This window comes from Candidatus Eremiobacteraceae bacterium (assembly GCA_035710745.1).
GTDB lineage: Bacteria > Vulcanimicrobiota > Vulcanimicrobiia > Eremiobacterales > Eremiobacteraceae > JANWLL01.
The window spans coordinates 1-42,091 of record DASTCX010000029.1; the positions used below are offsets into that span (position 1 = coordinate 1).

Annotated in this window: 30 protein-coding genes, 1 pseudogene and 1 riboswitch; of the genes and pseudogenes, 22 read left to right on the forward strand and 9 right to left on the reverse strand. The window is 66.3% G+C overall.

What is annotated here, in order from left to right:
* Positions 1–420 precede the first annotated feature (420 nt).
* Positions 421–1,338: a FecR domain-containing protein gene (locus VFO25_11270; GenBank protein ID HET9343481.1), complete on the reverse strand. Its 918-nt coding sequence runs from the start codon at positions 1,336–1,338 to the stop codon at positions 421–423.
* Between the two features lie 18 nt (positions 1,339–1,356).
* Complete coding sequence (locus VFO25_11275) at positions 1,357–1,878, reverse strand: RNA polymerase sigma factor (GenBank protein HET9343482.1); 522 nt, start codon at positions 1,876–1,878, stop codon at positions 1,357–1,359.
* Positions 1,879–2,145: 267 nt separating this feature from the next.
* Here VFO25_11275 and VFO25_11280 point away from each other — a divergent pair, with 267 nt between their 5' ends.
* From VFO25_11280 to VFO25_11295, 4 genes are read left to right on the forward strand one after another with little or no spacing between them, the layout of a single operon-like run.
* Positions 2,146–3,336 carry a Fic family protein gene (locus tag VFO25_11280; protein HET9343483.1) on the forward strand — a complete coding sequence of 397 codons (1,191 nt, stop codon included), beginning with the start codon at positions 2,146–2,148 and terminating at the stop codon, positions 3,334–3,336.
* 3 nt (positions 3,337–3,339) lie between these two features.
* The gene (locus tag VFO25_11285) at positions 3,340–5,289 is read left to right on the forward strand and encodes a PD-(D/E)XK nuclease family protein (GenBank protein HET9343484.1); all 1,950 of its coding nucleotides are present in this window, start codon (positions 3,340–3,342) and stop codon (positions 5,287–5,289) included.
* Positions 5,279–7,402, forward strand: a complete 2,124-nt coding sequence (locus tag VFO25_11290; protein HET9343485.1) for an AAA family ATPase — start codon at positions 5,279–5,281, stop codon at positions 7,400–7,402. Before VFO25_11285 ends, VFO25_11290 begins: the two co-directional genes overlap by 11 nt.
* Entirely contained in the window at positions 7,399–8,172 is a 774-nt protein-coding gene (locus tag VFO25_11295) for an energy transducer TonB (GenBank protein ID HET9343486.1), read from the forward strand. Before VFO25_11290 ends, VFO25_11295 begins: the two co-directional genes overlap by 4 nt.
* A 131-nt stretch (positions 8,173–8,303) precedes the next feature.
* On the opposite strand, the gene VFO25_11300 is transcribed toward VFO25_11295, so the two are convergent.
* The 4 genes from VFO25_11300 to VFO25_11315 are packed head-to-tail and all read right to left on the reverse strand — an operon-like array spanning position 8,304 to position 13,586.
* A complete protein-coding gene (locus VFO25_11300; GenBank protein ID HET9343487.1) occupies positions 8,304–9,917 on the reverse strand; it encodes a peptide ABC transporter substrate-binding protein in 1,614 nt (537 codons plus the stop codon).
* A complete protein-coding gene (locus VFO25_11305; GenBank protein HET9343488.1) occupies positions 9,914–12,181 on the reverse strand; it encodes a xanthine dehydrogenase family protein molybdopterin-binding subunit in 2,268 nt (755 codons plus the stop codon). The genes VFO25_11300 and VFO25_11305 overlap by 4 nt, the downstream gene beginning before the upstream one ends.
* 16 nt (positions 12,182–12,197) lie before the next feature.
* A complete protein-coding gene (locus VFO25_11310; GenBank protein HET9343489.1) occupies positions 12,198–12,719 on the reverse strand; it encodes a (2Fe-2S)-binding protein in 522 nt (173 codons plus the stop codon).
* A 3-nt stretch (positions 12,720–12,722) separates the two neighbouring features.
* Complete coding sequence (locus VFO25_11315; GenBank protein ID HET9343490.1) at positions 12,723–13,586, reverse strand: FAD binding domain-containing protein; 864 nt, start codon at positions 13,584–13,586, stop codon at positions 12,723–12,725.
* A 72-nt stretch (positions 13,587–13,658) separates the two neighbouring features.
* A riboswitch (cobalamin riboswitch) is annotated at positions 13,659–13,844 on the forward strand.
* 41 nt (positions 13,845–13,885) lie between these two features.
* Between VFO25_11315 and VFO25_11320 the strand changes: the two genes are divergently transcribed.
* Genes VFO25_11320 through VFO25_11335 form a run of 4 tightly spaced genes read left to right on the forward strand, consistent with a single transcriptional unit; the run spans position 13,886 to position 18,441 of the window.
* Positions 13,886–14,881 (forward strand): iron ABC transporter permease, encoded by a 996-nt coding sequence (locus VFO25_11320; GenBank protein ID HET9343491.1) that lies wholly within the window; start codon positions 13,886–13,888, stop codon positions 14,879–14,881.
* The gene (locus tag VFO25_11325; GenBank protein ID HET9343492.1) at positions 14,878–15,612 is read left to right on the forward strand and encodes an ABC transporter ATP-binding protein; all 735 of its coding nucleotides are present in this window, start codon (positions 14,878–14,880) and stop codon (positions 15,610–15,612) included. The genes VFO25_11320 and VFO25_11325 overlap by 4 nt, the downstream gene beginning before the upstream one ends.
* A 37-nt stretch (positions 15,613–15,649) precedes the next feature.
* The gene (locus VFO25_11330) at positions 15,650–17,590 is read left to right on the forward strand and encodes a TonB-dependent receptor (protein HET9343493.1); all 1,941 of its coding nucleotides are present in this window, start codon (positions 15,650–15,652) and stop codon (positions 17,588–17,590) included.
* Positions 17,581–18,441 (forward strand): helical backbone metal receptor, encoded by an 861-nt coding sequence (locus VFO25_11335; protein HET9343494.1) that lies wholly within the window; start codon positions 17,581–17,583, stop codon positions 18,439–18,441. The genes VFO25_11330 and VFO25_11335 overlap by 10 nt, the downstream gene beginning before the upstream one ends.
* Positions 18,442–18,506: 65 nt before the next feature.
* On the opposite strand, the gene VFO25_11340 is transcribed toward VFO25_11335, so the two are convergent.
* Positions 18,507–18,794: a hypothetical protein gene (locus tag VFO25_11340; protein HET9343495.1), complete on the reverse strand. Its 288-nt coding sequence runs from the start codon at positions 18,792–18,794 to the stop codon at positions 18,507–18,509.
* A 31-nt stretch (positions 18,795–18,825) separates the two neighbouring features.
* On the opposite strand from VFO25_11340, the gene VFO25_11345 reads away from it, so the two are divergent.
* The 7 genes from VFO25_11345 to VFO25_11375 all read left to right on the forward strand — a co-directional run bounded on the left by VFO25_11345 (position 18,826) and on the right by VFO25_11375 (position 26,681).
* Complete coding sequence (locus VFO25_11345) at positions 18,826–19,416, forward strand: hypothetical protein (protein ID HET9343496.1); 591 nt, start codon at positions 18,826–18,828, stop codon at positions 19,414–19,416.
* 2 nt (positions 19,417–19,418) lie between these two features.
* Entirely contained in the window at positions 19,419–21,371 is a 1,953-nt protein-coding gene (locus tag VFO25_11350; protein ID HET9343497.1) for an ABC-F family ATP-binding cassette domain-containing protein, read from the forward strand.
* Positions 21,372–22,604 carry a methyltransferase domain-containing protein gene (locus VFO25_11355; protein ID HET9343498.1) on the forward strand — a complete coding sequence of 411 codons (1,233 nt, stop codon included), beginning with the start codon at positions 21,372–21,374 and terminating at the stop codon, positions 22,602–22,604.
* Between the two features lie 42 nt (positions 22,605–22,646).
* Entirely contained in the window at positions 22,647–23,393 is a 747-nt protein-coding gene (locus VFO25_11360) for an NTP transferase domain-containing protein (protein HET9343499.1), read from the forward strand.
* Between the two features lie 3 nt (positions 23,394–23,396).
* On the forward strand, positions 23,397–24,653 hold the full coding sequence (locus VFO25_11365; protein HET9343500.1) for an MFS transporter: 1,257 nt from the start codon (positions 23,397–23,399) through the stop codon (positions 24,651–24,653).
* Positions 24,654–24,695: 42 nt separating this feature from the next.
* Positions 24,696–25,145 (forward strand): cytochrome c, encoded by a 450-nt coding sequence (locus VFO25_11370; GenBank protein ID HET9343501.1) that lies wholly within the window; start codon positions 24,696–24,698, stop codon positions 25,143–25,145.
* 123 nt (positions 25,146–25,268) lie between these two features.
* Positions 25,269–26,681: a deoxyribodipyrimidine photo-lyase gene (locus VFO25_11375; protein ID HET9343502.1), complete on the forward strand. Its 1,413-nt coding sequence runs from the start codon at positions 25,269–25,271 to the stop codon at positions 26,679–26,681.
* 140 nt (positions 26,682–26,821) lie between these two features.
* Here the strand turns inward: VFO25_11375 and VFO25_11380 are convergent, their stop codons facing one another.
* Entirely contained in the window at positions 26,822–27,430 is a 609-nt protein-coding gene (locus tag VFO25_11380; protein ID HET9343503.1) for a hypothetical protein, read from the reverse strand.
* A gap of 151 nt (positions 27,431–27,581) precedes the next feature.
* Here VFO25_11380 and VFO25_11385 point away from each other — a divergent pair, with 151 nt between their 5' ends.
* Positions 27,582–29,312, forward strand: a complete 1,731-nt coding sequence (locus VFO25_11385) for an ABC transporter ATP-binding protein (GenBank protein ID HET9343504.1) — start codon at positions 27,582–27,584, stop codon at positions 29,310–29,312.
* 119 nt (positions 29,313–29,431) lie between these two features.
* Here VFO25_11385 and VFO25_11390 read toward each other — a convergent pair whose 3' ends face one another.
* Positions 29,432–30,319: a glycosyltransferase gene (locus tag VFO25_11390; GenBank protein HET9343505.1), complete on the reverse strand. Its 888-nt coding sequence runs from the start codon at positions 30,317–30,319 to the stop codon at positions 29,432–29,434.
* Between the two features lie 43 nt (positions 30,320–30,362).
* On the opposite strand from VFO25_11390, the gene VFO25_11395 reads away from it, so the two are divergent.
* From VFO25_11395 to VFO25_11420, 6 genes and pseudogenes are all read left to right on the forward strand, one after another.
* The gene (locus tag VFO25_11395; protein HET9343506.1) at positions 30,363–31,460 is read left to right on the forward strand and encodes a glycosyltransferase family 1 protein; all 1,098 of its coding nucleotides are present in this window, start codon (positions 30,363–30,365) and stop codon (positions 31,458–31,460) included.
* Positions 31,461–31,937: 477 nt separating this feature from the next.
* The gene (rpoB, locus tag VFO25_11400) at positions 31,938–35,762 is read left to right on the forward strand and encodes a DNA-directed RNA polymerase subunit beta (protein ID HET9343507.1); all 3,825 of its coding nucleotides are present in this window, start codon (positions 31,938–31,940) and stop codon (positions 35,760–35,762) included.
* Between the two features lie 88 nt (positions 35,763–35,850).
* Positions 35,851–39,312: pseudogene (gene rpoC, locus VFO25_11405) on the forward strand (DNA-directed RNA polymerase subunit beta').
* A gap of 1,047 nt (positions 39,313–40,359) precedes the next feature.
* A complete protein-coding gene (gene rpsL / locus VFO25_11410; GenBank protein ID HET9343508.1) occupies positions 40,360–40,734 on the forward strand; it encodes a 30S ribosomal protein S12 in 375 nt (124 codons plus the stop codon).
* Position 40,735: 1 nt separating this feature from the next.
* Positions 40,736–41,206 (forward strand): 30S ribosomal protein S7, encoded by a 471-nt coding sequence (rpsG, locus tag VFO25_11415; protein HET9343509.1) that lies wholly within the window; start codon positions 40,736–40,738, stop codon positions 41,204–41,206.
* Between the two features lie 30 nt (positions 41,207–41,236).
* A partial coding sequence (locus VFO25_11420) for a GTP-binding protein (protein ID HET9343510.1) occupies positions 41,237–42,091 on the forward strand: 855 nt, incomplete at its 3' end.

The window sequence follows — 42,091 nt, forward strand, 5'->3', positions numbered from 1 at the left end:
CAAGATCCAATGGGTCAAATACCAGGCCCGCGGCTTCCGAAACGAAGCACGCTTTGCCCAGGCCATCTACTTCCATTGCGGCGGCCTCGACCTATCGCCGAGCCACCAGAAAGCCTGAAGCGCCGATTTATCTCGACCGCCGCGGTCATTCACTCAGGGTAAGGGAGCGGTCGAGATTCATCTCGACCGCCGCGGTCATTCACTCAGGTAAGGGAGCGGTCGAGATTCATCTCGACCGCCGCGGTCATTCAACTGCAAGGTCGTCTTCGGTCGAGCTAAAGCTCGACCGCTACATATCCTTCGAGCAATATCGCGGCGGTCGAGATGAATCTCGACCGCTCCCCAAGTCGATTGAAGACAAGATAAAAAAATTGGGGGCGGCCTGCGCCGCCCCCTGATCCGATACGGGCTGCTTGAGGGTTACGAGTGCTGCTTGGTGACGATGTCTTTCGTAGGCGTGGTCGTCGCCGGCTTCACCGGCTTGTCGCGTAGGACGCCGCCGTTCGCGGCGATCATCATGCCTTGGCCCGCGAGCAGGTTCATCACGCGACCCGCCGTGTAGACCGCGACGCTGCCCTTGTTCACGGTGACGTGCGTTCCGGTCAGGCGCTGATCGACGGAGAAGGTCGTGCCGGTCGGTACGACGGTCGCCTGATCGGTCGCGATCTTGATCGGCGATGCTTCGTGGTGGAGATCTTCGTGGACCTGGACGCCGCCGCGGTCGACGTGGACGTCGATCTCGTTGATGTTGCCGGTCTTCGGGTCGGTCGCGACGCGCTCGAAGTGCACCTGCGAGCCGCCCTGGAGCGTCATGTTGAGGTGCGCGGTGAGAGCGACGACCGCCGGGTTGATCGATGTGTTCGCGACGGTCGAGCCGCCGGTGATATCCATCGTGCCGTTCGCGACGTTCGTCGTCGCGCCGTTGTCGATCGTCTCGAGAGCGCCTTGGACGGCGGCGACGAGCGGCGGACCGCTCACCGGTAGACTCGCGTTGTGGACGTAGACACCGACCGCGAGCGCGGCTGCGAGGACGCCGCCGAAGGCGCTCGCCTGGCGCCAATTCTGACGAGCGGCGGTCGTGATCGAGCGGACCTTGTCGGAAGGCGTCGATGACGAGCTGCCATGGACGACGCGGCTGATGATCCGTTGTTCGAGGCCGCGCGGCACAGTAAGCTGCGGCACGTGCCGGATCAGCTCTTGGAACCGTTCCGCCTTGATCATGCTGCTCGCGCATGCGAAGCAGGTGCGGCGATGGCCGTCGAGGAGCGACTGTTGGGTGGGCGTGATCTGCCCGTCGAACGACGAGTAGAGAAGATCGAGCGCTTCAGAGCATTCCATTTACGTGCGCTTCCTTCCCTAACTGATCAGCGGGTCGAGCCAGACCTGGAGGCGCCGCTTGGCGCGACACAGGTTGGTGCGAGCCGCCTGCTCGTTCATGCCCAGGATGTCGGCGATCTCGCCGTACGAGAGTCCCTGAAGCTCCCGAAGGATGAAGACCATTCGCTGCTGGCTAGGCAACGCTCGCAAGCCATCCTCGAGCTCGCGGAACGTCTCGCCGCGGACCGCCGTCGCATCCGGCCGATCTTCGGTCCGGCTGACGAGTTCCGCTTCGTTCACGTCATCGATGTCCGCCATCGGCACGCCCGACTTGCCTTGATGGGTGAGGCAGACGTTCACGCAGATGCGGTAGAGCCAAGACGATACTTTGCTGCGCCCCGAAAACGTGTTGGCATGCTGGTAGGCGCGCAGGAACGATTCCTGGACGAGGTCCTCGGCCGAGGAAGCATTGTATCGGTACGCGACGTTGTAGAGCATCCGTGTGTATCGCCTCACCAGCTCTGCGAACGCTTCGCCGTCGCCGTTGGCGATGCGCTGCATCAGGGCAAGGTCTTTGCCCAGCGAGACCGGTTCTAGGTGATACGACCGGACCGCCCCCGGAATTGTTACACCGAAAAAGATTGGCAGCATGATCGGTCTTGTCGTCCTCGGGCTGTGCCCGCAAGGTTACGGGACACATAGCTCGTGCTAATATAATCGGGATTGGCGGCTTGATTCCTTATTATAACGTCAAACTTTGATGCTCGACACGACGCCCGGCAAGCGTTGCGAGGCTTTGCGGGACGGCCGCTCGAAAACCGCGTTTGCGTGCGAAACTTCATATTAGAAGAGCTGGCCGACGCACTCGACGACCGCAGCGGCCAGTTCCGCTACTTTTTCATCCTCTCCGATTGCCGGCTCGAGCCGTACGCAGCCGACGATCCGGGCGCACGCGGCTGCTCTTCTCGCAACGACGCCGTCGCCGTCCATCCGCTCTCGCATGCCGATGCGCACGAGATGATCCGCGACTTCATCGCGACGCTCGCTGACGGCGAGCTGGCCGAACGTCTTCATTCTGCCGCGGCCGGCCCATCGCCCGCACGCTTCCTTCAAGTCATCGGCGCATTCCCGCGCGCCAGGCGTTCGTGGTTGTCGTATCGCCAACGGCGGCTCGAGGCGGTGGCGCTCGATTGGCTTCGGAGCCAGAACGTCGACCTGCAGCGCCTTGGCTTGGACAAGGCGCCCCGGGCGGAGGAAGAAGCGATCGGTCTGCGCTTCGACGGAGCGCTCGAGGCGCGAATGCGCGAGGTCGACGAACGGGTCAAGGCGTTATGGCGGCGCGGCGCCGCCGCGATCGCGTCCGCCGGGGCGATCCGCGCCGAGCTCCATCTCGATGAGATCTACCACTCGAACGCGGTGCGCGGCAACCGGCTCGACCGCGTTCAGACGGAGGCGCTCGTGCTGCGCGGCGAGACGGTGGGCGGTCTCACGCTGCGCGAACATCTCGAGGCGGTCAATCTGCACAAAGCGCTCGGGCACGTCGACGTGCTCGCTAAGAGTCAGGCACCGTTGACGGAGCGTGCGATCCGCGAACTCCACATGCTGCTGTTCGCAGCTATCGACGACGAGAACGCCGGCACGTATCGTAGGATCGACACGCGCATCGTCGGCTCCGATTATCTTCCGCCGGAATCGGCGCTCGTGCCGGCGCTCGTGCGCGAGTTCACCGAGTGGCTCGATGAGACGAGCGCCGCGACGCTCGCGAAAGCGGCGGCGGCGCAGGCGAAGATCCAGAACATCTCGCCGTTCCTCGACGGGAACGGCCGCGTCGGACGCCTGCTTTCGAGCATGGTGCTGAGCGGCTCTGGCTACCCGCCGGCGATCGTGCGCTCGGATGACGCCGATCGCTACTACGACGGCCTGCGTCAATCCGACGCCGGCGACCTGAGCGCCATGCTCGCGCTGACGATCGATTGCGTCGGTGCTTCGCTCGCGCGGCTCGAAGCCGCGCTGAAATAACCGTTGTCCGCGGCGGAGAGGGCGGCGGCGTATCGCGGACTGATCGCCGAGCCGTCGCTCGCAGTACTTGCGTCCGATCGCGGTGCGCTCGACGAGTTCTGCTCGCTGAGCAGGGCCGTGGAAAACGCCGGCGTCTCGGATGCTGCGCTGGCCGCGGCGTGCGCCGACGCCGAACAGTCGATCGCGACTGTAGCTCGCGTGCTGCTTGCCATGCGCGGTACGCTGCGCGCCGCATCGCCCGGCATCGCCGCGTCGACCGCGATACCTGGAACGCAGGATCGCTTTGAAATCGCTGCGAGCTCGCTTGCAGAAGCGCTCGACATCGTCGCGCGTGATGGCTTTGAGCGCGCCGAGGTGCCTCGCGACGTCGTCGCAGCCCTCGGCGTCGATGATCCGCCGGCCATCCGCGTTCTACGGGCGGCGTTCTCGAGCGATGACCGGTCGCTTGTCGAGGCGCTCGCCGGCGATTTCGACGTCGCAGAGCTGAAAGCGGCGGAGAGGCTCGCGGGTCAGCGGTCGCTGCGCGCCGGTTTGCGCACAACGGGAGCGGCATTTCGCGGAATCGGCTCGCGCGAGCGTGCCGTCGAGTGGTTCGATCGCCTCGAAGTAGTACGCCGAGGCGGCCGAAAGCGCCGCGGAGCGCTTCGCGCCGCAGTCGAAGCGACAGGCGTTTGCGACGCGGACGTCGCGAAGCACGCTGCATCGGCAGACGCGGTTTGGGACTCGCTCGACGATCCGCCGTCGTTTGGCGTGCGAGCGGCGCTACTTTGTGACGCGCTCTCGACGGCTCGCATCTCCGATGATTTTCGGCTCGTGCCTATCGGCACCGATACTAGCCATCCAGCTCGGATCGACTTCGACGACGCACCGGGAGGAGCCGTCGATGTCGCGGCGTTTGCGACCGCGATCGGCTGCGACGGACCGCTGTTCCACGGGCCTCATGTGCGCGTTCGTTTGCCTGCGAATGAAGTGGTCGCGCGCTTCTTGCAGCAGCGGGGCGAAGCTGAGAATGTCCGCGTACGGCTGGATCGTCCGCTTCCGGAGAGCGGCGGCATGGTCGTCGCTCCGCGCATGACGTTCTCGGCGTCGCGGCTCAACATGTTCGTGAAATGTCCGCGCCGATTTTTCTACGAGTATCTCTGCGATGCCGTCGACGAACGCACGACGTCGAACGCAGTGTACGGAAAGGTCTTCCATGCCGCGCTCGAGGCGCTCCATCGCGAGGTGCGCATCCCGTCCGCGTGGCAGCGCGGCGAAGTCCTCGACAAGCTCTGCTTGCAGCTCGACGCCGCGTTCGGCGTCGCGAGTCGCGAGTTCGAGTCGGAGCTCGAGTACGCGGTGCTCCGGTTGCGCGCACGTCAGGTCGCGCGCCATTACGTCCGCTGGCTCTTCGAAGAGACGGCGGACGCGCCGCTCGAGATCTCGGATGTCGAAGAGCGACATGATGTCCTGCTCGGCGACCATCGCTTCGTCGGCTACATCGATCGCGTCGACCGCCCTGCGGGCGGCGGTCCGGTCACGATCCTCGACTACAAGACCGGCCGCATCGAAGAAGATCCGGAGGAGTACCTGCGACAGGTGCGTACCGGCGATGAGGCGCAGCTCGCTCTCTACTACGCGATGCGCCGCGCGCGCGGTGACCAGGTGGCGCGTATCGCGCTCGTATCGATCCGCGACGCCCGCGATCGCACGTGGGTGCTCGCGCTCGACATCGCCGACGAATCCGGCAAGTCGGTCGCGCCGAGGCGCGAACGCGCCGGTGTCCTGCGCGCGACGTGTTCGCTCGCCGATCTCGAGGCATCGCTCGCCGCGCTGACGCGCCGGTGCGACGAGATCACGACCGAGGGCTTCGATCATTTCGCGGTCGGCGACGATCCGCCATGTTCGTACTGCGCGTACGCCGCTTCGTGCCGCGAGCGACCCGATGACCAGGAGCGGATCTTTGCTCGCTGAACAGCCGGTGCCGCTCTCCGAAGCGCAGCGGAGCGTCGCGTCGTTCGACGGTCCGTCGCCGCTGCTCGTCACGGGGCCGCCCGGCTCCGGAAAGACGACCGCACTCGCTGCGCTCGCAGGGCGCTGGGCCGAGGCAGGCCCGGTCACCGTCGTCTGCGCGAACGATGCGTCGCGCGCTGCTTTTCTTGCGAGTGCGATACGGTTAGGGATCAGCGAAGGGATCGTCGTGGAGACCCTTCCCGGGCATTTGGCATCGTGGATGCGTCGCGAGTTCGCCGCGTCCGGCGCATCGCCGCGCCTGGCGGTCGGAGCGGAAGCAGATTCGATCGCGCTCGCTCGAGAGGCCGGCCGTACGATACTCGACATGACGTGGCCAGGTTTCCGCAGCACCGAGTTCGTCCTCGATCTTCCGTTCTTGGCCCGGCCCGACGTCTTTTTCGAAGAGACTGCGCGCCTTTTCCAACAGCTTCGGCGCAGGCTCGTCGATCCCGAGAGCTTCAGCGCGGGTTGTGCCGGAGGCATCGAAGCGTTCTACGGAGCCGATGTCGAGCGAGCACGTGCGCTTTGTGCCGACGGCAGCGTTCGATCGAACGCGAGCCGTCGCGGGCGTGAAGCGATGTCGGCGACGGTCGATCAGCTTCGCGTGCAGCGACGCGCCGAACGCGATCTAGCGGTGATGCTCGTCTTCCTGTATGGCGAGTACGCCGGCCTCGCGCGCGGCAGGAGCGTGTTGTGCGCGGAAGACGTCATCGCGGAAGGCGTCGCCTGGCTCGAGCGCGATCCGGACGCGGTCGCACGGCTCGCCGCGCGATCCGGCGGATTCGTCGTCGACGATGCGGAGGACGCCGAGCCGGCGCTCGCGCCTTTGCTCGAGATCTTAGGTCGCGCCGGCGGCGTGCGGCTTGCCGCCGCGATCTGCCCGTCGTCGGCGATCGAAGGCATCCGCGGGCGCCGCGCGCTTGCGCTCGATGTGTCTGCCGAGAAGATCGTGCTGCCGCCGCCGGCGAGCCGCTGCGCGACGACCGCGGCGCGGTTCTCGGACGAAGGCGCCGAAGCCGACGCCGTCGCGCGCGACATCCGCGAGCTGCTCGATCAGGGCTCTCGACCTTCGGACGTCCTCGTGTTGACGCGCGACCGGCACGCGGCCGCCATCTACGTCCGTGCTCTGTCCGAGCGCGGCGTGCCGATCGCGGCACCGCGCGAGTCGTGGCAGGCGTCCGATGATATCGCCGACTTGCTCGCGCTTGCGTGCGTCGTCGACGACCCCTACGATCACGCGCACTTGCTGCGCGTTCTTTCGTCGCCGGTCGTCGCGCTGTCCGACCTGTCGTTGCTGCGCTTGTGCCGCGACCCGGAGGACGCGGACCAACTGGCGCTCGACGTCGGGCTGGACGACGCGCGCTTGAGCGGCGGGCGCGGCGTCGCCTCGACGACCCTAGCCGAAAACGTCCTCTACGGACTAGCCGACCAGCGCTTGTCGGAAGATGCGCGCGTCTCGCTCGTGACGTTCCGGGAGCGCTCGAAGGCGTGGCGGACGGCGTGTGCGCGCATGAGTCCTCCGTCAGCGCTCGCATACCTCAGCGAAGTCGGTGGGTTCCGAGCCGAGTGGCACGCCGCGCCCGAGCATCTGCGCGAGCGCCTTTCCGAGGATGCGAGGCGTCTCGTAGCGGCGGCGTGCGGGCAGCCCGGCGGACTCGGCGATGTGGCGCGCACGCTCGAATCTGGTCTGGCGGCGATCGAACCCTCAAAGGCCGGCGGCGACGCCGTCGGCAGCGAGACGATCGCCGGCGTCAAAGGATCGCGCGCGCCATACGTGTTCGTCACAGGCGTGGCACACAATCGCTTCCCGCGGATCTATGTCTCGCACGCGCTCTCCTTCACGAAGCAGTGGGGTCTCATCGCCCGCGAGAACGTAGCCGGGGGCGCATCGCAGACGGCGAAGTTCGCGTGGTACTATGCCAAACACGGCGCGAAGCGGATGTATATAGAAGAAGAGCGACGCGCGCTCGCCTACGCGTTGTCGCGTGCCGACGTTGCGGCACGCGCGACGGGCTACGGCTCGACGCCGCGCTGGGCCGCCGACCAAGACTTGCTCTCGGCATACGGCGCATGATGGCTCGCCGACCAGGTATCGCCATCGCGTTCGTCGCCTGGCTCACGCTATGCGCAGCCACGTCCGCGACACCGCCGACGCTCGCAGGCGTCGCAGTCGGCTCGTCCGTGCTCGATGTCGAGAAGCGGTTCGGCTTCCCCGATGTCGCGGAGACGACCGACTACGGGAGCTTCTGGCAATGGTCCGAGCGCGACGGTCTCGACCGCGAGATCTACACCGACGACGATCTGGTCGTCGAAAGCGTCCTCGTCGCACCGGCTCGCGGCGGCTCGACCGCTCAGCCATCCGAGGCGCCGATGCTCGGCATAGACGTGTCGAAGGCGGCGACGGCAGCTGCATCGGTCGGCGCCGGTCCGACGATTGTCAAGCCATCGACGCCCGGCATCATCGTGTGGCCTTTCGGTTCGGGCTATCTCGTGGCGGAGACGGTCGGCAGCGTCGTCGCGCGCCTGCGCGTTCTCGACGTCACGAGCACCCGGCGTTGGCGCTATGCCGGGGATCCGCTCGCGACGCCTCCCCACACCGCGGCTACGATGGTAAGGGAGGTGATCGCTCCATCCGTGCCCGCCGGCGTGGGTGAGGATCTCATCCTCGTGAACCTCGACGCGACCGGAAAAGTCACCGATGCGAAAGTCCTCATCGGCTCGGGCCAGACAGACGTCGATCGATTCGCCATCGATTGCGTGAGGTTGTCGACGTTCAAACCCGCGACGTGTGCGGGCGTGCCCTGCGCCGGCACGTATCTCTACTCAGGCGGCATTCTGCGCTAAGGTCGCCGCAAGAGAAAATGTAGCGGTCGAGCTTTAGCTCGACCGCCGCGGTCTTTCAACTGCGAGGCCGTCTACGGTCGAGATAAATCTCGACCGCTCCCTGCCCGATTTGCGAACGTTCGACGGATCGTTCAGATGGACCAGTCTTGGACGTTCCAGAAATCGGAGTTGACCGTCTCCGGGGCGAAGCCGCGCAGATCGTCGCTGACGCCGTAGACGAACTGCTCCCAATCGATCGGGATGTAGGGTAAGTCCTCGTTGAGCCGTCGCTGTATGAGCGCGTAGTATTTCTTGCGAGTCGCCCGGTCGTACGTCGCGTTCGCCGCTTCCGTCCACCGGTCGACGTCGGCGCTCGAGTATCTCGCCGAATTGAAGCCGTGCGGTTCGATGAAACGCGTCTCGATCAGCTGCGACCGGTCGGGGTCGACGTCGTACCCGTAGCCTGAGAGAAGCGCGTCGAACGTTCCGGCCGGCTCGATCTGCCCCACGAGCACGTTGCGAGGGACCGAACGCAGCTGTACGTCGGCGCCGATATCGTGCCACGCGCTTTGAAGCTCTTCGGAAATCGCCGCGCCGGTCGTCGACGTCGTGTGGATGAACTCGAACGAGAGCCGCTTGCCGTCCTTCTCACGGATACCATCTGCGCCGACGACCCAACCCGCTTCGTCGAGCAGCCGGCGCGCGCCGACGAGATCGAACGACGGCGAACCGTTGTCGGGATCGAATGCCCAGTTGTTCGGCGGCATGAGCGACGTCGCCGGCACCGCGGTGCCGTTGAACGCGGTCGAGGCGACACGATCGCGATCGATCGCCATCGCGAGCGCGCGGCGGACGCGGACGTCGTCGAACGGCGCATGCGTGAGATTGAGCGTGATGAAATCCTCGAGGTACGTGGGCGCGACGACGACGTGGATGCCGGTGATCCGTTTGTACGGCTCGATCTGTGTCGGCCGCGCTTGCGTCGCGACGTCGAGCTGGTGGCTTTGCATCGTGACGAGCTGCGTGTCCTCGTTCGGCAGGATCTCGACGTCGATCTCGTGCACGTGCGGTGCGCCGCCGAAGTAGCGCGGATTGGCTTTCAAAACGATCGTCGAACCGCGATCCCAGCGGGCGAGCATGTACGCGCCGCTCCCGACGGGATGCGTATTGAACGGGTCGCGGTTGAGGTCGGTCGTGTGCGCGAGCACGTGTTCCGGCACGATCTGCCCGAAGCCGCCGACGCAGAAGACCTGGCTGAGGACCGGCGCGAACGGTTCGCGCAGCCGCAAGATGACGGTGCGCGGGTCCGGCGTGTCGATGCGCTCGATGCGCGCGTACGTCGATTCGACCGGCGAATTGTTCTTCGGATCCATGATGAGGTCGTAGGTGAATCGGACGTCCGCGGAAGTCACCGGCACCCCGTCCTGCCAGACCGCGTTCCTGCGAAGATGATACGTGATGCTGCGGCCGTCCTTGCTGATGCCGCCGTTCGAGAGGGTCGGCACTTGCGTCGCGAGATCGGGCACGAGGTTCTCGGTCGAGTCGTACTTGACGAGCCCGCTGAAGATCGCTTCCTGGACGTAGTTCTCCGCATAGAGCTGCGCGACGATCGGGTCGAACGAGTTGACGTCGGTGTTGATGCTGATGCGGACGACGCCGGGCACCGTCCAGGGATTCGATGCGGCGACGCCCGCCGATTGGGTCGCCTTGGAGCACGCCGCTATCGACAACGCAGCGACGATCGCCGCGGCACGCATCGTCCTCATCCGCGATTCTCCTCGATCGCGCGCCAGACGCGCTCCGGCGTCATCGGCGCTTCGTAGGGCACGACGCCAACAGCGTCGCGGATCGCATTGCCGATCGCACCCGCCGGCGTCGTCACCGGGGGTTCGCCGACGCCTTTCATGCCGCGCGGTCCTTCCTTTGACGGATGCTCGACTATGATCGCCTCGATCTCGGGAGCGTCGACGGCGGTCGGAAGCAGATAGCCGCCCAAGCTCGGGTTGACGAAACGTCCGTCCTCGTAACGCATCTCCTCGGTGAGCGCCCAGCCGAGACCTTGCACCGCGCCGCCTTCGATCTGTCCGATGACGCCGGGCGGGTTGACCGCGAAGCCGACGTCTTGCGCAGTCGCGAGCTTGCGGACGCGGACGCGGCCGGTCTCGGCGTCGACATCGACTTCGGCCGCGGTCGCGGTGAACGAAGGCGCCATCCAGCTGGCGAACGAGTGCGACTCGACGAGCGATGCGTCGAACTCGGGATCGTCCGAGCCGACGGCTTCACCTTTACCTTCGATCATGCCGCCCGCCGATTTGGCGAGCGCCGCGAAATCGACGAAGTGATCGGGTGCGCCGCGGACATATGCGCGGCCGCTTCGCAGCTCGATGTCCTCGGCACGCGCTTCGAGCACGTCTTCGGCACGCGCGATGAGCTTTTCGCGCGCGTCTTTCGCCGCGTTCTCGGCGGCCATGCCCGAGCCGAACGTCGAGCCGCTTCCGCCCACGCCGCCGTCGTACGTCGCCGACGCCGTGTCCGCCAAGACGATCTCGATATCTTCCGGTGCGATGCCGAGCGCGTCGGCGGCGAGCATCGGCAACGCCCACGCAGCCGAGCCGGTTCCGACCTCTGGGTTGCCCGAGTGCAGCCGGACACGGCCTTCGCCTGTTATCTCGACGCGCGCGCGCGACTCGGTGCACGAGGAGAACCACCACGTGCACGCGAGACCGCGGCCGCGGCCCGCCTGCTTGGGCGTTCCCCATCCGATCGCGCGTGCCGCTCGCTCCAGCACGTCTTTTGCGCTGACACCTTCGAGGCGCTGCCCGGTCGGGCCCGAGTCGCCTTCGACCCAAGCGTTGCGAAGGCGGAACTCGAGCGGGTCGATGCCGAGTTCGCGCGCGAGCTGATCGATGTGCAGCTCTTTCGCGAAGTTCGTCTGCGGTCCGCCGGGCGCGCGGACCGGCCCGGCGTTGTGCTTGTTCGTATAGACGAGCCTCGCTTCGATGTCCAGATCCGGGATACGATACGGCGCGGATGCGAGCATCGACGCGATGAGCGCGCTGCCGCCGCCCCAGCCGAGGTACGCGCCGGTGTCGAAGACGATCGACGCGCGCATCGCGAGCAGCGTGCCGTCTTTGCGTGCGCCCGAGCGGAACGTCGCGCGGCCGCCATGTCGCGGGTAGACGTTGAGGCTGTCTTCAAGGCGCGACCAGACGAGGCGCACCGGTCGATCGCACGCAAGCGCGAGCGCCGCCGCATACCATTCCGCCGCCATGACGAGCTTGCCCCCGAATCCCCCGCCGACGAATTGGTTGACGAATCGCACCTTCTCGACGTCGAGGTCGAAAAATTCCGCCAAACTGTCGCGGTTGTCGTACGGCGTCTGGGAGCCGCACCAAAGGGTGAGGCCACCGCCCGGCTCCTTGCGCGCGAGCGCGGCACGCGGCTCGATATACGCTGGCATGCCATGCGAGAAACGGAACTGCGACTCGACGACCGCATCCGCCCTTGCGAAGGCCTTGTCGACGTCGCCGCGCCGGATGCGATTGTATCCGCACGTGTTGCGGTCGAGCACGCGGCCTTCGCCCTTCTCGTACGTCTGCCAATCGGGATGGACGAGGCGGCCGTCGGGGGCGAGCGCGTCGTCGATCGTGAGGATCGGCTCGACGGGTTCGAGATCGACCTCGATCGCAGCGGCGGCCGCGCGTGCGTGCGCTTCGGTGTCGGCCGCGACCGCCGCGATCGGCTCGCCGGCGTAACGCACGAAGTCGCGCGGGAACAAGTATTGATCTTTGATGCCGAACGCGAGGCGCTTTTCAGGGACGTTGCCCGAGTAGACGATCGCGGCAACACCGGGCATCGCCCGCGCCTTGTCGATGTCGATCCTGCAGATACGCGCGAACGGATGCGGCGATCTGCGGACGAACGCGACGAGCGGATCGTCGAGCGCGACGTCGGCCGTGTAGATCGTCGCGCCGGACGCCTTGGCGCGCGCATCGCCGCGGATGCGATGCGTGCCGACGACGGACGCCATCAGCGTGGATCCTCGCTCATGCTCGCGACCTCACCGGCGTGCGTCCGCGCTTCGTTTCGTTCGCGGCCTCCGACCGGCCCACGGCGCCGGCAGCCGCGCGCACCGACTTGACGATCGACTGATAGCCGGTGCAGCGGCAGATATTTCCCGCGAGCGCCGATCGGATCTGCTCGGGTGAGGGGTCGGGCGTGTCGTCGAGCAGCGCTTGCGTCGCGACGACCATACCGGGCGTGCAGTAGCCGCACTGCAATCCACCGTTGTCGACGAACGCCTGCTGGACGGGCGAGAGCGAGCCGTCTTGCGACAGGCCTTCGATCGTCGTCACGCGTTTGTTGTCCGCGTCGACCGCGAAATACAGGCACGAGTTCACGGGGAGTTCCTCGATGAGCACCGTGCACGCGCCGCAATACCCCGTGCCGCAGCCTTCCTTTGTCCCCGTCAACCCGAGTTCGTCGCGCAGCACGCGCAGCAGCGGCGCGATCGGATCGACGACGACGCGATGCGTCGTTCCGTTGACGTGGAGCGTGATCGCATGCATCGATCAAGCCCCTTCCATGGACGTGCGCCGGATCGAATCCAACGCCCGCGTCACGAGCGTTCGCACGAGCTGCCGCCGAAAAGCCGTCGATGCACGCTCGTCGTCGCGCGGCTCGGCGTCGACTTCAGAAGCGGCGTGCGCCGCGCGCGCAATGCGGGCATCGCTCAGGCCCCCGCCGGCGATGGCGCGCTCCGCGGCGATCGCGCGGATCGGCGTTTCCGCCGCGCCGCCGAGCGCGATGCGTGCGTCCGCGACGTCGCCGCTGGGTCGAAGGCGCAAGGACGCGCCCACCGAGACGAGCGCAAGCTCGAACGCTTGCCGCGTCTGCATCTTTTCGAACGCGCAGCGGCTACCGACCGCCGTCGGGATCCGAAAGCCTGCCAGAAGCGAGCCCGCACGCAAGCCCGCAAAGCCGGGCGAAAGCATCTGTTCGACCGACAGCACGAGCATCTCATCGTCGAGCTTCGCGATCGTCGCTGCGGCGTCGCATGCGAGCAGCGCGCACGCCATGTCGGCTGCGTGATGCGACGAGAGCACGTTGCCGCCGATCGTCGCGACGGTCCGCAGCGCCGGTGCGCCGAGCGACGACGCAGCGGTCGAGAGGAGCGGCGCGTGATGTTTGACGAGAGGATCGCGCGCGATCGAGCGCGCCGTCGCGAGGGCGCCGACCAGCAGCGTGTCGCCGTCGATCCGGATCTCGGACAGCTCGTGTATCCTTTTCAGGTTGACGAGCGCGTCGGCGGCGCCGGGATTCGCGCGCAGGTGCGGGCCGAGAAGCGTGCCGCCTGCGAGGACCTTCGCACGTTCGCCGAAGCGATCGAGGACGACGAGTGCTTCGCCGATGAAGTTGGGCTCGTAGTAGTGCATCTACGTCTGCGTTTTTGGGCCAGCCAATCTCAGGCCTTCCGGCCAGCGGCGGAACAGAGGAGCGCCCGCGCGTTCTTCATAAGTAATTCGCGAACACAGATCCGAGGCGCCAGGGAAGCCGGTGAGAATCCGGCGCGGTCGCGCCACTGTAACCGGGGAGCCGCCGACACCGCCACCGCCGCGATAGCGACGGGAAGGCGACGGTACGAAGGCCACGATCCGGGAGCCAGGAGACCTTCCTCGGACCAGCGCTCGACGTAAGTCCTCTCTTCGCGAAAAAAGAGGGTGCTTCGACCAGCATGACTCGCTCGCGCTACAAGCGCACGGTCGCGCTTGCGGCTTTGACGGCGGCCGCCGTCGTTGCGGCATGCGCCGCGCTCGCGTATGGCTCCGTCGGCGTGCCGATCGGAGCGCTCGCGTTCGCCGCCGCGCATCCGAGCACGACGAGTCTCGCGCACACGATCTTCTGGGACCTTCGCTTGCCGCGCGTCTGCATCGCTGCGTGCGTCGGCGCCGGTCTCGGGGTCGCAGGCGTCATGCTCCAGGCGTTGTTCCGCAATCCGCTCGTCGATCCGTACGCGAGCGGCGTTTCCGCGGGCGCTGCGCTCGCTGCGACGCTCGGGATCGCCGCAGGGATGTCGTTCGCGGTCGTGCCTGCGGTCGCGTTCGTCGGCGGTCTCGCGTGCGCAGCGGTCGTCGCCATCCTCGGCGCGGGAAGCGGCGCGGCCGGCAACCTCCGTCTCGTGCTGGCCGGCGTCGCGGTGTCGGCGTTGTGCAGTGCGGCCGTGACGCTCGTGCTCTTGCGGCTCGAGCCGTCGTCGGAGCTCTCCGTCCTCTCGTGGCTCGCCGGCGGCATCGGCGGACGCGGGTGGCTCGAGCTGCGGTGGTCGGGCAGCTATCTCGCCGTCGGCTTCGCCGGCGCGGCGACGCTTGTCCACCAGCTCAACGCCCTGCGGCTCGGCACGTCTGCCGCCGCAGGGCTCGGCCTCAACGTCGACGGCGCACGCTGGCGCGTGCTTTCCCTTGCGGCGCTCATCACGGCGGCTTGCGTCGCCGTCAGTGGCGTCGTCGGGTTCGTCGGCCTCATGGTGCCGCACGGCGCGCGAAGGCTCGTCGGCGGCGACATCGCGTGGCTCTTGCCGACGAGCGCGATCGGCGGAGCGGCGGTCGTGATCGTCGCCGATACGCTCGCGCGATCGATCGCGCCGCCGACCGAGATCCCGCTCGGCGTCCTGCTCGCGATCGTCGGCGTTCCATTCTTCCTCGCGGTCGCACGAAGGCCGGTGGAGCTATGACGACGATCGCCGCTGTCAACGGCGTTGCAGTTCGGTACGGCCGCCGGACGATATTCACGGACGTTTCGCTCTCGCTCCCGACGGGGTCGTTCACCGCGATCGTCGGTCCGAACGGATCCGGCAAGTCGTCGCTGCTGCGCGTTCTCGCGCGCACGCAGCGCCCCGATGCGGGTTCGGTGTCGGCGGCCGAGGGACTCGCGCTCGTCGTGTCGACCGTCAATCCGCCCTCCGACGTGACACCGCGCGAACTGGCCGACTACGGGCTCGCCCTTCGCCGTCCTTGGTGGCGCTTGCGGCCCTCTCCGAGCGACGATACGGCCGTCGCAGCCGCGCTCGCGCGGACCGGACTCGACGATCGAGCCGACGATCCGGTCGCGCAGCTCAGCGCCGGCGAGGTGCAGCGCGCATGGATCGCGGCGGCTCTGGCGACCTCGGCGCGCACGCTCCTCATCGACGAGCCGACGACGCATCTCGACTTGCGCTACCAGGTCGAGATCCTGGAGACGTTGCGTTCGCTTACGGCGAGCGGCGTCGCGGTCGCCGCAGCGATCCACGATCTGACGCTCGCCGCGCGATTCGCCGACAGCATCGCGCTGCTCGCCGGCGGCGCGCTCAAGAGCGGGTCGCCGCTCGAAGTGCTCGAGCCTGATACGTTGCGCCGAGCGTTCGGCACGGACGTTTCAGTCCACCGTCATCCCGACGAAGGCTATCTCGTCTGCCTGCCGCGCTGATACGGTGCGCTTGATCTCAAATGAAGGACGAATACCAATGAAGCTCTCGACAATCGCAGGATCCGCAGCGTCCGCCATCGCGTTGTTCTTGTCCGCCGGTCCGGCTGCAGCGGATCAGCCCGCGCCGTCGCCGACCCCGACCTCGGTCCCCGCGAAACTTCTCGACACGATCGTCACGACCGCGGAGCGCCGCACGACGACGATTCGGGCCGCCTCGCGCGAGACGTACGTCGTGACGTCGGACGACCTGGCGGAGTTCGCTTCACCTACGCTCGCGCAGGCGCTCTCGTTCGTCCCTGGTCTGTTCGTCAAGCGCAACGGTGCGTTCGGCGGCGTCGAGAGTCTGCTCGCGCGAGGTGCGAGCTCGGAACAGACGCTCGTCCTCATCGACGGGCGTCCGGCGGGCGATGCGGATCTCGGCGACTTCGACCTCTCGTCGCTCGCGCCGGACGGCGTCGAGCGCATCGAGGTCGTGGAGGGCGGCGCGTCGACGCTCTATGGATCCGGAGCGGTCGGCGGCGTCATCAACATCATCACAAAGCAGGCAGCGGGCGCCCCATCCGCATCGGCCTACGAGCAGATCGGCTACGAGGGCGCGACCGCGACCGGCGTCAGCGCCCGCGGCGGCGATCCGCGCGTCCTCGCTGCGTCATTTGACGCCCGGTCGTCGCACGCGCGAGATCAATTCGACTATCCAGCCTTCCTCACGATCCCCTCGGGCACTCGCACGGACGACGACGCGAAAGCGCAAGACGTGACGCTCTCGCTCGGACACGACTTCGGCTCAGTCCACGGCTCGCTCTCGCTCAACGACGACACGAACGACGTCGGCGCTCCCGGCGATCTCGAATTCTGCGCGGCGCCGCCGAACAACGCGTTCTGCCCGAGCGGTCTTGCCCGGCAGCAGCGCGATTGGGGGCGAAGCGAGGCCGACTTCGAGTGGCAGGGCGGCTCTAACGACATCACGATCCAAGGCTATGCCGACGGCAGGAGGCTTCATTTCTACGACCCGGCGCCGCCGTTCGGTTTCGACACGTTCACTTCGCTCGCGACTCGCGGTGCGAGCGTCCGCGACGTCGTGACCGCCGGAAGGTCGAACACGATCGTGGCGGGCTTCGACACGCGGGGCGATCGCGCGACGTTCGGCGCGAGCTTCTATGCAGCGCCGACGATCGCGAGCGACGCGACGACCGCGTGGTACGTGGAGGACGACATCCACGCGCCCGGCTCGCCGACGGGTCTGTCGTTCGGCTTGCGGCGCGAGCATCCGCAAGGCGTCGCGGCTGTGACCGTGCCGAGCGTCGGCGTCACCGAAGAGCTCTCTGGCGGCGGTGCGCTGCGCGCGAACTACGCGCGTTCTTTTCGCTCGCCGACGCTCGACGAGCGCTACTTCCCGAACTTCGGCACGCCGACGCTCCAACCGGAATACGGTGCGACCTTCGACGTAGGCGCGTCTGAACCGGCCGGGCGCGGGCTCGCATCGCTGACCTACTTCGGCACGGACACGAACAACCTCATCATCGACGTGCCGATCGATAACTTCGGCGACGTGGCGCCTGAGAACGTCGCGAGCGCGCGCGTCCGCGGATTCGATGCGTCGCTGCGAGAGCCGTTCGGTGCCGGCTTCGCGGTGTCGGCATCGTACACGGATTACACCGAGGCCAGGGATCTGACCATGGATAAGCGGCTGCTCTACCGGCCGACGGCGACGGCAGCCTTACGCGTCGAGCGAGACCGGACGCGCACGTCGTACGGCGTCGATGTCGATTACACCGGACAGCGCTATGCGGATGAGAAGAACACCGTGCTCTTGCCGTCGTTTGCCAGCCTTGGCGGGTTCGGGCGCATGTCGCTGGGCGGCGGTTCGTCGGTGATGCTCCGCCTCGACAACCTGACTGGCGAGCGCGTGCCGGAATCGTACGGTTATCCCGTCTTGGGGCCGACGATGTCGCTGACGTTCACCCAGACATGGCGGTGAGGCGTGCGCTCGGCGTGTTCGCGGCCGCATTTGCGGTCCTCGCCGCGGCGTGCTCGTCGTCGCGAAATACCGCGGCGCAGCCGGCTCCCTATGACTCTGGCATTCGCATCGTCTCGCTCGCTCCGTCGATCACCGAGATAGCGTATGCCGTCCGGTGCGGCGGAGAGCTCATCGCCGACACGACCTTCGACGACTACCCGCCGGCGGCGAAGAAGCTGCCGCACGTCGCCGATCTCGCCCACGTCGACTTGGAAGCGCTCGCGACGATCCATCCGTCCGTCGTGCTCGCATTGCACGATCAAGAAAAGGAAGGGACGGAAATAGCCGAGCGGCTCGACGTTCCGGTGACGTATTTGCCCAATCGCGGCATGGCAGACCTGTACGCCGACATCGCCGGCGTCGGACGAGCGTGCAAAGCGGAGACGTTTGCTGCCGAGCTCTCGGCGCTGATACGCGCCCAGGTCGCGACGATTGCGGCGAAGGCCGCGCACGCGCCGACGAAGCCGCGTGTGTTGTTCCTCCTCGGGCTGCCGGGCTTTACGGCGGGCAAGAGCAGCTACCTCGACGATCTCATCCGTATGGCCGGCGGCGTCAACGTCGCCGGAAACGTCGATCAGGCATACCCCGACCTCAGCGGCGAAGCGATCGCCGCGATGCAGCCCGACGTCATCGTCGTCGGTCGCGAGGTGCCGTTCGGTCAAGATGTCCGATCGCGCGAGCCGTGGCGCAGTCTCGCGGCCGTGCGTTCCGGCCGGATCGAAGTATCGCCCGACGACGATATCCTCGAGCGGCCGGGCCCGAGAATCGTCGAGGGGCTCGCTTGGCTCGAAAAAGCGATCCACCAGAAGTAGGCTTGGGAGCGGTCGAGATTTATCTCGACCGGCCGCGCGAAGCGCGGCGTTCGAGGACGCGGACTCTAAGGACGAGGCAGATGACTTCCGCGTTCGCCGTGTTTTTCGTGTTCGGCCTGCTCATCCGGATCTGCGACCGCGAGTTCGGATAGACGGAAGAACACAATCCGGTCGTCCGGGGGGAACTTCACCTTCACGAGCGGGTTGTCGCGAGGCACCGCTGGGACGATTGCGTGCACGATGCCGGTCGATCCGACATAGCCGCGATGGACTTCGGTGAAATACGAAGGCTCGTCGTCGGGCGTGCGCACCGATGCCGCCAAGCCGACGATGGATTTCGGCCGCTCAGTCATCTGATCTCGAAGCCGCGAAGGGCGTGATGCGATGAAAACGTATAGTTCGGTCATGAGCGAGCCGAACCATGCGACCGTCGGATGTGCGTTCTCGAGCGACGACGCGATAGTCACCACGATGCGCAAGCTCTCGGACGACGGCATCGTCGCCGGCTGGCGCGTCGGGGCGGTCGACAAAGACAGAGCGGCACGGGTCGCGCGAGCGGTAGGCGCGACCGACGACCTCGACCCGCTCGACCCGTTCTTCGGCGTTCCCGGCGTGGCATCGGGAGCGGACGCGAGCGAAGGCGTCAACCGCGGCGCGGTCTTGGGGGGCGTCGTCGGCGCGCTCGCCGGGCTTGCCGCTGGGCCGACGAACATCGGCGCGCTCATGCCCGTCGATCCGCCGCTTCGGACGCTCGCGGCGTCGCTGCTGTTCTTCGCGGTCGGCGTCGCAGCGGGCGGAGTGCTCGGTGGCGCGTTCGGCAAACGGCCGTCGACCCACGCCGGGTTCCAGCTCATCGACGCCATGGAGGCGGGCGACGTCGCCGCGGTCGGCTCGATCGAGACCGCGCGCATAGACGAGGCGAAGCGCGTGCTCGGCGACGGCGGCGCTGCCGAGATCGTCGTCATCGCGCACTGATCATGGAATGGCTGCGATTCACCGACGTCGAGCGTTTCTACGGCGCCCGGCAAGTGCTCGTCCGGGCGTCGGGCGTCCTTCGCGACGGTGACAAGATCGCGATCGTCGGCGCGAATGGATCCGGCAAGTCGACGCTCGTGCGGATCCTCTCCGGCATCGACGCGGCCGACGGCGGTTCGGTGACTCGCGCGCGCGGCGGTCGCGCCGGTTACGTCGGTCAGGAGGCGCTCGCGGACCCTCAGGCGCGGCTACGCGACGTCATGGACTCCGCTTTTGCGATGGTCGGGGAAGAAGAACGCAAGCTCCGTGCGATGGAAGAGCGGATCGCCGAGGCCGCGCGGCGACGAGATGGAGAAGCCGAATCGAAGCTGTTGAAGGCGTACGCCGAAGCCCGCGAGGCGCACGAGCGGCACGGCGGCGCCGGTTTCGAACGCCGCATGCGATCGATGTTGTCGGCGTTCGGGCTCGGCGAAACCGATCTGGATCAGCCGATCGGCGAGCTTTCCGGCGGACAGCGGACGCGTGCCGCTATCGCGCGGACGCTCCTCGAAGATCCCGACTATCTTATCCTCGACGAGCCGACGAACCACCTCGACCTCGAAGCGACGCGCTTTCTCGAAGACTTGATCGCGCGCGACCGCCGGGCGACGATCGTCGTCTCTCACGACCGCTATTTCCTCGATCGCGTCGCGTCCGTGATCTGGGAGCTCGAAGACGGTGTGATCGCGACGTATCCGCGGCTGGACGGGGCGCCGGCGTACACGGCGTATGTCGATGCGAGGCGCCAGAAGGACGAAGAGGCCAGACGCGTCCACGACCGCTTCGTCGCCGAGCGCGAGCGGCAGCGCGCGGCGATCGCCGAGCTGCGAACGCACGGATCGCATAACTACGCCCAGGTGCGCAGCAGGGAGAAGATGTTCGCCAGGCTCGAGGACCCGGGTGCTCCGAAGGCGAGTCGCGCCCCTGTCGGCGTCCGCCTGACGTCTGCGCGCACGGCGACCCGCGGTTTCGCACTTGTCGCGGACGCGCTCGCCAAGACGTATCGCGAGCGGCTTTTCCTTGATCTTAGCTTCGAGGTCGTCCGCGGCGAGCGGATCGCCGTCGTCGGTCCGAACGGCTCGGGTAAGTCGACGCTGCTCAAGATGATCGCGGGCGTCGTCGCCCCGGATGCAGGATCGATCAAGTTCTCGTCGGGCGTACAGCCTGTCTATTTCTCGCAAGAATCGGCTGTTGAACTCACCGCCGGTGCGCGCGCCGTCGACATCGTCTCGGATGCCGGCCGCGTGAAGCCGCAGCAAGCGCGAGCGCTGCTCGGGCGGATGGGACTCGGCGGCGAGCACGCCGACAAACGAGTCGAGGAGTTCTCCGGTGGCGAGCGCCGCCGGGTCATGCTCGCGCGACTTATGACACGCGAGTCGGACTGCTTGCTGCTCGACGAGCCGACGAACGATCTCGACATCGCAAGCCGCGAAGCGCTCGAAAACGCGCTCGATGGTTTCGTCGGTGCGATGCTGGTCGTCTCGCACGACCGGTATCTGCTCCGCCGCCTCGCGGATCGCGTTCTCGCGCTCCGCGACGGCGAATGGACTTTATTCGACGGCGGCTACGAGGACTTCGAGCGTTCGCTGCGCGACGGCCGGGCGAAAGAAGCCGGTGCTCCCGCACGATCGCCGGCCGATCGATCGTCGGATGACGACGTCGACCGTCCGCTCGTCGTGCTATCGAAGAACAAACGCGCGTCGCTCGAACGCGAGCTCGCGGCGTGCGAGGCGGAGATCGAACGGCTCGAGCAGCGCTGCGGGGAGCTGGAGGCCGCGTACGCCGATCCGGAGCTCTACGGTGATCCCCGGCGAGTCGACGACGTCCGCTCGGAATTGGAATCGGTGCGAGCGGCGACGCAGCGCGCGACGCGCGCGTGGGAACACCTCGTCGAGACGCTCGGCGCAACGACGTAAGTGACGCCCGACGGCGACGTGGCGATAAGTCCGTACGAGGCGCTCGCCTCGTCCGAGGGAGCGGCGCTGCTGTCGGCGCTCGAGGGCTTCGACGAAGAGCATGCTGCGGCCGCGGCACAACGCGCGCGTTCGCTCGCGTCGCCCGATCTCGCGCGCGCGGCGCTCGCGACGTCGTTCGCGCGTCGCCGTGCCGAAGCGTCCGGCAAGTTCGAACATCCTCGTTCGATGTTCTTCACGCGCGCAGGTTACGAACAGGCGACCTCGGACGCGGTCGCGCGCTATCGCGCCGAGCGTTTCGCCGGTCTCGAACTTGTGGCCGACCTATGCTGCGGCATCGGCTCGGATTCGGTCGCGCTCGCACGGCGCGCAGATAGCGTCGATGCATTTGACGTCGATCCCGACGCGCTCGCATGCGCTGCCGGCAACTTGCGCGCGGCGGGTCTCGAGGCCAAATTGCGCGTGACCCTCGGCGACGCGACACGCGTTCCCCTCGATGGCGTTAGCGCTGCCTTCGCCGATCCGTCTCGCCGCCGCGGCCCTGACCGCATTCGCAGCACGGCCGAATACTCGCCGCCGCTCGCCTCGCTTCTCGCGCGCGCACGCGAACTGCCGGAATCGCGGCTGTGCGTCAAGGTGGCGCCGGGGATCGATCTTTCGGATCCGTCGATCAAGGACGCGCTCGGCGATGCTGCGCTCGAAGCCGAGTTCATCTCCGAACGAGGGACGTGTAAGGAGGCAGCGCTATGGTGCGGTACGTTCGCCCGCGACGATGGCGCACGTCGAGCGACCGCCATCGACACGGAGGGCGCGCACGTCTTCGACGGCGACCGGTCTGTCGCCGCGACGGTCTCGCCCGTCCAAGCGTTCGTCGGCGAACCCGATCCGGCGCTCATCCGTGCGGGTCTGATCGGCGCGTTCTCCTCGGCTCGGCATTGGCACGTGCTCGATCGCAGAGTCGCCTACCTTACGACCGACATGACGGAGCCGTCGCACGACCCGTTCGTGCGCTGGTATCGAGTGCGCGACGCGATGGATTTCGGCGTGAAGCGCATCCGCGAGTACTTGCGCGAACGAACCATCGGCAGGCTCGTCGTCAAGACGCGTGCCTTTCCGTTGAAACCGGACGAGATGATCGCCCTCCTCAAACCCCGCGGTCCGAACACGGCAACCCTTATCGTGACGACGATCCAAGAGAAGAAGACCGCGATCGTCTGCGATCCTTGCCGAGCGTGAACCGCGCGAGGGCGTCGTCATAGCGGAAAAGAAGCGCACGGCGTGCTCGATGCGGTCATCACCGCCGGCGGGCGGCTATCGCCCGACGCGGCGGCGCGTTTCGGTTCCGACGTCAAAGCTCTCGTCCGCGTCAACGGCAAGCCGATGATCGCGACGGTCGTCGACGCACTTCGCGCGACGCCCGGCATCGGGCGGATCGCCGTCGTGGGGCCGTCAGCGGCGCGATCGGCGGCGCCCGGCGTCGATCAGTGGATCGACGAGTTTTCGACCGGCGAAGAGAACCTCATCGCTGCGGTCGGCGCGGCGCAGACCGAGCGCATCGTCATGTCGGCGTCGGACTTGCCGTTCGTCACGCCCGCGAGTTACGCGAGCCTCATCGAGAAGACGGGTCCCGATGTCGACGCGGGCTATCCGGTCTTCGGTCGCGACGAGTTCCTGCGGGCGTACCCGCGGGGCCGCAAGCATTTCGCCACGCTCGCGGACGGCGAGTGGACCGGCGCGAGCGCATTCGTGCTCAACCGCTCGCCCCTCGTCAAAGATGACCGGATGATCCGCCGCGCTTTTGGCGCGCGCAAGAGTTTGCTCGCGCTCGCTTTGCTGCTCGGGCCTGCGCTGCTCTTCAAGTTCCTCTTCAAGACGTTGACGCTTGCGGACGTCGAGCAGCGCGCGGGTGCATTGCTCGGCGCGAAGGTCCGAGCCGTTCGCGGCGCGGATCCGGCACTTGCCATGGATTGCGACGACCCGATCGATTTCGCGTACGCGCATGCGGAAGAAGCGAAGGTAGGCTGACGGATGGCGGCAGCGCTGAAACGTCTTGGTAGTCAAGCGGTCTTATCCGCGTTCTGGTTCGCCTGGGAAGTGCACTGGGCCGCGCTGCTCGGCGCGGCGATGCAGGCGCAGACTGCCCGCTTTGTCGCCCCGGGCGCGATCGGCACGGCGACCGCCATCTTGAGCGGTGCGGGCGCCGCATGCTCGATCGTCTCGCAGTACCTCGCCGGCCGCGCATCGGATAGAGCTGGGCGGAGGATCCCGTTCATCGTCGCGGGCACGCTGCTCGACGTCGTCGCGCTCTTCGGGTTCGCGCTGGCGCCGTCGTTCGTCTCGGTCGTGTTCGCCGTCTTCGCGGTCCAGATATCGCTCAACATCGCAGGCGGGCCGTATCAAGCGCTCATCCCCGACAAGGTCCCGCGATCGCGGCAGGGCGGCGCCTCAGCAGTCATGGCGTTCTATCGCCTCGCGGGCAACGCCGTCGGCCTGCTCGCTGCGAAGCGGCTCGTCGTCCAACCTGATCCTGACGTGCCCGCGGCGACGGTGACGCACGGGCTCATCATGCTCGCCATCGTCCTCTCCGTCGTCCTGCTGGCGGCGCTCGCAGTGACGCTCGTCGGCGTTCGCGACGAGCCCGCGCCGAAGGCCGACGATGCCGCATCGAAGCCGGCGGTAGCTTGGCCCGAGCGCGTCTCGTTCGTCTGGCTCGTCGTATCGCGATCACTCGTCAGCATGGGCCTCTACCTGATCTTGCCGTTCTTCGCGTTCTTCCTCCGGTTCGCGCTCCACGTGCAGTCGTATCTGCAGATGAGCCTTGGCGTTTTGCTCGCGATGGTCGGCTTCTCGATCATCGGAACCGTACCGGCGTATCTCTTGGCGGATCGCGTCTCGAAGAAAGCCGTCATGTTCGGCGCTTTGTTCGTGCTTGCGGCGGGTGCGGCCGTGCTCTCGCAACTGCAGAGCACGCAGTACGTCATCGCGGTCGCCATCGCACTCGGCATCGGCTGGGGCGCCTACTATGCGGTCGACTGGGCGCTGGCGTGCAATCTCTTGCCGGCCGGACGGGCCGGCGCCCTCATGGCGATCTGGAACATCGGCGCGTCGGGTCCGCAAGTACTGTCGCCGGCCGTCGGCGGCGTGCTCGTCGATAGGATCGGTGCCGCTGCGAACGATCCGGGCGCGGGGTATAGGCTCGTCTTCGAACTGCTGGCAGTCTACGTGATCTTGGGCGCCGTCGCGCTTGGTTTCGTTCGCGAGCCGAGCGGGGAGGGAAAGATATAGGTAGGCACAAAACGCCCCGCGCAACGGAAGGAGTAGTGCGCTGTGAAGAAATTGCTCGCGGTCTTGACCGTGGTGCTCGCATCAGGCGCGATCGTCGCCGCTTGTTCCGGTAGCTCGAGCTCGGACAACTCGTCATCCTCATCATCCGCCACCGCGGCCGCGACCGACATGTCGGCCGCAACGGCCGCGCCCATGACCAAGTCGACGCTGCCGATCCCGCTCGCGAAACTCAAGAGCATGACGGTCGCAAGCGGGAACGTCGCAGCCGGTAAGGCCGTCTTCGATTCGAACTGCATGAGCTGTCACGGCGCGGGCGCCAAGAACCAGGGTGGACCTGGCCCGACGCTCGCGGGAACGGGCATCAAGGCCGGACAGGTCGCCTTCATGGTGCGCAACCCGGCTGCAATCGATCCTGAGTCCGGCATGCCGAAACTCCCGATCACCGACAAGCAGCTGGCGGACGTTTCGGCCTACGTCGCATCGCTCAAGTAGCAGCGTAGCGATCGTCGCCCACATCGCAGGCCGCCCGGATAACACGGGCGGCCTGTTCGTCGAGCCTCACGGCGCGGGCCGTTGCAGGCGTCACGCTCCGATGCCGGTGAAGCGCAACGCGGGATGACCGTCAGCATCCATTGGTTTCGGCGCGACCTGCGCCTTCGTGACAACCCATCGCTCGCGGCTGCGAACGGGTCGTCCGAACGCGTCTACGGCGCATACGCGCTCGAGGACTTCGAGCCGCTCAACGATCGTCAGCGTGCCTTTGCAGCGGGCTGCATCAAGCAGCTGCGTTCGACGCTCGACAAGCGCGACGCAAGTCTGACCGTGCTCGAGGGCCGAGCGGCCGAGGCGCTGACGTCGATGGCGAAACGGCTTGGCGCCTCGGCGGTACACGTGGCGCGAGCATATTCCGGGCGCGAGTTCGCGCTGCAGCAAAAAATGGGGGAAACGCTCGGCGCGAGCGGGATCGCGTTCCACGTGCATCGCGGACACGCGGTCCAGGAGCCGGAGACGATCGCGGAGCGGAAGGCGGGCGGCGCGACGGGCTATCGAGTGTTCCCGCCCTTCTACGATATATGGAAGTCGATCGGGGTCGACTTCGCGACGCCCGAAAGCTCGTGCACCGCGCGCGATCCGTCGCCCGGTCCGTTGCCGGAGCCGCCGTCGCCGCTCGCGGTGCCGCCGGGAGAAGAAGCAGGCACGAATCAGCTGACGCGCTTCGTCTCCGCTCGGCTCGCGGACTACGCGGTCAACGGCGAATACCCGGCGCGCAACGCGACATCGGGCCTCGGCCCGTATCTACGTTTCGGATGCGTGAGTTCGCGGACGGTTTACCGCGCGGTCGCCGAACGCATGTCGCGCTCGTGGACGCTCGCGCAAGAGCGCATGTCTATGGAGGCGTATTTCCGCCGGCTCGCGCTCGCCGATTTCTTCACGCACCTCGCGAGCTTCGACCGGACGCTCCACGACGAGGCGCTGCAGGAGAAGATGCGTTCGTTCGGCTGGTCGACCGACGCCGGCAAGCTCGAAGCGTGGCTCGAGGGGCGCACCGGGTACCCGTTCGTCGACGCGGCGATGCGCCAGCTGCGCAAAGAGGGCCACGTCCATCAGCGCGCCGGCATCGCCGCGGCGTCATTCTGCTGCTTCGACCTCGGACTCGATTGGCGTGTGGGGCGCGACGCGTGGATGCGCGCATCGATCGAAGCGGACGAGGCGCTGTGCGACGGCAACTGGCAATGGATCGCCGGCGTCGGATCGGATCAAGCGGCGTATCCGAGGATCTACAATCCGGAGAAGCAGGCGCGGCATTTCGACGCGCAAGCCATGTACGTACGGCGCTACTGTCCGGAGCTGACGCGCTTGCCGACGCGAGCCGCGCTCGCGCCGTGGCAGCTCGAGCGGACGCAGCAAGTCGAGCTAGGGTTTTTCTCTCCCGACGACTATCCGCGTCCGATCGTCGATCACGAGGAGGCCGCGCGCGAATTCCTCGCCCGGTACGAAGCGCATCAGGCGAAGGCGGGCGGCTCTTGACGCCCCAGACGTAGGGCCTTGGACCGCGGACGCGGTTCGCTGAGGGAGGCATAGCCATCGCGAACGCAACCGCGCGGTCGAGCGTAAAGCTCGACCGCTCCACTCCGAGGCGACAAGAGCCGCCCGCTGACTGCGGCGGGCTACGCCGCGTACTTCGACGCGAGCTCCGCCGCGATCGGCACCTTGACGCTCTCGCCGCCGTACGCTTTGACGCCGAGATACAGGTCGATGAAGAACCAGATCGGCATTGCGAAGGGGAGGACGAGCGCGCTTTGCCACCCGATGACCGGGAAGTGCGAAGTCGCCGCGTAGATCGCGTATAGCCCGACGCCAAGCGCGTTGACGGCGAGCGATTGCACGACGTTGAAGCGCAGGAACTTCGAGCGCTGCGACTGCAGGAAGAGCACGATCATCGCGACCGGCCAAAGCGGGTAGCACAGGGCGGCGAGCAGCCGATCCTCTGGAGTCGGCGGCGCTTCGACGACCGTGACGCCGGCGCGCGGGGGCGCGGCGGTCTGCGCGGTTGCCGTGAACGTCGGCCGAGGATCGGTCTGCGTTCGAGCGCCGTTGCCGTTCGAACCGCCTTTGATCGCGGTGAGCACCGGTTGGCGCTGCGCCGCGCCCTTCATCGCTTGGCCAAGGCGGCAGCCGGGGCAAAGCGAGTCGACCGCGCAGTGCGTACAGATCTCGTGCCCGCAATCGCGACATAAGACGGCGGTGGGCACGGCGGGATGGTAATAGCAACCCATGGTCGTTGACGGCCTCCATCGACGCAAGGCATGCCGCGCGTCGCGGCATGCGTGTTTGCGGTCGTGTGGCTCTACCGCAAGTATTCGGGCTTTGTTACAGCGCGATTCGCGCGGGATTTAGCGCATCGCGGGGCTAAAGTCAACGTCCCGTATGGTATTCCGCCGCATCCTGGCATACGCCCGGCCGCTCATGGTCAAGATGGTCGTCGGGCTGATCTTCGCGGGCATCGGTTCTGCAGCGACGATCGCCTACTACAAGGTCGGCATGTCGCTCGCGCAAGCCGTCCAGACGCGAAGCCTCACCGAACTGTTCCTGACGCTCGTCGCTTTTCTCGCCCTTAACCTGGTGAAGAACGCCTCATCGTACGCGGGCAGCTACACGATCACGTCGGTCGGTCAACAGGCGGTCGCCAAAGTGCGATCCGACCTGTTCGCGCGCATCCAGTATCTGCCGCTCCAGATATTCGACACGTGGCGCACCGGCGAGCTCATGTCGCGCTTCGACAACGACGTCAACCTGATGGTCGTCGGCGTCTCGTCGATGCCGCTGTTCGTGAGCGCCGCGCTCACGCTCGTCGGTTCGGTCGGCACGATGCTCTACCTCAACTGGAAGCTGACGCTCGTCCTCATCGCGGTGGCGCCGTTCGTGGCGCTCGCCGTGTCGCGCTTCTCGGTGCTCATGCGGCGGACGACGACCGCGTCGCTTTCGCGCATCGCCGACGTCAACGCGATACTCCAGGAGTCGCTCGAGTCGATGCGCGTCGTCAAGGCGTTCGCCCGCGAGCCGTACGAGATGACGCGCTTCACGAACCGCAACGACGCGTATCTCGGCGCGTCGATGAAGTCATCGCAGATCGGGCTGACGCAGACGCCGGTCGTCGACTTCATCGTCACCCTCGGCGTCGCGATCCTCGCCGGCTACTCGTTCCACGAGGTCATCGTCGGCCACCTGACGATCGAGGCGTGGACCGGCTTCTTCACGCTCGCGATCGTCGCGGGAAATCCGGTGAACCAGATCGCGAACTACGTCGGCGACCTCAACAAAGCGATGGTCGGAGCGCGGCGCATCTTCGAGATCCTCGACCTGCCGGTCGAAGTGCCCGATGCGCCCGGCGCGAAGCCGCTGGTCGGCGCGCGCGGCGAGGTCGATCTCGACGACGTCCACTTCGCATACGTCGGCCGCAACGAAGTGCTCAAAGGCGTGACGGCGCACTTCGAGCCCGGTGAAGTCGTCGCGCTCGTCGGGCCGTCGGGCGCAGGCAAGACGACGCTCGTCAATCTCATCCCGCGCTTCTATCGCCCCACGAGCGGTCACGTGCTCGTCGACGGCCACGACATCGCCGGAGTGACGCTCGAATCGCTGCGTTCGTCCATCGCGATCGTTCCACAGGACCCGCAGCTCTTCTCCGACACGATCGAGAACAACATCCGCTATGGACGGCTCGAAGCGACGCAGGAGGAGATCCGCGCTGCCGCTCGTCTCGCGAACGCCGAGGAGTTCATCGCGCGCTTCCCCGAGGGGTATGGTACGAAGGTCGGCGCGCGCGGCATGCGGCTGTCGGGCGGAGAGCGTCAGCGCATCGCGATCGCGCGCGCGATCTTGCGCGACCCGCGGATCCTCATCCTCGACGAAGCGACGTCGTCGCTCGACGCGCAGAGCGAAGCGCTCGTCAACGACGCGCTCGAACATCTCCTCGTCGGCCGGACGACCTTCATCATCGCGCACCGCTTCTCGACGATCCGGCGTGCCTCCACGATCCTCGTGCTCGAGGAAGGCAACGTGGTCGAGCGCGGAACGCACGCCGATCTTGTCACCCGCGGCGGTCTCTACGCGAAGCTGTACGAGACGCAGATCCGCGAACCCGTCGCGCAAGCCGACTAAGCAGTAGTGGTGGGAGCGGTCGACCTTTACGGTCGACCGCCGCGGTGATGTTGGGAGCGGTCGACCTTTACGGTCGACCGCCGCGGTCTCGCATGGAAATGTGCGCAGATCCGGGAGGACTAAGCGATGCGGCCCCAGCGAGCCCCCGCTTCGAGCTTTCGAAAAGCGATGAGCCTCGCGTAGTTCGCGCGCCGTACGCCGCGTCGAAGCCGTTCGAGCAGGCTCACCTGCGAGAACAGCGCGTCGACGGCCGCCAGCGTCGGCGCCCACTCGATCCGCAGCGCATCGACCGTCGGCCGCACCGCTGGCGGATGCTCTCCGTCGAACCGCATGACGTCGGGCCGGAACCGTCCCCAGGCTTGTGCGGCGTCGACGCCGGCGAGCTCGTCGTCGGTAGGAGCGAATCCGGGTTGACCGAGCGAGCTGTAGAGCCGGCTTTTCTCCCATTCCATCCGCGGCGTGACGACGTGCCCGTAATGCCCCCAGACGAACGGGAGGGTGACGCGTCTGCCGAGCGGTTCGAGCCGTTCATGAACGAGTCCGAGCCAACGGCGGTCGCCTCGCCCGCGGAAGAAACATAGGCGTCGCTCGACGCTGACCCACCATGAGAACGATCCGACGAAATGGCGGCTATAGCCGTCGACCGCGTCGACGTCTGCCGGCAGGGACGGCAGCAGCCGCGCCATCGCGGCGAGTTCGGTGCCGTGGACCTCATCGGCGTCGACGAAGAGCGTCCACGCGCCGCGCAGCTCGACCGGTGTCGCGTCGATGCAGGCGTTGCGAGCCGACGCGAAACCTTCGAACGACGTCCGGATGACGATCAGACGACCGTCTTTGCCAAGCCTCGAGGTTTGGAGGAAATCGTCGTTCGCCCCCGGGATGGAACCGCCGTTATCATTGATGACTGCGACCGCGCACGCATCGGCGATCGATTCGAGCACGGCGGCGAGATACGGCTCGCGCCTGCGCCCGATTATGAGATGCGCGACGATATCGTTGCGCGGCATGGTGCCCTTTTGAACGCGTCAGCACGGCACACCTAGGAGCCTGATGGGTCTGCACATCGGCGTCGACGCCTGGAATCTCGCCGACGATCGGCGAGGCATAGGCCGCTACGTCCGCATGATCCTCGGGCGCTGGGCGCGCTTCGACCGCCGGCGCGTGCGCGCGACGCTCGTCATACCCGAGCGCTTCACGTGGTTCGAGAAGCGCCGCTATTTGAAGACGCTCGATTTCGACCCGCCGGCCGTCAGACACCGAGAGTCGGTGGCGCGCTGCGGGTTCGACGCGCTGTGGTTCCCTTGGAACGGACTCAGCTGGACGGCGAGCGGCGTCAAGATCGCGACCGTCCACGACGGTTTCTTCTTCGCGTGGCCGCCGCCCGATCCCGCGATCGCGGCGCGCGAGCAGTCCCCGGTACGGACAGCCGCTCGCGAAGCCTCCCAGATAATCACCGACTCGCATTTCTCGAAAGCCGAGCTCATGCGTTATCTCGGCTTGCCGAGCGAGCGCATCGACGTCGTCCACCTCGGGGTCGACCCGGTGATGCTCGCGCAGCGGCACGAGCCCGCAGCTTTCGAAGGCGCGTCGCGTTACGTGCTGTTCGTCGGCGAGCTTGAAAGCCGCAAAGGCATCGACACGCTCCTCGAAGCGGCGGGTCGGCTACCGGAACCGCTGCGCTCGGACACCGTTATCGCGATCGCCGGCCACTTATCGGAGCGGCCGGATCTTCACGGTCATCCGATCCCGAAGCCGCCTCCCGGCGTTCGACTCGAGATCCTCGGCCATGTGAGCGACGCGAGGCTGCGATCGCTTTATGCGGGAGCGGCCGCGTTCGTCTTCCCGTCAAGGTATGAGGGCTTCGGACTACCGGTGCTCGAGGCCATGGCGTGCGGGGCGCCGGTGATCGCGTCGGACGCCGCGAGCATTCCCGAGGCCGGCGGCGAGGCGGCTCTGTACTTTCCAGTAGGTGATGCGCCCGCGCTCGCGGGCGCGATCGAGCGCATCCTCACCGACGATTCGCTCGCGACCCGACTGCGCGAGGCCGGCTTGAAGCGAGCCGAAGCTATGCCGTGGGATACGACCGCCGAGCAGACGCTCGAGATCTTCGAGCGCGTCGTCGCGGAGGCGAAATCAAAGAAGCGGTAGCGGTCGAGCTTTAGCTCGACCTGCGCGATTTTGCCTGAACGAGGGCGCAGATAGCGGAGCTAATTCCGAGCGGTCGGATCTCCATCGAGAGGTGGGACCTTGTGGCGAGGCGAAGTAGCGGCCATAGGGTGGTGACCCTGGCAAAACTAAATCGATTTGGCTCGGCCAATTCTGGCTGTCGGGACGCGAGGGATGCGTCTTGACTGTCCATCTTTTTGTGCTATAATCGTAACCTATGTCACTCTGGGACGACTGCGCGTGGAACCGGCGTCGGCTCGAGCTGAAAGGCTCGCCATAACACCGCCGGACACGACGACCGGCTTCGTCCCTTTTAGTTTCGACCCCGACATGCGCGCCGATCGCGCGCACGACAAATGAGGCGGTGGACCAGGCCGTAGTCCGCTGCCTATCGCGCCGCAAAGCGCTCCTCGAATCCACCCCTCGCCGCACAGAATCGCCGCATAGAAGATGAAGAGCGTGAAAGAAACCAAAGCCCGCACGACCCGCACGTCCAAAGAGCCGAAGGCACCGAAGGCCCCGCGCGCTTCGCGCGCCGCGAAGCCGAAGGTACCGGCGAAGAAGAAGCCGGTCGTCTCGCGTCCGGCTGCGCGCCCGCGTCAGATCCGGCCGATGGCGCGCCTCGCGCGTCTCACCGATCCGCGCGCCGCGCTCGAATCGCTCATCGAGACCAAGGGCGTCGTTCAAGCCGTCGAGGGTGCCGGCGCGGATCTCAAGCCGCCCGGTCTTCGCCGCGAGCGCTTCACGTTCGCGAAGATCCCGCACGTCCTCGACGTGCCGGATCTCATCGAGCTGCAGCGCGACTCGTTCAACTGGTTCATCACCGAGGGTCTGCGCGAGGCGTTCACCTCGATATCGCCTATCAAGGATTTCACCGGCAACCTCGTCCTCGAGTTCGGCGAGCACAGCCTCGGCGAGCCGAAGTACTCGGTCGAGGAATGCCGCGAGCGCGACATGACCTATTGCGCTCCGCTGCGCGTGCGCGTCCGCCTCATCACGTCCGAGTCCGGCGAGATCAAGGGTATCCCGGATCAAGAGATCTTCATGGGCGACTTCCCGCTCATGACCGAGAAGGGCACCTTCCTCATCAACGGTGCGGAGCGCGTGATCGTCAGCCAGCTCGTGCGCTCGCCTGGCGTCTACTTCCTACAGGACACCGATACGAACACGCGGCCCATCTACACCGCGACGGTCATCCCGAACCGCGGTGCTTGGATCGAATTCGAGAGCGACAACGGCAGCAAGAACGACACGACCGAGGGCACGATCGGCGTCCGGATCGACAAGACGCGTAAGATCATGGTGACGACCTTCGTCCGCGCGCTCGACAAGAAGTACGAGACGGACGAAGCGCTCATGGCCTTGTTCGCGGACCCGAAGACGGGCGAAGTGCCGCCGATCATCCTCAACTGTCTCGAGAAAGACAAAGATGTCAAGACGCGCGAAGACGCGCTGAAAGAGATCTACAAGAAGCTGCGCCCCGGCGAACCGGAAAATCCGGACAACGCCGAGACGTTGCTGCGCAATACGTTCTTCGACGAGAAGCGCTACGATCTCGCCAACGTCGGCCGCTACAAGCTCAATCGCAAGCTCGAGCGCCAGTTCGCGATCATGAACGTCGAGGCGCCGCGCATCGAGGACCTCAAAGACTCGCACGGCCGCGTCAAGGAAAAGGCCGTCCGCCACCTGACGAAAGACGACATCATCGCCGTCGTCCGTCAGCTGCTCGAGGTCGTCTCCGGCACGCAGAACATCGACGACATCGATCACCTCGGCAACCGGCGCATCCGGTCGGTCGGCGAACTCTTGCAGAACCAATTCCGCGTCGGCTTGCTCCGGCTCGAGCGCGTCGTGCGCGAGCGCATGACCGTCCAAGACATCGAGACGGTGACGCCGCAGGTGCTCATCAACATCCGGCCGGTGGTCGCGGCCATCAAGGAGTTCTTCGGGTCGAGCCAGCTCTCGCAGTTCATGGACCAGACGAACTCGCTCGCCGAGCTGACGCATAAGCGGCGTTTGTCGGCGCTCGGTCCTGGCGGTCTGTCGCGCGAGCGCGCGGGCTTCGAGGTCCGCGACGTCCACCACAGCCACTACGGCCGGATCTGCCCGATCGAGACGCCGGAAGGTCCGAACATCGGACTCATCGGTTCGCTCGCGACGTACGCGCGCGTCAACAAGTACGGTTTCATCGAGACGCCGTACCGGATCGTCCGTAAGGGCGTCGTCACCGGCGACATCATCTACCTGACGGCCGACGAAGAGGACCAGTTCCGTATCGCGCAGGCGAACTCGGAGCTCGATTCGCGCAACCGGCTCATCAACGAGCGCGTCGTCTGCCGCTATGCCGAAGAGTACATCGAGTCGAGCCCGGCCGACGTCCACCTCATGGACGTCTCGCCGAAGCAGATCGTCTCGGTCGCGACGGCGCTCATCCCGTTCCTCGAGCACGACGACGCGAACCGCGCGCTCATGGGCGCGAACATGCAGCGCCAAGCCGTGCCGCTTTTGAAGCCGGACTCGCCGCTCGTCGGCACCGGCGTCGAATATCGGACGGCGAAGGACTCGGGCGGCGTCGTCGTCGCCGAAGAGTCGGGTGAAGTCGTCGGCGTCACGGCCGACCTCATCGAGATCAAGAACAAGGCGGGCATCGTCCGGCGCTACCCGCTGCTCAAGTACATGCGCTCGAACGCGGGCACGTGCATCAACCAGACGCCGATCGTGAGCAAGGGCGAGCATATCCGCAAGGGCACGATCATCGCCGACGGACCGTCGAGCGACGGCGGCGAGCTTTCGCTCGGACAAAACGTGCTCGTCGCGTTCATGCCGTGGGAAGGCTTCAACTACGAAGACGCGATCCTCATCTCCGAGAAGCTCGTCAAGGAAGACCGCTTCACCTCGATCCACATCGAGGAGTACGAGTGCGAGGCGCGCGACACGAAGCTCGGCCCTGAAGAGATCACGCGCGACATCCCCAACGTCGGCGAGGATGCGCTCCAGGACCTCGACGAGCAAGGCATCATCCGCATCGGAGCGGAGGTCCGGCCTGAGGACATCCTCGTCGGCAAGGTGACGCCGAAGGGCGAGACCGAGCTGACCGCGGAGGAGCGCCTGCTGCGCGCGATCTTCGGCGAGAAGTCGCGCGAAGTCCGCGACACGTCGCTGAAAGTGCCCCACGGCGAAAAGGGCAAAGTCATCGACGTCAAGGTCTTCAAGCGCGAGAACGGCGACGAACTGTCGCCGGGCGTCAACGAACTCGTCCGCGTCTACGTCGCGCAGAAGCGCAAGATCTTGCAGGGCGACAAGATGGCGGGCCGCCACGGCAACAAGGGCGTCATCGCGAAGGTGCTGCCCGAAGAAGACATGCCGTATCTCCCCGACGGCACGCCGATCGAGATCGTGCTCAATCCGCTCGGCGTTCCGAGCCGTATGAACGTCGGCCAGATCATGGAGACGCACCTCGGCTGGGCCGCGAAGCTGCTCGGCACGTACATCGCGACGCCGGTCTTCGACGGCGCGCGTGCGTCCGACATCCGCGAATGGCTCGAGCGCTCGAATCTGCCGCCGAGCGGCAAGACGATTCTTTACGACGGCCGCACCGGCGAGTCGTTCAACCGCGACGTCACCGTCGGCTACATCTACATGCTCAAGCTCGCGCATCTCGTCGACGACAAGATCCACGCGCGCTCGACCGGCCCATACTCGATGATCACGCAGCAGCCGCTCGGCGGTAAAGCGCAGTTCGGCGGCCAGCGCTTCGGCGAGATGGAGGTCTGGGCGCTCGAGGCGTACGGTGCCGCGTACACGCTTCAAGAGCTGCTGACCGTGAAGTCCGACGACGTCGTCGGCCGCGTCAAGACGTACGAAGCGATCGTCAAAGGCGAGAACGTCCTCGAGCCGGGCGTGCCCGAGTCGTTCAAGGTGCTCATCAAAGAGCTGCAAGCGCTCGCGCTCGACGTCAAAGTGCTGACGGAGAACCGCGAGGAGATCGAGATCCGGCTCACCGACGAAGACATGAGCGAGAAGGCGAGCGAGATCGGATTGCTCATGGGCGATGAGGATCCGAAGCTCGTCGCACCCGCCCCGACGACCGCCGCATCGCGCCCGCGCCGCGCGGGTGCGGAAGGTGACGGCGAAGAGTCCGAGGCGTTGCCCGCGGCGACGAGCACTGCGGTGCTCGAGCCCGAGCCCGACGAGGACGAAGACGAAACGGATCTCGGCGATGCGCTGTCGCTCGAGTCGCTCGGCGACGCGGGCCTCGGTTCGATCGAGGACGTAGAGCCGTAAAGTACAGGATCGTGATCGGGCGCGCCCTCGCGGGCGCGCCGGTCGAGATGAATCTCGACCGCTCCCATGTCGTTTTGATGGATAACAAATGCTAGACGTAAATAATTTTGACGCGATGAAGATCGGGCTCGCGAGCCCGGAACAGATCCGCGCGTGGTCGTTCGGCGAAGTGAAGAAGCCGGAGACCATCAACTACCGTACGCTCAAGCCCGAGCGCGACGGTCTTTTCTGCGAGAAGATATTCGGCCCGACCAAAGACTGGGAGTGCCACTGCGGCAAGTACAAGCGCATCCGCTTCAAGGGCATGATCTGCGACCGCTGCGGCGTCGAGATCACGCGCGCGAAGGTGCGCCGCGAGCGCATGGGTCACATCGAGCTCGCGACGCCGGTGTCGCATATATGGTATTTCAAGGGCGTGCCCTCGCGTATCGGCATCCTGCTCGATATGTCGCCGCGTCAGCTCGAGAAGGTCATCTACTTCGCCGCGTACATCGTCATCGATCCCGGCGGAACGCCGCTCGAGAAGCGCGAGATCCTGACCGAACAGAAGTATCGCGAACATCGCGAGAAGTACGGCAACGCGTTCCGCGCCGGCATGGGCGCCGAGGCTATCCGCGAGCTGCTGCGCGATCTCAACCTGCACAAGCTGCAGGCGGAGCTGCGTTCCGAGTTCCAGGAGACGAGCGGTCAGAAGCGCATCAAGGCGATCAAGCGCCTCGAAGTCGTCGAAGCGTTCCTCTCGTCGGGCAACAAGCCCGAGTGGATGGTACTGTCGTGCATCCCGGTCATCCCGCCCGAACTGCGCCCGATGGTGCAGCTCGACGGCGGCCGGTTCGCGACGTCCGACCTCAACGATCTCTACCGCCGCGTCATCAACCGCAACAACCGGTTGAAGCGGCTGCTCGAGCTGTCCGCGCCCGAGATCATCATCAAGAACGAGAAGCGCATGCTGCAGGAAGCGGTCGATGCGCTCGTCGACAATGGTCGCCGCGGGCGTCCGGTGACGGGTCCGAACAACCGGCCGCTCAAGTCGCTCTCCGACATCCTCAAGGGCAAGCAGGGCCGGTTCCGCCAGAACTTGCTCGGCAAGCGCGTCGACTACTCGGGCCGTTCGGTCATCGTCGTCGGTCCGAACCTCAGGCTCCATCAGTGCGGTCTGCCGAAAGAGATGGCGCTCGAGCTCTTCAAGCCGTTCGTCATGAAGAAGCTCGTCGACCGCGGCCAAGCGCACAACATCAAGAGCGCGAAGCGCATGGTCGAGCGGGTGCGGCCGGAGGTCTGGGACGTCCTCGATGAGGTCATCAAGGATCATCCGGTGCTGCTCAACCGCGCTCCGACGCTCCACCGCCTCGGCATCCAGGCGTTCGAGCCCGTGCTCGTCGAGGGCAAGGCGATCCAGATCCATCCGCTCGTCTGCACGCCGTACAACGCCGACTTCGACGGCGACCAGATGGCCGTCCACCTGCCGCTCTCCGCGGGCGCGCAGGCGGAGGCGCGCATCCTCATGCTCTCGAGCAACAACATCTTGCTGCCGGCGTTCGGCAATCCCGTGTCGATCCCGACGCAAGACATGGTGCTCGGCTTGTACTACCTGACGATCGACTCCGATACGGCCGCGCAGAAGAACGGCCGCAAGGACGACAAGGGCAAGGCCGTGCCGCGCTCGTTCTTCAACGAGAAAGAAGCGCAGATCGCGTACGACTGCAAAGCGATCACCTTGCACGAACCGATCATCGTGCGTTGGCGCGATGCCGGTACGATCGAGACGACGATGGGGCGCATCATCTTCAACTGCGCGCTCCCCGAGCATTGGCACCATCCGTTCCTCAACCAGACGATCGACAAGAAAGGCCTCCAGAAGTTCATCGCCGAGTGCTATCGCCGCTACGGCAACGCACAGACGGCGGGCTTCCTCGATGCGATCAAGACGCTCGGTTTCCGTTTCGCGACGGTCTCGGGCACGACCGTGTCGATCGACGACATCGTCATCCCGGACAAGAAGTACGAGCTCATCGCGAGCGCGGACAAGCGCGTCACGGACATCGACGATCTGTACAAGCAAGGCTTGCTCTCCGAGGACGAGCAGTACAACAAGACGATCGACATCTGGACGAAGACCGGCGATGAAGTGACGCAGGCCATGCTCGAGCAGCAGAACCGCCTCAACCCGATCTTCATGATGGCGACTTCGGGTGCGCGCGGCTCGATCGCCCAGGTGAAGCAGATCGCCGGCATGCGCGGCCTCATGGCCGACCCGTCCGGACGGATCTTGAGCATCCCGATCAAAGCGAACCTCAAAGAAGGTCTGACGGTGCTCGAGTACTTCATCTCGACGCACGGCGCGCGCAAGGGTCTCGCCGATACCGCGCTGCGGACGGCCGACTCGGGTTATCTGACGCGCCGTCTCGTCGACGTCGCGCAAGATGTCATCGTGCGGGAAGAGGACTGCAAGACGACCGACGGCATCACGGTGAGCGACATCGCCGTGGGCAAGGAGATCATCGAGCCGCTCCACATGCGGATCGTCGGTCGCTATTGCCTCGACGACATCCCCGATCCCGAAGGCGGACGCGGCGACTACATCGTCCGCGCCGGCGAAGAGATCGACGAGGACAAGGCGACGCGCATCGTCGCGGCCGGCTTCAAACAGGTGCGCATCCGTTCGGTGCTCACGTGCGAGGCGCGCGTCGGGGTCTGCGCGGTCTGCTACGGGCGTAACCTCGCGACCGGCGGGCAGGTCGACATCGGCGAAGCGGTGGGCATCATCGCGGCGCAGTCGATCGGCGAGCCGGGCACGCAGCTGACGCTGCGCACGTTCCACACGGGCGGCGTCGCGTCGGAGGACATCATCACCGGTCTGCCGCGCGTCGAGGAGCTCTTCGAAGCGCGCAAGCCGAAAGGCCAAGCGATCATCACCGAGCATACCGGCGGCCTGCACATCACCGAAGAGAAGGGTCTGCGCGAGGTCATCGTCACCGACGCGGAAGGCGAGGAGCACGTCTACGAGATCCCGTTCAACGTGCATCTCACCGTCCAAGACGGACAGCACGTCGCGGCGGGCGATCAGCTCATCGAGGGCTCGATCAATCCGCACGACATCCTGCGCATCAAGGGCGAGACGGCGCTGCAGAACTACCTCGTGCAAGAAGTGCAGAAGGTCTACAAGAGCCAGGGCGTCGACATCAACGACAAGCACATCGAAGTCATCGTGCGCAGCATGCTTCGCAAGAAGAAGATCACGGACAGCGGCGACACGCGCCTGCTGCCCGGTCAGATGCTCGACGGCGAGAAGTTCTTCGAAGAGAACGGGAAGGCTGCCGCCGACGGGCGCGAGCCGGCGAAGGCGGACACGGTGCTGCTCGGCGTGACGAAGGCCTCGCTCGCGACGGAGTCGTTCTTGTCGGCTGCGTCGTTCCAAGAGACGACGCGCGTTCTCACCCAAGCGGCCATCGAGGGCAAATACGATCCGCTGCTCGGCCTCAAGGAGAACGTCATCATCGGCAAGCTCATCCCGGCCGGCACCGGCATGCAGGTGTACAGGAACATCCGGGTCGAGCCCACCGACGACGCCCGTTCGTCGGCCTTCCCGCCCGGCACCTACGCCGAACCCGAGACCTACGCCTTCGGCCAGGGCTCCGGCGAGGCAGTGCCGCTGGAAGAGTACGACTTCGGCTCCTACAACAGGTAAGCCCAGGCACAGAAGGGGCTGGCGTCCGCTTGAAAAGCGACCGCCAGCCCCTTTTCATTTGAACCAGAACGCCGGTAGTTTCACCCGGCGCGGCCCGCGTGGCGCCAGACCCCCCGGTCAGAGCCCTCAGTCAGAGCCCCCGGTCAGCGGGCTCGTTGGCGCCATCAACACGCTCTCGCGCCGTGGTGCACGTTCCACCGTTTTGCCGGCTGCGGCCTGCGGCTCGCAGCCCCGGCCGGCACCGGGACCGGCACCCGCACCGGGACCGGGGTCGGCACCGGCACCCACACCCGGACCGGCACCCACACCGGCCACCACATTTCCGACATGTACGTATATGTGCCGCTGGCGGCCACGTGGCCAGCGAGTCGATTGCGCAATCGGCACGCTCTAGCGGGATCGATTGCGCAATTGGCACGCTGCGGACGGTGCGGCGTCGGCGCGGCCGCCGGGCCGGCGCGGCCGCCCGGCCGGGGCGGACGGGGGTGGGAATGCGGCGGCGGGGGCGGGGCGTTGGAGATGACTGGTGAGGGAGCGATCCTTGCGTGCGCGCTGATTTTGCTTGGTGCGCTCGGCATGGTAGTTTTTTCATTCGTGTCCGTGTGCGCATGGGCACGTAAGCGTGCCAGCTGACGGCGTGACCTAGTGCGGTGTTGACCTGGTTCTAGGCAGGCGATGGCTGGAAACGTGGGTTTCCTTCCCCTTTGGTGCGGCTCTGCATGAGCCGCTGATGCCCGGGCTGTGCGCCCGCTGACCTCCGGTCAGCGCGACACGCCCGACCTCGGGGGTCGGCGGAGGATAGGAAACCGCAGGTAGGGGGCCTACCTGAGGTCCCCGAAGGCCTCGGGGAGGGCCTGAATTTTAGCCGGAACGACAGCGGAAACGCCAACACGAATTACGGAGACGCGGTTGCCCACGATCCAGCAGCTGGTCCGCAAGGGCCGCCAGGACAAGGTAGCGAAGAACAAGACGCCTGCGCTCAAGGAGAGCCCGCAGCGCCGTGGCGTTTGCACGCGTGTCTACACGACCACGCCGAAGAAGCCGAACTCGGCCCTGCGCAAGGTCGCCAGGGTCCGGCTCACCAGTCAGATCGAGGTCACCGCGTACATCCCCGGAGTCGGCCACAACCTGCAGGAGCACTCCATCGTGCTCGTGCGCGGTGGCCGGGTGCGGGATCTTCCCGGCGTCCGCTACAAGATCATCCGCGGGTCACTGGACACCCAGGGCGTGCGCAACCGTAAGCAAGCTCGGAGCCGGTACGGAGCGAAGAAGGAGAAGAGCTGAGATGCCTCGCAAGGGTCCCGCGACGAAGCGGCAGCTTGTCACCGATCCGGTCTACGGCTCGCCGCTGGTAACCGCGCTCGCCAACAAGGTCCTCAAGGACGGCAAGCGTTCGCTCGCCGAGCACATCGTGTACGGGGCACTGGAGGGCTGCCGGGACAAGACCGGCAACGACCCGGTGATCACCCTCAAGCGCGCGCTGGACAACGTCAAGCCGACGCTGGAGGTCAAGAGCCGCCGGGTCGGCGGCGCGACCTACCAGGTGCCGGTCGAGGTCCGTGCGTCCCGCAGCACCACGCTGGCGCTGCGGTGGATCGTCGCCTACTCGCGGCAGCGCCGGGAGAAGACGATGACCGAGCGGCTCATGAACGAGCTGCTGGACGCGAGCAATGGCCTCGGCGCGAGCGTCAAGCGCCGGGAGGACACACACAAGATGGCGGAGTCCAACAAGGCCTTCGCCCACTACCGCTGGTAATCACAAAGACGTAAAGAGAACTGAGGAATCGTGGCCACCCAGACCGCCGTAGACCTCGCCAAGGTCCGCAACATCGGGATCATGGCGCATATCGACGCGGGCAAAACCACTACGACCGAACGCATCCTGTTCTACACCGGCATCAACTACAAGATCGGTGAGGTTCATGAGGGCGCGGCCACCATGGACTGGATGGAGCAGGAGCAGGAACGCGGCATTACCATCACCTCTGCCGCTACCACGACGAGCTGGCTCGGCCACACCATCAACATCATCGACACCCCAGGCCACGTGGACTTCACCGTCGAGGTGGAGCGCTCGCTGCGGGTGCTGGACGGCGCGGTCGCGGTATTCGACGCGGTCGCCGGCGTCGAGCCCCAGTCCGAGACCGTGTGGCGGCAGGCCAACCGGTACGGCGTACCGCGGATCTGCTTCGTCAACAAGATGGACCGGGTCGGTGCCGAGTTCCACCGCTGCGTGGAGATGATCAGCGACAGGCTTGGTGCCACCCCCTTGGTCATTCAGCTGCCGTGGGGCGTGGAGTCCGACTTCCGCGGTGTCATCGACTTGGTGCGGATGCGCGCTCTGCTGTGGCAGACCGAGGGCAAGGGCGACAAGTACGACGTCGTGGCCATTCCCGGCGACCACGAAGAGGCCGCGAGGGAGTGGCGGGACAAGCTGCTCGAGACCACCGCCGAGCATGACGACGAGATGATGGAGCTGTACCTGGAGGGCATCGAGCCCACCGCCGAGCAGCTTGAGGCCGGCATCAGGCGAGCCACCATCGCTGGCGCTGTCACCCCGGTGCTGTGCGGGACCGCGTTCAAGAACAAGGGCGTCCAGCCCATGCTCGACGCGATCGTGGACTACCTGCCCAGCCCGGTC

Coding starts and splice junctions, on each gene's coding strand:
- VFO25_11335 (HET9343494.1), top strand. CDS start 17,581: ATGGCGGTGAGGCGTGCGCTCGGCGTGTTCGCGGCCGCATTTGCGGTC.
- VFO25_11380 (HET9343503.1), bottom strand. CDS start 27,430: ATGGGTTGCTATTACCATCCCGCCGTGCCCACCGCCGTCTTATGTCGC.
- VFO25_11320 (HET9343491.1), top strand. CDS start 13,886: ATGACTCGCTCGCGCTACAAGCGCACGGTCGCGCTTGCGGCTTTGACG.
- VFO25_11390 (HET9343505.1), bottom strand. CDS start 30,319: ATGCCGCGCAACGATATCGTCGCGCATCTCATAATCGGGCGCAGGCGC.
- VFO25_11365 (HET9343500.1), top strand. CDS start 23,397: ATGGCGGCAGCGCTGAAACGTCTTGGTAGTCAAGCGGTCTTATCCGCG.
- VFO25_11385 (HET9343504.1), top strand. CDS start 27,582: ATGGTATTCCGCCGCATCCTGGCATACGCCCGGCCGCTCATGGTCAAG.
- VFO25_11330 (HET9343493.1), top strand. CDS start 15,650: ATGAAGCTCTCGACAATCGCAGGATCCGCAGCGTCCGCCATCGCGTTG.
- VFO25_11270 (HET9343481.1), bottom strand. CDS start 1,338: ATGGAATGCTCTGAAGCGCTCGATCTTCTCTACTCGTCGTTCGACGGG.
- VFO25_11300 (HET9343487.1), bottom strand. CDS start 9,917: ATGAGGACGATGCGTGCCGCGGCGATCGTCGCTGCGTTGTCGATAGCG.
- VFO25_11395 (HET9343506.1), top strand. CDS start 30,363: ATGGGTCTGCACATCGGCGTCGACGCCTGGAATCTCGCCGACGATCGG.
- VFO25_11295 (HET9343486.1), top strand. CDS start 7,399: ATGATGGCTCGCCGACCAGGTATCGCCATCGCGTTCGTCGCCTGGCTC.
- VFO25_11315 (HET9343490.1), bottom strand. CDS start 13,586: ATGCACTACTACGAGCCCAACTTCATCGGCGAAGCACTCGTCGTCCTC.
- VFO25_11375 (HET9343502.1), top strand. CDS start 25,269: ATGACCGTCAGCATCCATTGGTTTCGGCGCGACCTGCGCCTTCGTGAC.
- VFO25_11325 (HET9343492.1), top strand. CDS start 14,878: ATGACGACGATCGCCGCTGTCAACGGCGTTGCAGTTCGGTACGGCCGC.
- VFO25_11305 (HET9343488.1), bottom strand. CDS start 12,181: ATGGCGTCCGTCGTCGGCACGCATCGCATCCGCGGCGATGCGCGCGCC.
- VFO25_11340 (HET9343495.1), bottom strand. CDS start 18,794: ATGACTGAGCGGCCGAAATCCATCGTCGGCTTGGCGGCATCGGTGCGC.
- VFO25_11310 (HET9343489.1), bottom strand. CDS start 12,719: ATGCATGCGATCACGCTCCACGTCAACGGAACGACGCATCGCGTCGTC.
- VFO25_11345 (HET9343496.1), top strand. CDS start 18,826: ATGAAAACGTATAGTTCGGTCATGAGCGAGCCGAACCATGCGACCGTC.
- rpsG (HET9343509.1), top strand. CDS start 40,736: ATGCCTCGCAAGGGTCCCGCGACGAAGCGGCAGCTTGTCACCGATCCG.
- VFO25_11275 (HET9343482.1), bottom strand. CDS start 1,878: ATGCAGCGCATCGCCAACGGCGACGGCGAAGCGTTCGCAGAGCTGGTG.
- VFO25_11350 (HET9343497.1), top strand. CDS start 19,419: ATGGAATGGCTGCGATTCACCGACGTCGAGCGTTTCTACGGCGCCCGG.